This window comes from Saccharothrix syringae, from assembly GCF_009498035.1.
GTDB classification, from domain to species: Bacteria; Actinomycetota; Actinomycetes; order Mycobacteriales; family Pseudonocardiaceae; genus Actinosynnema; species Actinosynnema syringae.
In genome coordinates, this window is record NZ_CP034550.1 from 9234249 (window position 1) to 9290090 (window position 55842).

The 55842-nt window shown below is 72.5% G+C and carries 61 protein-coding genes and 1 riboswitch (2 of these 62 running past the window's edge); of the genes, 20 read left to right on the forward strand and 41 right to left on the reverse strand.

All coding sequences use genetic code 11. From position 1 onward, the window contains the following. Both EKG83_RS38535 and EKG83_RS38540 read right to left on the reverse strand, forming a co-directional pair. Positions 1–411 carry the 5' portion of a Trp biosynthesis-associated membrane protein gene (locus tag EKG83_RS38535; protein ID WP_228122368.1) on the reverse strand. Its footprint begins 168 nt before the window's first position, so only the first 411 of its 579 coding nucleotides appear in the window; its start codon is at positions 409–411; its stop codon lies off the left edge, out of view. Then, positions 404–1981 (reverse strand): anthranilate synthase component I, encoded by a 1578-nt coding sequence (locus EKG83_RS38540; protein ID WP_051765575.1) that lies wholly within the window; start codon positions 1979–1981, stop codon positions 404–406. The genes EKG83_RS38535 and EKG83_RS38540 overlap by 8 nt, the downstream gene beginning before the upstream one ends. Positions 1982–2075: 94 nt before the next feature. Here EKG83_RS38540 and EKG83_RS38545 point away from each other — a divergent pair, with 94 nt between their 5' ends. Continuing rightward, positions 2076–2690: a TetR/AcrR family transcriptional regulator gene (locus EKG83_RS38545; RefSeq protein WP_033430666.1), complete on the forward strand. Its 615-nt coding sequence runs from the start codon at positions 2076–2078 to the stop codon at positions 2688–2690. Here EKG83_RS38545 and hisI read toward each other — a convergent pair. From hisI to hisF, 3 genes are read right to left on the reverse strand one after another with little or no spacing between them, the layout of a single operon-like run. Continuing rightward, positions 2683–3027 (reverse strand): phosphoribosyl-AMP cyclohydrolase, encoded by a 345-nt coding sequence (gene hisI / locus EKG83_RS38550; protein WP_033430667.1) that lies wholly within the window; start codon positions 3025–3027, stop codon positions 2683–2685. The two genes, EKG83_RS38545 and hisI, sit on opposite strands and share 8 nt — an antisense overlap. Beyond that, positions 3024–3395, reverse strand: coding sequence for a hypothetical protein (locus tag EKG83_RS38555; RefSeq protein WP_033430668.1), 372 nt, complete (start codon positions 3393–3395; stop codon positions 3024–3026). The genes hisI and EKG83_RS38555 overlap by 4 nt, the downstream gene beginning before the upstream one ends. Continuing rightward, entirely contained in the window at positions 3395–4168 is a 774-nt protein-coding gene (hisF, locus tag EKG83_RS38560) for an imidazole glycerol phosphate synthase subunit HisF (RefSeq protein WP_033430669.1), read from the reverse strand. The genes EKG83_RS38555 and hisF overlap by 1 nt, the downstream gene beginning before the upstream one ends. A 206-nt stretch (positions 4169–4374) precedes the next feature. Between hisF and EKG83_RS38565 the strand changes: the two genes are divergently transcribed. Both EKG83_RS38565 and EKG83_RS38570 read left to right on the forward strand, forming a co-directional pair. Beyond that, positions 4375–4578, forward strand: a complete 204-nt coding sequence (locus EKG83_RS38565) for a cold-shock protein (protein WP_033430670.1) — start codon at positions 4375–4377, stop codon at positions 4576–4578. 63 nt (positions 4579–4641) lie between these two features. Then, complete coding sequence (locus tag EKG83_RS38570; protein ID WP_033430671.1) at positions 4642–5016, forward strand: PPOX class F420-dependent oxidoreductase; 375 nt, start codon at positions 4642–4644, stop codon at positions 5014–5016. Positions 5017–5064: 48 nt separating this feature from the next. On the opposite strand, the gene priA is transcribed toward EKG83_RS38570, so the two are convergent. Genes priA through EKG83_RS38595 form a run of 5 tightly spaced genes read right to left on the reverse strand, consistent with a single transcriptional unit; the run spans position 5065 to position 8571 of the window. Continuing rightward, the gene (priA, locus tag EKG83_RS38575) at positions 5065–5799 is read right to left on the reverse strand and encodes a bifunctional 1-(5-phosphoribosyl)-5-((5-phosphoribosylamino)methylideneamino)imidazole-4-carboxamide isomerase/phosphoribosylanthranilate isomerase PriA (RefSeq protein WP_033430672.1); all 735 of its coding nucleotides are present in this window, start codon (positions 5797–5799) and stop codon (positions 5065–5067) included. Between the two features lie 9 nt (positions 5800–5808). Then, positions 5809–6444 carry an imidazole glycerol phosphate synthase subunit HisH gene (gene hisH, locus EKG83_RS38580; RefSeq protein WP_033430673.1) on the reverse strand — a complete coding sequence of 212 codons (636 nt, stop codon included), beginning with the start codon at positions 6442–6444 and terminating at the stop codon, positions 5809–5811. 52 nt (positions 6445–6496) lie between these two features. After that, on the reverse strand, positions 6497–6973 hold the full coding sequence (locus tag EKG83_RS38585; RefSeq protein WP_033430674.1) for a hypothetical protein: 477 nt from the start codon (positions 6971–6973) through the stop codon (positions 6497–6499). A 9-nt stretch (positions 6974–6982) separates the two neighbouring features. Then, entirely contained in the window at positions 6983–7885 is a 903-nt protein-coding gene (locus EKG83_RS38590) for a transketolase family protein (RefSeq protein ID WP_033430675.1), read from the reverse strand. Further along, positions 7882–8571 carry a thiamine pyrophosphate-dependent enzyme gene (locus EKG83_RS38595; protein ID WP_033430676.1) on the reverse strand — a complete coding sequence of 230 codons (690 nt, stop codon included), beginning with the start codon at positions 8569–8571 and terminating at the stop codon, positions 7882–7884. The genes EKG83_RS38590 and EKG83_RS38595 overlap by 4 nt, the downstream gene beginning before the upstream one ends. 53 nt (positions 8572–8624) lie before the next feature. Here EKG83_RS38595 and soxR point away from each other — a divergent pair, with 53 nt between their 5' ends. Continuing rightward, a complete protein-coding gene (gene soxR / locus EKG83_RS38600) occupies positions 8625–9086 on the forward strand; it encodes a redox-sensitive transcriptional activator SoxR (RefSeq protein WP_033430677.1) in 462 nt (153 codons plus the stop codon). Positions 9087–9136: 50 nt separating this feature from the next. Further along, a complete protein-coding gene (locus EKG83_RS38605; RefSeq protein WP_407690803.1) occupies positions 9137–9652 on the forward strand; it encodes an RNA 2'-phosphotransferase in 516 nt (171 codons plus the stop codon). On the opposite strand, the gene EKG83_RS38610 is transcribed toward EKG83_RS38605, so the two are convergent. The 5 genes from EKG83_RS38610 to hisD all read right to left on the reverse strand — a co-directional run bounded on the left by EKG83_RS38610 (position 9624) and on the right by hisD (position 13460). Next, positions 9624–10223: a TetR/AcrR family transcriptional regulator gene (locus EKG83_RS38610; protein ID WP_051765556.1), complete on the reverse strand. Its 600-nt coding sequence runs from the start codon at positions 10221–10223 to the stop codon at positions 9624–9626. The two genes, EKG83_RS38605 and EKG83_RS38610, sit on opposite strands and share 29 nt — an antisense overlap. Positions 10224–10291: 68 nt before the next feature. Next, a complete protein-coding gene (locus EKG83_RS47275) occupies positions 10292–10447 on the reverse strand; it encodes a hypothetical protein (protein WP_170191824.1) in 156 nt (51 codons plus the stop codon). Further along, positions 10448–11047 carry an imidazoleglycerol-phosphate dehydratase HisB gene (hisB, locus tag EKG83_RS38615; RefSeq protein ID WP_033430679.1) on the reverse strand — a complete coding sequence of 200 codons (600 nt, stop codon included), beginning with the start codon at positions 11045–11047 and terminating at the stop codon, positions 10448–10450. It lies immediately after the preceding gene. After that, positions 11044–12147 carry a histidinol-phosphate transaminase gene (locus EKG83_RS38620; RefSeq protein WP_033430680.1) on the reverse strand — a complete coding sequence of 368 codons (1104 nt, stop codon included), beginning with the start codon at positions 12145–12147 and terminating at the stop codon, positions 11044–11046. The genes hisB and EKG83_RS38620 overlap by 4 nt, the downstream gene beginning before the upstream one ends. Beyond that, positions 12144–13460 carry a histidinol dehydrogenase gene (hisD, locus tag EKG83_RS38625; RefSeq protein WP_033430681.1) on the reverse strand — a complete coding sequence of 439 codons (1317 nt, stop codon included), beginning with the start codon at positions 13458–13460 and terminating at the stop codon, positions 12144–12146. Before hisD ends, EKG83_RS38620 begins: the two co-directional genes overlap by 4 nt. A gap of 152 nt (positions 13461–13612) precedes the next feature. Between hisD and EKG83_RS38630 the strand changes: the two genes are divergently transcribed. Further along, the gene (locus EKG83_RS38630; protein WP_153278712.1) at positions 13613–14932 is read left to right on the forward strand and encodes a M14 family metallopeptidase; all 1320 of its coding nucleotides are present in this window, start codon (positions 13613–13615) and stop codon (positions 14930–14932) included. Here the strand turns inward: EKG83_RS38630 and EKG83_RS48710 are convergent. Both EKG83_RS48710 and EKG83_RS48715 read right to left on the reverse strand, forming a co-directional pair. Beyond that, complete coding sequence (locus EKG83_RS48710) at positions 14913–16043, reverse strand: aminotransferase class V-fold PLP-dependent enzyme (RefSeq protein ID WP_228122369.1); 1131 nt, start codon at positions 16041–16043, stop codon at positions 14913–14915. The genes EKG83_RS38630 and EKG83_RS48710 overlap by 20 nt on opposite strands. A gap of 11 nt (positions 16044–16054) precedes the next feature. Then, complete coding sequence (locus EKG83_RS48715) at positions 16055–17578, reverse strand: ABC transporter substrate-binding protein (RefSeq protein ID WP_228122370.1); 1524 nt, start codon at positions 17576–17578, stop codon at positions 16055–16057. Between the two features lie 47 nt (positions 17579–17625). Here EKG83_RS48715 and EKG83_RS38640 point away from each other — a divergent pair, with 47 nt between their 5' ends. Together EKG83_RS38640 and EKG83_RS38645 are read left to right on the forward strand one after the other, a co-directional pair. Beyond that, positions 17626–18405 (forward strand): carbon-nitrogen hydrolase family protein, encoded by a 780-nt coding sequence (locus tag EKG83_RS38640; RefSeq protein WP_033430758.1) that lies wholly within the window; start codon positions 17626–17628, stop codon positions 18403–18405. Between the two features lie 110 nt (positions 18406–18515). Next, the gene (locus tag EKG83_RS38645) at positions 18516–19328 is read left to right on the forward strand and encodes a DUF2382 domain-containing protein (protein ID WP_033430684.1); all 813 of its coding nucleotides are present in this window, start codon (positions 18516–18518) and stop codon (positions 19326–19328) included. Positions 19329–19374: 46 nt separating this feature from the next. On the opposite strand, the gene nadC is transcribed toward EKG83_RS38645, so the two are convergent. Genes nadC through nadA form a run of 3 tightly spaced genes read right to left on the reverse strand, consistent with a single transcriptional unit; the run spans position 19375 to position 22837 of the window. Next, positions 19375–20205, reverse strand: coding sequence for a carboxylating nicotinate-nucleotide diphosphorylase (nadC, locus tag EKG83_RS38650; RefSeq protein ID WP_033430685.1), 831 nt, complete (start codon positions 20203–20205; stop codon positions 19375–19377). Beyond that, positions 20202–21821, reverse strand: a complete 1620-nt coding sequence (locus tag EKG83_RS38655) for an L-aspartate oxidase (RefSeq protein ID WP_033430686.1) — start codon at positions 21819–21821, stop codon at positions 20202–20204. Before EKG83_RS38655 ends, nadC begins: the two co-directional genes overlap by 4 nt. Continuing rightward, the gene (gene nadA, locus EKG83_RS38660) at positions 21818–22837 is read right to left on the reverse strand and encodes a quinolinate synthase NadA (RefSeq protein WP_033430687.1); all 1020 of its coding nucleotides are present in this window, start codon (positions 22835–22837) and stop codon (positions 21818–21820) included. The genes EKG83_RS38655 and nadA overlap by 4 nt, the downstream gene beginning before the upstream one ends. A 60-nt stretch (positions 22838–22897) precedes the next feature. Here nadA and EKG83_RS38665 point away from each other — a divergent pair, with 60 nt between their 5' ends. The 5 genes from EKG83_RS38665 to EKG83_RS38685 all read left to right on the forward strand — a co-directional run bounded on the left by EKG83_RS38665 (position 22898) and on the right by EKG83_RS38685 (position 27203). Next, a complete protein-coding gene (locus EKG83_RS38665) occupies positions 22898–23590 on the forward strand; it encodes an NUDIX hydrolase (RefSeq protein ID WP_033430688.1) in 693 nt (230 codons plus the stop codon). Continuing rightward, complete coding sequence (locus tag EKG83_RS38670) at positions 23587–24261, forward strand: LON peptidase substrate-binding domain-containing protein (protein ID WP_033430689.1); 675 nt, start codon at positions 23587–23589, stop codon at positions 24259–24261. The genes EKG83_RS38665 and EKG83_RS38670 overlap by 4 nt, the downstream gene beginning before the upstream one ends. 30 nt (positions 24262–24291) lie before the next feature. Continuing rightward, on the forward strand, positions 24292–25014 hold the full coding sequence (aroD, locus tag EKG83_RS38675; protein WP_033430690.1) for a type I 3-dehydroquinate dehydratase: 723 nt from the start codon (positions 24292–24294) through the stop codon (positions 25012–25014). A 171-nt stretch (positions 25015–25185) separates the two neighbouring features. After that, complete coding sequence (locus EKG83_RS38680; RefSeq protein ID WP_033430691.1) at positions 25186–26433, forward strand: MFS transporter; 1248 nt, start codon at positions 25186–25188, stop codon at positions 26431–26433. After that, entirely contained in the window at positions 26430–27203 is a 774-nt protein-coding gene (locus EKG83_RS38685; RefSeq protein WP_033430692.1) for a putative hydro-lyase, read from the forward strand. The genes EKG83_RS38680 and EKG83_RS38685 overlap by 4 nt, the downstream gene beginning before the upstream one ends. On the opposite strand, the gene EKG83_RS38690 is transcribed toward EKG83_RS38685, so the two are convergent. From EKG83_RS38690 to bioD, 4 genes are all read right to left on the reverse strand, one after another. Continuing rightward, positions 27200–27796 carry a DUF2567 domain-containing protein gene (locus EKG83_RS38690; RefSeq protein ID WP_033430693.1) on the reverse strand — a complete coding sequence of 199 codons (597 nt, stop codon included), beginning with the start codon at positions 27794–27796 and terminating at the stop codon, positions 27200–27202. The genes EKG83_RS38685 and EKG83_RS38690 overlap by 4 nt on opposite strands. 475 nt (positions 27797–28271) lie before the next feature. Then, a complete protein-coding gene (gene bsaP, locus EKG83_RS50070) occupies positions 28272–28508 on the reverse strand; it encodes a biotin synthase auxiliary protein BsaP (RefSeq protein ID WP_228122371.1) in 237 nt (78 codons plus the stop codon). Beyond that, positions 28505–29521, reverse strand: coding sequence for a biotin synthase BioB (gene bioB, locus EKG83_RS38695; RefSeq protein ID WP_033430694.1), 1017 nt, complete (start codon positions 29519–29521; stop codon positions 28505–28507). The genes bsaP and bioB overlap by 4 nt, the downstream gene beginning before the upstream one ends. 131 nt (positions 29522–29652) lie before the next feature. Then, positions 29653–30369 (reverse strand): dethiobiotin synthase, encoded by a 717-nt coding sequence (gene bioD / locus EKG83_RS38700; protein WP_051765580.1) that lies wholly within the window; start codon positions 30367–30369, stop codon positions 29653–29655. A gap of 60 nt (positions 30370–30429) precedes the next feature. Here bioD and EKG83_RS38705 point away from each other — a divergent pair, with 60 nt between their 5' ends. Beyond that, positions 30430–30672 (forward strand): glutaredoxin family protein, encoded by a 243-nt coding sequence (locus EKG83_RS38705; RefSeq protein ID WP_033430696.1) that lies wholly within the window; start codon positions 30430–30432, stop codon positions 30670–30672. Between the two features lie 2 nt (positions 30673–30674). Further along, entirely contained in the window at positions 30675–31307 is a 633-nt protein-coding gene (locus EKG83_RS38710; protein ID WP_153278713.1) for a hypothetical protein, read from the forward strand. Here the strand turns inward: EKG83_RS38710 and EKG83_RS38715 are convergent. The 3 genes from EKG83_RS38715 to dnaE form a co-directional block, all read right to left on the reverse strand. Then, positions 31287–32573 carry an adenosylmethionine--8-amino-7-oxononanoate transaminase gene (locus tag EKG83_RS38715; protein WP_033430759.1) on the reverse strand — a complete coding sequence of 429 codons (1287 nt, stop codon included), beginning with the start codon at positions 32571–32573 and terminating at the stop codon, positions 31287–31289. The genes EKG83_RS38710 and EKG83_RS38715 overlap by 21 nt on opposite strands. A 28-nt stretch (positions 32574–32601) precedes the next feature. Then, on the reverse strand, positions 32602–33837 hold the full coding sequence (locus tag EKG83_RS38720; protein ID WP_033430699.1) for a cytochrome P450 family protein: 1236 nt from the start codon (positions 33835–33837) through the stop codon (positions 32602–32604). A gap of 137 nt (positions 33838–33974) precedes the next feature. After that, a complete protein-coding gene (dnaE, locus tag EKG83_RS38725; RefSeq protein ID WP_033430700.1) occupies positions 33975–37508 on the reverse strand; it encodes a DNA polymerase III subunit alpha in 3534 nt (1177 codons plus the stop codon). A gap of 148 nt (positions 37509–37656) precedes the next feature. Between dnaE and EKG83_RS38730 the strand changes: the two genes are divergently transcribed. Beyond that, positions 37657–38568 carry an AsnC family protein gene (locus EKG83_RS38730; protein WP_033430701.1) on the forward strand — a complete coding sequence of 304 codons (912 nt, stop codon included), beginning with the start codon at positions 37657–37659 and terminating at the stop codon, positions 38566–38568. Here the strand turns inward: EKG83_RS38730 and EKG83_RS38735 are convergent. From EKG83_RS38735 to EKG83_RS38755, 5 genes are all read right to left on the reverse strand, one after another. Then, the gene (locus EKG83_RS38735) at positions 38565–39776 is read right to left on the reverse strand and encodes a multidrug effflux MFS transporter (RefSeq protein ID WP_033430702.1); all 1212 of its coding nucleotides are present in this window, start codon (positions 39774–39776) and stop codon (positions 38565–38567) included. The genes EKG83_RS38730 and EKG83_RS38735 overlap by 4 nt on opposite strands. A 138-nt stretch (positions 39777–39914) precedes the next feature. Beyond that, entirely contained in the window at positions 39915–40802 is an 888-nt protein-coding gene (locus EKG83_RS38740) for an RluA family pseudouridine synthase (protein WP_051765582.1), read from the reverse strand. 41 nt (positions 40803–40843) lie between these two features. Next, positions 40844–41449 carry a signal peptidase II gene (gene lspA / locus EKG83_RS38745; RefSeq protein ID WP_228122372.1) on the reverse strand — a complete coding sequence of 202 codons (606 nt, stop codon included), beginning with the start codon at positions 41447–41449 and terminating at the stop codon, positions 40844–40846. 23 nt (positions 41450–41472) lie between these two features. Further along, complete coding sequence (locus tag EKG83_RS38750; protein WP_033430705.1) at positions 41473–42792, reverse strand: aminotransferase class V-fold PLP-dependent enzyme; 1320 nt, start codon at positions 42790–42792, stop codon at positions 41473–41475. 37 nt (positions 42793–42829) lie between these two features. Then, positions 42830–42944: riboswitch (SAM riboswitch) on the reverse strand. 275 nt (positions 42945–43219) lie between these two features. Next, a complete protein-coding gene (locus EKG83_RS38755) occupies positions 43220–44701 on the reverse strand; it encodes a potassium/proton antiporter (RefSeq protein ID WP_033430706.1) in 1482 nt (493 codons plus the stop codon). A 174-nt stretch (positions 44702–44875) separates the two neighbouring features. Here EKG83_RS38755 and EKG83_RS38760 point away from each other — a divergent pair, with 174 nt between their 5' ends. Next, positions 44876–45814: a M28 family metallopeptidase gene (locus EKG83_RS38760; protein WP_033430707.1), complete on the forward strand. Its 939-nt coding sequence runs from the start codon at positions 44876–44878 to the stop codon at positions 45812–45814. On the opposite strand, the gene EKG83_RS38765 is transcribed toward EKG83_RS38760, so the two are convergent. Next, on the reverse strand, positions 45803–46075 hold the full coding sequence (locus EKG83_RS38765) for a DUF167 domain-containing protein (protein ID WP_033430760.1): 273 nt from the start codon (positions 46073–46075) through the stop codon (positions 45803–45805). The two genes, EKG83_RS38760 and EKG83_RS38765, sit on opposite strands and share 12 nt — an antisense overlap. Before the next feature lies 1 nt (position 46076). Beyond that, the gene (locus EKG83_RS38770; RefSeq protein WP_228122373.1) at positions 46077–46625 is read right to left on the reverse strand and encodes a TetR/AcrR family transcriptional regulator; all 549 of its coding nucleotides are present in this window, start codon (positions 46623–46625) and stop codon (positions 46077–46079) included. A gap of 43 nt (positions 46626–46668) precedes the next feature. Between EKG83_RS38770 and EKG83_RS38775 the strand changes: the two genes are divergently transcribed. From EKG83_RS38775 to EKG83_RS38785, 3 genes are all read left to right on the forward strand, one after another. Next, positions 46669–47115, forward strand: a complete 447-nt coding sequence (locus EKG83_RS38775; protein ID WP_033430709.1) for a hypothetical protein — start codon at positions 46669–46671, stop codon at positions 47113–47115. Positions 47116–47189: 74 nt separating this feature from the next. Further along, positions 47190–47744, forward strand: a complete 555-nt coding sequence (locus EKG83_RS38780) for an RNA polymerase sigma factor (protein WP_033430710.1) — start codon at positions 47190–47192, stop codon at positions 47742–47744. Positions 47745–47842: 98 nt separating this feature from the next. Next, positions 47843–48412, forward strand: coding sequence for an RNA polymerase sigma factor (locus EKG83_RS38785; RefSeq protein ID WP_033430761.1), 570 nt, complete (start codon positions 47843–47845; stop codon positions 48410–48412). Between the two features lie 456 nt (positions 48413–48868). Here the strand turns inward: EKG83_RS38785 and ileS are convergent, their stop codons facing one another. The 7 genes from ileS to pgeF all read right to left on the reverse strand — a co-directional run. After that, positions 48869–51988: an isoleucine--tRNA ligase gene (ileS, locus tag EKG83_RS38790; protein WP_153278714.1), complete on the reverse strand. Its 3120-nt coding sequence runs from the start codon at positions 51986–51988 to the stop codon at positions 48869–48871. A 256-nt stretch (positions 51989–52244) separates the two neighbouring features. After that, on the reverse strand, positions 52245–52883 hold the full coding sequence (locus tag EKG83_RS38795; RefSeq protein WP_051765564.1) for a hypothetical protein: 639 nt from the start codon (positions 52881–52883) through the stop codon (positions 52245–52247). Positions 52884–53001: 118 nt separating this feature from the next. Further along, entirely contained in the window at positions 53002–53814 is an 813-nt protein-coding gene (gene wag31 / locus EKG83_RS38800; RefSeq protein WP_033430711.1) for a DivIVA-like cell division protein Wag31, read from the reverse strand. A 45-nt stretch (positions 53815–53859) separates the two neighbouring features. Next, positions 53860–54135 carry a YggT family protein gene (locus EKG83_RS38805; RefSeq protein ID WP_033430764.1) on the reverse strand — a complete coding sequence of 92 codons (276 nt, stop codon included), beginning with the start codon at positions 54133–54135 and terminating at the stop codon, positions 53860–53862. A gap of 29 nt (positions 54136–54164) precedes the next feature. Further along, complete coding sequence (locus EKG83_RS38810; RefSeq protein WP_033430712.1) at positions 54165–54782, reverse strand: cell division protein SepF; 618 nt, start codon at positions 54780–54782, stop codon at positions 54165–54167. 71 nt (positions 54783–54853) lie between these two features. Further along, the gene (locus EKG83_RS38815; RefSeq protein ID WP_033430713.1) at positions 54854–55552 is read right to left on the reverse strand and encodes a YggS family pyridoxal phosphate-dependent enzyme; all 699 of its coding nucleotides are present in this window, start codon (positions 55550–55552) and stop codon (positions 54854–54856) included. Positions 55553–55613: 61 nt separating this feature from the next. Further along, positions 55614–55842 carry the 3' portion of a peptidoglycan editing factor PgeF gene (gene pgeF, locus EKG83_RS38820; RefSeq protein ID WP_033430714.1) on the reverse strand. Its footprint extends 476 nt past the window's final position, so 229 of the gene's 705 nt are visible here — the last part of the coding sequence; its start codon lies off the right edge, out of view — the gene reads right to left on this strand; the stop codon is at positions 55614–55616.

Here is a 55842-nt window from a genome sequence, read left to right on the forward strand (position 1 = left end):
GCCCGCGACGACCAGGGCCTGGCCGACCACCGGGCCGGCTGCTCCCACCAGCTGGAACGCCGCCGCGACGCCCGCCAGGAGCACCACGGCGCCGAGCACGCGCCGCACCCAGCCGCCCATCGCCACCACGGCGGCGATGGCGGCCAGGCACAGCAGCGCCAGCGGGACCAGGGCGGGCGGCGCCCCGCCGCCGTCGCGCCCGGCCGCGTCGTCCCAGGTGACGGCGGAGGCGCCCCACAGCGCGCCCGCGCCGGCCAGGAGCAGGACCACGGCGATCCACAGTGGACGCCGCTCGCGGGCCCGGCCGGCGGAGGCGTCCTCCGCGACGTCCCCGGGCGCGGGACCGGGACCGGGCTCGGCCCGGGGGACGTCCCCGGGACCGTCTCCAGGCGTGGGACCGTCCTCAGACACGGGCCGGAGCCGTCGCTTCACCCGCGGTGTCCGCCTCGGACTCGTCCGCGGCGGGCGCCATGGTCTCGGCCGTGGCGACCGCGGCCAGCACCGCGCCCGCCTTGTTCAGGCACTCGTTGTCCTCCGCCGCCGGGTCGGAGTCGGCCACGATGCCCGCCCCGGCCTGCACGTACGCCACCCCGTCGCGGATCAGGGCGGTGCGGATGGCGATCGCGGTGTCCGCGTCGCCGGCGAAGTCCAGGTAGCCCACCACGCCGCCGTAGAGGCCGCGCCGGGTCGGCTCCAGCTCCTCGATCAGCTCCATCGCCCGCGGCTTGGGCGCGCCGGACAGGGTGCCCGCCGGGAAGCACGCCGCGACCGCGTCGAACGCCGTGCGCCCCTCGGCCAGCTCGCCGCTGACCGTGGACACGATGTGCATCACGTGCGAGTAGCGCTCCACCTTGAAGAAGTCGACCACGGTCACCGAGCCCGGCTTGCACACCCGGCCCAGGTCGTTGCGGCCCAGGTCGACCAGCATCAGGTGCTCGGCGCGCTCCTTGTGGTCGGCCAGCAGGTCCTTCTCCAGCAGCGCGTCCTCCTCCTCGTCCAGGCCGCGCCACCGGGTGCCCGCGATGGGGTGCGTGGTCGCCTTGCCGTCGCGCACGGTGACCAGCGACTCCGGGCTGCACCCGACGATGTCGAAGTCCTCCAGCCGCAGCAGGTACATGTACGGGCTGGGGTTGGACGTGCGCAGCACCCGGTAGACGTCCAGCGGGTCGGCGGTGGTGCGCACCTCGAACCGCTGGGACAGCACGACCTGGAACGCCTCGCCCGCGCGGATGGCCTCCTTGGCCCGCTCCACCACGGCGCGGTACTCCTGCGGCGACCGGCGGCGGGTGAACTCCGGCTTGGGCCGCGAGAACACCGCGGCCGTGGCGGGCGCGGACGACTGGAGGTCCCGGGTCATCCGGTCCAGGCGGGCCACCGCGTCGTCGTAGGCGGCGTCCACGCGCTCCGGCGAGTCGTCCCAGTTGATGGCGTTGGCGATGAGCGTGACCGTGCCCTCGTGGTGGTCCAGCGCCGCGAGGTCGGTGGCGAGCATCATGACCAGTTCGGGAAGCCGCAGGTCGTCCTCCGCCAGCGAGGGGAGCCGCTCCAGCCGCCGCACCGCGTCGTAGCCGATGTAGCCGACCATGCCGCCGGTCAGCGGCGGCAGGCCGGGCAGCGGGTCGGTGCGCAGCACCTCGATGGTCTCGCGCAGCGCGGCCAGCGGGTCGCCGCCCTCGGGCAGGCCGACCGGGTGCTGGCCCTGCCAGAACGCCTCGCCGCCGGTCGCGGTCAGCGCGCCGGCGCTGCGCGCGCCGACGAACGACCAGCGGGACCAGGACCGGCCGTTCTCCGCCGACTCCAGCAGGAACGTGCCCGGGCGGTCGGCCGCGAGCTTGCGGTACAGCCCGACGGGCGTCTCCGCGTCGGCCAGCAGCCGCCTCACCACCGGGACGACCCGCCGCTCGGCGGCGAGCTCGCGGAACTCCTCGCGCGTGGGGCTGACCTCGCCCAGGCCGGTACCGGCACCGATGACGCTCACCATGGCGGACATTGTGCCCGGTGCGCGCCCGTCCCCGGGCCGGGGTGTCATTTCAACGTCCGTTGAAAAATACCCGGTCGTCGCTCATGATGGTCGCGTGAACGCCGACGCCCCGCAAACCGAGCCCAAGCGCCGCGGCCGCCGGGCCGGCGGCGCCGACACCAGGGCCGCCCTGCTGGACGCCGCCCGCGAGGTGTTCGTCGAACGCGGTTTCGAGGGCGCGACCGTGCGGTCCATCGCGGCGCGGGCGGGCGTGGACGCGGCCATGGTCAACCACTGGTTCGGCGGCAAGGAGGGCTTGTTCGCCAAGGCCGTGCTCCAGGTGCCGATCGACCCGAACGTGCTGGTCGGTCGGCTGCTCGACGGCCCGCCCGAGCAGATCGGCGAGCGGATCGTGCGCAACTTCCTCGGCGTCTGGGACGCCACCGGCGGCGGCCAGTTCGCCGCCATGGTCCGCAGCATCACCTCCCAGGAGCGGGTCGGCGAGGCGATGCAGCAGTTCTTCGTGCAGACCCTGCTCAAGCGGGTCATCGGCCACCTCGGCGTGCCGGACCCCGAGCTGCGCGCCACCCTGGTGGCCAGCCAGCTCTTCGGCATGGGCGTGGTCCGGTACGTGGTGCGGTTCGAGCCGTTCGCCTCGGCCGACGTGGACACCATGGTCCGGGCGATCGCGCCGAACCTCCAGCGCTACCTGACCGGCGACATCAGCTGAGCAGCACGTCGGCGTCGAAGCAGGTGGCGTCGCCGGTGTGGCAGGCGGCGCCCTCCTGGTCCACCACGAGCAGCACGGTGTCGCCGTCGCAGTCCAGCCGCACCTCGTGCACCCGCTGCGCGTGGCCGGAGGTCTCGCCCTTGACCCACAGCTGCTGCCGGCTGCGCGAGTAGTACGTGGCGCGGCGGGTGGTCAGCGTGCGGTGCAGCGCCTCGTCGTTCATCCAGGCCACCATCAGCACCTCGCCGGTGCCGCGCCGCTGGGCCACCGCGCACACCAGGCCGTCGGCGTTGCGCTTGAGGCGCGCGGCGATCGCCGGGTCGAGCACACCGGTCAACGCTGTCCTCCGATGAAGTGCAGTCGGGCGGGTCGGGTGTTGAGCAGCACCACGGCGAAGACGTGGACCGCGGAGAGCACGCCGGAGAGCACGCGGACCCACACCGGGCCGTCGCCCAGCACGGTGAGCAGGTGGACCAGGGCGACCAGGCCGAACAGCCAGGCCGCGGTCAGCCGCGCGGGGCGCAGCCCGGCGACCAGGCCGACCAGCACCAGCAGCTCCGGCACGGCCACGATCACCGGGAAGCGGATCACCCCGGGGTCGCCGTCGAGCTGGGCCCACAGCAGGCCCTCCAGGACGAACAGCAGCGCGCCGGCCGCGCCGACCAGGCAGGCCAGGCGCACCTCCGCCGGGGCGTTGCGCAGCATCACCGCACCACCGCGCCGGCCTCGCGCAGGCCCTGCTTGACGTCGCCGATGCGCAGCGTGCCGAAGTGGAACACGCTGGCCGCGAGCACCGCGTCCGCGCCCTCGGCCACCGCGGGCGGGAAGTGCTCGACCCGGCCGGCGCCGCCGCTGGCGATCAGCGGCACGTCCACCACCTCCCGGGTGAGCCGGATCAGCTCCAGGTCGAACCCGGCCTTGGTGCCGTCGGCGTCCATGGAGTTCAGCAGGATCTCCCCCACGCCCAGCTCCTGGCCGCGCGCGGCCCACTCGACCGCGTCGATGCCGGTGCCCCGGCGGCCGCCGTGCGTGGTGACCTCGAACCCCGACGGGGTGGGCCGCTCGCCCTCCGGCACGCGGCGCGCGTCGACCGACAGCACGATGCACTGGGCGCCGAACCGGCGGGACAGCTCGCCCAGCAGCTCGGGGCGGGCGATGGCGGCGGTGTTCACGCTCACCTTGTCCGCGCCCGAGCGCAGCAGCTTGTCCACGTCCTCGGCGCTGCGCACGCCGCCGCCCACGGTCAGCGGGATGAACACCTGCTCGGCGGTGCGGCGGACCACGTCGAAGGTGGTCTCGCGGTCACTCGAGGAGGCGGTCACGTCCAGGAAGGTCAGCTCGTCGGCGCCCTCGGCGTCGTAGGCGCGCGCCAGCTCGACCGGGTCGCCCGCGTCGACGAGGTTGGTGAAGTTGACGCCCTTCACCACCCGGCCCCGGTCGACGTCCAGGCAGGGGATCACGCGCACCGCTACTGACATGCCCAAAAGCCTACGTGGCGACCTCCGGCCGGTGCCGCCAGGGCGACAGGACGGCCGATGTGTGGTTAACTGGAGGAGGTCGATGGTTTTGTGTCGTGTCATCCACGCTCGCGAAACGCGTTTGAGCGTGGAGTTCTCTCCCAACGCCCGGACCGGCCGCAGTGGGTGCGTCCGCCCCCGCTGGTACGCGGTAAGAGGAGAAAAGAATGGCCAACGGCACCGTCAAGTGGTTCAACTCGGAAAAGGGCTTCGGCTTCATCTCCCCCGAGGACGGCGGCGCGGACGTGTTCGTGCACTACTCGGAGATCCAGGGCGGCGGCTACCGCAGCCTGGAGGAGAACCAGCGCGTGAGCTTCGACGTCGGCCAGGGCGCCAAGGGCCCGCAGGCGACGAACGTCACCGCCATCTGACCTGACGGTCTCGTGGAGGCCCCGTCCCGGCATCGCCGGGGCGGGGCCTCTACCGTCTTCCCCATGGGCCTGGGAGACGGCAAGTACCTGTTGTTGACGACCTACCGCAAGGACGGCACGCCCGTGCCCACCCCGGTGTGGGTGGTGTCCGACGGCACGGCGCTCTACGCGTGGTCGGCCGCCGACGCGGGCAAGGTCAAGCGCATCCGGCGCGGTGGTGAGGTCGAGGTCGGGCCGTGCGACCTGCGGGGCAACCCGACCGGCCCGCAGGTGCCCGGCCGGGCGCGGCTGCTCGACCGGGCCGGCAGCGACCGGGTGCGGGCGCTGATCGCGCGCAAGTACGGCCTGCTGGGGCGGCTGACGCTGCTGGGCAGCCGGCTGCGCCGGGGCGTCGGGGGCTCGGTGGGCATCGAGATCACGCCGTCGACCCCGGGGTGACCGGGCAGGCCGCCGAGGCCCGCGCCGGCGGCCGGGTCGACGCCGCGATCAGCCGCGCACGGCGGTCAGCGCCTCCGGGAGCGTGAACGCGCCCGCGTAGAGCGCCTTGCCCACGATCGCGCCCTCCACGCCGTCCCGGTTCAGCGCGGCCAGCGCCACCAGGTCGTCCACGCTGGACACCCCGCCGGAGGCGATCACCGGCGCGTCGGTGCGCGCGCACACCTCGCGCAGCAGGTCCACGTTCGGGCCCTGGAGCGTGCCGTCCTTGCTCACGTCGGTCACCACGTAGCGGGCGCAGCCGTCGCGGTCCAGCCGCTCCAGCACCTCCCACAGGTCGCCGCCGTCCGTGGTCCAGCCGCGCCCGGCCACCCGGTAGCCCCGCTCGCCGATGCGCACGTCCAGCCCGACCGCGACCTTGTCGCCGTGCTCGGCGATGGCCTTCGCGCACCACACCGGGTCCTCCAGGGCGGCCGTGCCCAGGTTGACCCGGGCGCAGCCGGTGGCCAGCGCCCTGGCCAGCGACTCGTCGTCGCGGATGCCGCCGGACAGCTCTGCCTTGACGTCCAGCTCGCCGATCACCCGGGCCAGCAGCTCGCGGTTGTCGCCCCGGCCGAACGCGGCGTCGAGGTCGACCAGGTGCACCCACTCGGCGCCGTCGCGCTGCCACGCGAGCGCGGCGTCCAGCGGGCTGCCGTAGGAGGTCTCGGTGCCGGCCTCGCCCTGGACGAGCCGGACCGCCTGGCCGTCGGCCACGTCAACGGCCGGGAGGAGCGTGAAGGTCACGCGAACAGCCTAGTTGAAGCTCTTCAGCCAGTTCTCCAGCAGGTGCGCGCCCGCGTCGCCGGACTTCTCCGGGTGGAACTGGGTCGCCCACAGCGGCCCGTTCTCCACCGCCGCGACGAACTCGTCACCGCCGTGCGCGGACCACGTCACCAGCGGCGCCTTGAGCGTGCCCGACTCCTCCAGCTCCCACTTGCGCACCGCGTAGGAGTGCACGAAGTAGAACCGGGTGTCGGCGTCGAGGCCCGCGAACAGTCGGCTGCCCCCGGGCGCCCGGACGGTGTTCCAGCCCATGTGCGGCACGACCGGGGCCTCCAGCCGCTCCACCGTGCCGGGCCACTCGCCGCAGCCCTCGGTCTCCACGCCGTGCTCGATGCCCTTGCCGAACAGGATCTGCATGCCCACGCAGATGCCCAGCACCGGGCGCCCGCCGGCCAGCCGCTGCCCGATCAGCCGGGCACCCCGCACGGAGTTCAGGCCCTCCATGCACGCCGCGTACGCGCCCACGCCCGGCACCACCAGGCCGTCGGCGTCGAGCACCGCCCGATGGTCCGCGGTGACCTCGACGTCGGCGCCGACGCGCTGGAGCGCGCGCTCGGCGGAGCGGAGGTTGCCGGATCCGTAGTCCAGTACGACGACTCGTGCCACGCGTCCAGGCTACTAGCCCGGCGGGGAACCGCCCCGTGTCGCCGGGCACCCGCTAGGCCAGCGGCGAACCGCCCTGCGTCACGGGCACCACGGGCAGCACGGTGTTGATCGGCAGGCCCGCCTCGGACGGCAGGGTCGTCACCCAGGCGTCCGCGCGGCCCTCGTCCACCAGCGCCCGGACCTCGGCCACGTCGGGCGGCAGGTCGGCCGCGCCGGGCTTCGCGTCGAGCCGCCACCAGCGCAGCAGCCCGACCAGCCGGCGCGGCGCACCGGTGTAGCCGGACACCGCGCCGTCGGTCCACACCTCACCGGCCGGGCTCCAGCGCACCAGCAGCGCCGACGAGCCGGTCCGGCGCACCTGGTCGGCCAGCCGCAGCGCCGCGGCGAACCCGATCTGCCTGCGCGGCAGCAGCACGGTCCCGGAGGCCACCGGGACCAGCGCCGCGGGACCCGCGACCGCGCGGTGCAGGTTCAGCTGCAGCTCGGCGGTCGGCGCGGGTGACCAGATCAGGCTCCTCGGCACGCTCACGGGCAGAGATCATGCCGCAGCGACCGGCCCGGAGAACATCCGACGCGCGGCCGCGGCGACGCCGAGCACGTCGAGGTCGTGCGCGGAGTCGTGGTCCTCGGCGGTGCCGTAGGCCCGCAGCTCGGCCTCCCGCCGCACGCCCAGCGACCGCAGCCGGTGCGGCACGTCGGCCAGCGCCTCGGCCGCGAGGTGCGCCGACGTGCCCGCCAGGTACGGCTCGACCAGCAGCACGTCGGCCCGGTCGGCCCGGCCGACCGCGGCGCGCAGGCCGGCGGCGTCGAACGGGCGGACGGTCGTGGCGTAGAGCACGGTCACGTCGAGGTCCCGGGTCGCCTCGACCGCGGTGTCCAGCATCGGCCCGACCGCCACCACCACGCCCCGCCGGCCGCGCCGCACCTCGGTGAACCCCTCGACCACCGGGTGCGGCGCGGCGTTGTGCCGCAGGGACAGCCGGACGTAGACGCGGTCGTCGCCGGCCAGCGCGGCCCGGATGACCGGCTCGACCTCGTCCGGGTGACCCGGCACGTGCACGGTCCAGCCGGGCAGCGTGTCGAACAGCGCCACGTCGCCGGGCGCCTGGTGCGTGCGGCCCCACGCCGGGTCGTCGTACGAACCGCCGATGCTCACCAGCACCCCGCCCACGTCCTGGTGCCCGAAGTCCAGCTTGACCTGCTCGAACGGGCGCTCGACCAGGAACGGCGCGTAGCTGTGCACCACGGGCCGCAGGCCGGTCAGCGCCAGGCCCGCGCCCACCCCGACCATGGCCTGCTCGCGGATGCCGACGTTGACCAGCCGCTCCCCCGGCCGGAACGCGTCGCGCGAGATCTCGGCGATCACGACCACCACGCGCGGGTCGTGCCGCATCACGTCCTCGACGGTGTCCGCGAACACCTGCCGCATCGTCGCCGTCATCGCTCCCCCTCGATCCTCGCCACCACGGCCAGCGGCCGGCCGGGGTGCTCCTGCGTGAACGCCCCGTGCAGCGCCGCGTGGTCTCGCCCGTCCACTGTGGACGTCTGCCAGCCCTCGACCTCGAACCGCCGCGCCACCCCGCCCGGCCAGCCGTGCGTGCCGGACTCGTTGTCCACCACCACGGTGGTCAGCCGGTCCAGGCCGAGCCGGCCGGCCAGCGCGATCGCCTCGTGGTTGCTGCCCTCGTCCAGCTCCGCGTCGCCGACCAGGACCACGGTCCGGGCCGCGCGCCCCTGGAGGCGCAGGCCGATCGCGGTGCCCACGGCGATGGGCAGTCCGTGCCCCAGGGACCCGCTGCCGATCTCCGCCCCCGGCACCAGCACCCGGTCGGGGTGCTGGCCCAGCGGCGAGTCCCACCGGGTCCAGGTGTCCAACGTGGACGGTTCGAGGAAGCCCTTCGCGGCCAGCACCGCGTAGTAGGCCATCGGCCCGTGCCCCTTGGACAGCAGGAACCGGTCGCGGTCCGGGTCGTCGACCCGGTCCGGCGAGACGTCCAGCACCCGGTCGTAGAGCACCCACAGCACGTCGAGCGTCGACGCCGCCGCCCACTCGTGCTTCTCGTCCCCGGTCATCCGCCGGAACAACGCGGGGAGGTCCGCGTACCCCGGCTCGCTTCGCACTGTCATGAGATCAGCGAACAACCTCGACTTAAGTCGAGGTCAAGCCATAGGATGACCACGTGAGCAAGTTGCCCGACGTGTTGACCATCGGCCAGGTGGCCGAGCGCAGCGGCGTGCCGCACACCGCGCTGCGGTTCTACGAGGAGCGGGGCCTGATCGCGTCCGAGCGGACCGCCGGCAACCAGCGGCGGTACCCGCGGTCGGTGCTGCGCCGGCTGGCGTTCATCCGCACCGCGCAGCGGGTGGGGCTGTCGCTGGAGGACGTCCAGCAGGCGCTGGCCACCCTGCCGGACAACCGCACGCCCACCAAGTCGGACTGGAGCAGGCTGTCCACGAGCTGGCGGGCCGAGCTGGACGCCCGGATCGACGCGCTGCAGCGGCTGCGCGACCGGCTGACCTCGTGCATCGGGTGCGGGTGCCTGTCGCTGCGCAGCTGCTTCCTGCACAACTTCCAGGACGAGCAGTCCGCCAACGGCCCCGGTGCGCCCAAGCTCAAGGCCGCCACCGAGGGCGGCACCTGAACAACCGGCTTGTGCGGCCGTGCTGCACTGGGGACGTGCGGGAAAGAGAGATGATCCGCCTGTCCAAGCGGATGTCCAAGTGCCTCCGCCACGACCCCGGCCGCGTCGGCCTGACCCTCGACGAGGCCGGCTGGGTCGACCTGGGCGAGTTCGCGGCGGCGCTCGGCGTGACCGAGGCGCAGGTGCGCGAGGTCGTGGCGCGCAACGACAAGAAGCGCTACGAGGTGGTCGGCGGGCGCATCCGCGCCAGCCAGGGCCACACCGTGGCCGTCGACCTGGGCCTGCCCGCCGCGGAACCGCCCCCGGTGCTCTACCACGGCACCACCGACGCGGTGGCGCCCGTCATCCTCCGGGAGGGGCTGCTGCCGATGCGGCGGCACGACGTGCACCTGTCGGCGACGGTGGAGACGGCCGTGCGGGTCGGCTCCCGCCGGGGCAGGCCGGTGGTGCTGGAGGTCGACGCGGCGGGGATGCGCGCCGCCGGCCACGAGTTCCGGGTCAGCGCCAACGGCGTGTGGCTGACCTCCGCGGTGCCGCCTACCCACCTGCGCAGACACAGCGGGTGAGCCAGTCCAGCCCGGCGACGACCTGGTCGGGGCCCAGCCCGCGCTGCTTGCGCTGGTACTCGTAGACCTCGGGCGCCAGGGGCGCCATCAGGGCGTCCACCACGGCGGGCGGCGCGGCCGCGCCCGCCTGCTCCAGCAGCACCTCCACGTGCCTGCGCCAGAACGCGTACGCGCCGGTGCGGAACCGCGCCCGCCCGGTCTCCGCGCCCAGCACCAGGTGCAGGTGGTGCTCCAGCAGCTCCACCATGGCCCGGTAGAACGCGGCCAGCCGCTCCTGCGGCGGCCCGCCCGGGCCCAGCGGCGGCGGCCCGTGCAGGATGCGGCCCTGGACGTCGCTGCCGTGCTGGTCCAGCAGCGCCTGCGCGATCGAGGTGACGTCCGGGTAGCGCCGGTAGAGCGTGGCCCGCCCGACCCCCGCCGCCCGCGCGATGTCCTCCATGGTCACGCCGCCCGACCCGGCGGCGTCCGCGAACACCCGCTCCGCCGCGGCCAGCACCCTGGCGCGGTTGCGCGCCGCGTCCGCGCGCTCCCGCGGCCGGCCGCCGGAGTCGAGCGCGATCTGCCTGGACATGGGCCCACCATACGCAGCCGGTCGACTGCGCAGAGTATTCGCTTCCACTCAGCGGAAGGACCGCGGTCCTACACCAGCCAGAGCACCGCGCCGCCCAGCGCGAGCACCGCCAGCACGGCCAGCACGACGGCCAGCCCCCGGGCGGTCTTCCAGGTGCTGTAGGCACCACCGCCCAGGAAGCCGGCCAGCGCGAGCAGGCCGATGACGACCAGCTCTTTCGACACCTAGAGCACGCCCTTGGTCGACGGCACGCCGCCCACCCGCGGGTCGGGCTCGACGGCCGTGCGCAGCGCCCGCGCGATGGCCTTGAACTGGGCCTCGGTGATGTGGTGCGGGTCCCGGCCGTACTCCACGCGCACGTGCAGCGCGATGCCCGCGTGGAAGGCCAGCGAGTCGAACACGTGCCGGTTGAGCACGAACGGGTAGTTGCCGCCGATGGTGAAGGCGTTGAACTCGGCGGGCTCGCCCACGTGCACGCAGTACGGCCGCCCGGACACGTCCACCGCCGCGTGCGCCAGGGTCTCGTCCATCGGGATCCACGCGTCGCCGAACCGGCGGATGCCCGCCTTGTCGCCCAGCGCCTCGCGCAGCGCCTGCCCGAGCACGATCGCGACGTCCTCCACGGTGTGGTGCGCGTCGATGTGCACGTCGCCGGTCGCCCGGACGACCAGGTCCAGCGACCCGTGCACGCCCAGGGCGGTCAGCATGTGGTCGTAGAACGGCACGCCCGTGTCGATCTCGACCTTCCCGGCGCCGTCGAGGTCCACCTCGACGAGCACCGACGACTCCCTGGTGGTGCGCTCCACCCTGCCGACCCGGGTCACCGGCCAACCTCCCTGCTCGCCGCGAGGAACGCGTCGTTCTCCTCCGGAGTACCGACCGTCACCCGCAGATGTCCGGCGATGCCGACGTCCCTGATCAGCACACCGCGTTCCAGATAAGACCGCCACGCGACCCGCGTGTCCTCGAACAGGCCGAAGAGCACGAAGTTCGCGTCGCTGGGCACCACGGCGAACCCGAGGTCCCGCAGTTCGGACACCACCCGGTCGCGCTCGGCGGCCAGCTTCGCCACCGAGCCCAGCGTCTCCGGCGCGTGCCGCAGCGCCGCCCGCGCCGCCGCCTGGGTCAGCGCCGACAGGTGGTAGGGCAGCCGGACCAGCAGCAACGCGTCCACCACGGCGGGCGCGGCGGCCAGGTAGCCCAGCCTGCCGCCCGCGAAGGCGAACGCCTTGCTCATGGTCCGGCTCACGACCAGCTTGGCCGGGTACTCGTCGAGCAGGGCCACCGCCGAGGGCCGCGAGGAGAACTCCGCGTATGCCTCGTCCACCACGACCACGCCCGGCGCCGCCTCGACCAGCACGCGCAGGTCGTCCAGCGGCAGGCTCTGCCCGGTGGGGTTGTTCGGGCTGGTCACGAACACCACGTCGGGCGCGCGTTCGGCCACCACCTCCGCCGCCCGCGCCACGTCCAGCGAGAAGTCCGGGCGGCGCGGGGTGGGCGCCCACTCGGTGCGCGTGCCCGCCGCGATGATCGGGTGCATCGAGTACGACGGCTCGAACCCCAGCGCGGTGCGGCCCGGCCCGCCGAATGCCTGGAGCACCTGCTGGAGGATCTCGTTCGACCCGTTGGCCGCCCACAGGTTGGCCGCGGTCAGCGGCACGCCCGTGGCCGACGACAGGTACGCGGCCAGGTCCTCGCGCAGGGCCACCGCGTCCCGGTCCGGGTAGCGGTGCAGCTCGGCCGCGACCGCCGCGACCTCCTTGACCACGTCCTCCACCAGGGCGGGCGTGGGCGGGTAGGGGTTCTCGTTGGTGTTGAGCCGCACGGGCACGTCGAGCTGCGGCGCGCCGTACGGCGTGCGGCCGCGCAGGTCCTCCCGCAGGGGCAGGTCGCCCAGCTCCACCCGCTCTCCGATGGGCCTCATCCGCGGAACCTCGCGGTGACCGCCTGGCCGTGCGCGGGCAGGTCCTCGGCCTCGGCCAGCGCCACGACGTGCGGCGCGACCTCGCGCAGGGCCTCCTCGCTGTAGTCGACCACGTGGATGCCGCGCAGGAAGGTCTGCACGGACAGCCCGGAGGAGTGCCGGGCGCAGCCGCCGGTGGGCAGCACGTGGTTGGAGCCCGCGCAGTAGTCGCCCAGCGACACCGGCGAGTGCGGGCCCACGAACACCGCGCCCGCCGCGCGCACCCGGGCGGCGACCTCGCGCGCGTCCGCGGTCTGCACCTCCAGGTGCTCGGCCGCGTACACGTCGACCACCCGCAGGCCGTCGTCCACGGTCGAGACCAGCACGGTGCCGGACTGCCGGCCGCGAAGCGCGGTGCCGATGCGCTCGTGGTGCTTGGTCGCGGCGACCTGGCGCCCCAGCTCGGCGTCGACCGCGTCGGCCAGCTCCTCGGAGGTGGTCACCAGCACGCTCGCGGCCAGCGGGTCGTGCTCGGCCTGGCTGATCAGGTCGGCGGCCACGTGCACCGGGTCGGCCGTGCCGTCGGCGAGGATCGCGATCTCGGTCGGCCCGGCCTCGGAGTCGATGCCGATCAGGCCGCGCAGCAGGCGCTTGGCCGCGGTCAGGTAGATGTTGCCCGGCCCGGTCACCACGTCGGCGGGCTCCAGCGGCGAGCCGTCGGTGTCCGTGCCGCCGTAGGCGAGCAGGGCGACGGCCATCGGGCCGCCCACGCTCCACACCTCGGTCACGCCGAGCAGCGCGGCGGCGGCCAGGATCGTCGGGTGCGGCAGGCCGCCGAACCCCGCCTGCGGCGGCGAGCAGACCACCAGCGACTCGACCCCGGCGATCTGCGCCGGGACCACGTTCATCACCACGGTGGACGGGTAGACGGCCAGGCCGCCGGGCGCGTAGAGGCCCACCCGGGCCACCGGCACCCAGCGCTCGGTCACCGTCCCGCCGGGCACGACCTGGGTGGTGGTGTCGACCCGGCGCTGGTCGGCGTGCACCCGGCGGGCGCGCTCGACCGACTCCTCCAGGGCGGCGCGCACGGTCGGGTCCAGCTCGGCCAGCGCCCGCTCCAGCTCGGCGGCGGGCACCCGGACGGTCGCGGGGCGCACGCCGTCGAACCGCTCGGTGTGCTCCAGGACCGCTTCGACGCCGCGGGCCCGCACGTCCTCCACGATGGGCCGGACGTGATGCAGCACCGCGTCCACGTCGACCTCGGCGCGCGGCAGCGCGGCGCGCAGTTCGGCTGCTGACGGGACCCGACCTCGCAGGTCGATGCGGTTGAGCATGCCCCCAAGGGTAGGCGAACGCGAATTCCGTCAACTGTCAGCCCGGGCCGCCGGGGCGAACCCGACAAACGGGGGCTACCTCGACCAGTCACGGCGGCGCGACGCTGCGTGTGCACATCTCCGTCGCGACCCCTGCTGATGATGGAGGCTCGATGTTCACCAAGCGGCGCGGCCTGCTGGCCGCCGCCCTGCTAGCGAGCGCGACCCTGGTGCTCCCCCTGCACACCGGGTCCGCCCAGCCGTCGACGGCGCAGGCGCCCGAGCGGGCGCTCTTCGAGGTCACGGCGGCCACCCCGGAGGCGCGCACCAAGGTCGCCAGGACCGGTGTCGACGTGCTCGGCCAGACCGGCGACAAGCTCACCGTGATCGCGGAACCCCGCCAGCAGTGGGCCCTGCGCGCGACCGGGTTGGGGATCAAATCGCTGGGCGACGCCGACGCCGAGCTGGCGGCCCTCGGCGCGGCCGACTTCACCGACCGCACCGGCGACGTCGGCGCGCAGGACTTCCCGTCCGGCTACACCGGCTACCACAACTACGCGGAGATGGTGGCCGAGCTCAACCAGACGGTCCGGGACCACCCGGACCTGGTCACCCTGCGCAGCATCGGCAAGTCCTACGAGAACCGGGACATCTGGGCGATCAAGATCAGCGACAACCCCTCGGTCGACGAGAGCGAGCCCGAGGCGCTGTTCACCTGCAACCAGCACGCCCGCGAGCACCTGACCGTGGAGATGTGCCTGCGCATCGTCCAGCGGTACACCGACCTGTACGCGTCGAACTCGACCATCAAGAACTCGGTCGACACCCGGGAGATCTGGGTCGTCCCGAGCGTCAACCCGGACGGCGCGGAGTACGACATCGCGACCGGCTCGTTCCGGGCGTGGCGCAAGAACCGGCAGCCGAACTCCACCTCGGTCGGCACCGACCCCAACCGCAACTGGGGCTACCAGTGGGGCTGCTGCGGCGGCTCCAGCGGCAGCGGCTCGTCCGAGACCTACCGCGGCCCGTCGGCGTTCTCCGCGCCCGAGGTCGCCCGGGTCCGCGACTTCACCAACAGCCGCGTGGTCGGCGGTGTGCAGCAGATCAAGTCGCACATCGACTTCCACACCTTCTCCGAGCTGGTGCTGTGGCCGTACGGCTACACCTACAACGACACCGCGACCGGCCTGGACGCCACGCAGGCCAACGTGTTCCAGACCATGGGCCGGCGACTGGCCTCGCTCAACGGCTACACGCCGCAGCAGGCCAGCGACCTTTACATCACCGACGGCAGCGTGGACGACTGGATGTGGGCCACGCACAAGATCTGGAGCTACACCTTCGAGATGTACCCGGCGTCGGCGAGCGGCACCAGCGGCTTCTACCCGCGCGACACGGTGATCGCCACCCAGACCGCGCGCAACGACAGCGCCGTCCAGCTGCTGCTGGACTACACCGACTGCGTCCCGCGCATCACCGGGCGCACCTGCTGACGGCCTCCAGCGCCTGATCCAGCCCGGCGGGCTCGACGAAGTAGTGCGGTGAGGCCCGCACGACCTCGTCGAGCCCGCGTCGGGTCATGTCCAGCAGCGTGGACGACGCGCCGCTGGTGTGGACCAGCACGCCGTCGGCGGCCAGCCGCTCCTTCACCTCCCCGGGCGCCAGCCCCGCCACGGTGAACGTGACGATGCCCGACTTGCGCTCACCCACGTCGCGCACGGTCACGCCGGGCAGCGCGGCCAGCCCCTCGCGCAGGTGCCGGGCCCGCTCGCCGACCTCCCGCTCGATCACGTCCAGCCCCTTGGCCAGGGCGTACCGGGCCGCCGCGATCAGGCCCAGCCGGTCGGCGACGCTCGACTCCCAGATCTCGTGCACCCGCGCGTCGTCGCGCAGCCGGATCTCCTCGGGCCCCACCCACTCGGCGCTGTGCAGGTCCACCAGCCGGGGCCGCAGGCGCTTGGCCGCCTCCCGCCGCACCACCAGGACGCCCGTGCCGCGCGGGCCGCGCAGCCACTTGCGGCCGGTGCCGGAGATCAGGTCCGCGCCCAGCTCGTCGGCCCGCACCGGCAGCTGCCCGATCGACTGGCACGCGTCCAGCAGCACCAGGGCGCCCACCCCGTGCGCCGCGTCGACGACCTCGCGCACCGGGTTGACCAGGCCGCTGTTGGTCGGCGCGTGCACCAGCGAGACGAGCTTGACCCGCTCGTCCAACACCTCCTCCAGCGCCCGCACGTCGATCTGGCCCGAGGCGTCCGACGGCACCGCCTCGACCTCGTAGCCGGCCTCGCGGGCCCGGTGCAGGATCGGGATGGCGGTGCCCGCGTACTCGGCCTGGCTGATCAGCACCCGGTCGCCGGGGCCGAGCGGCACCGCGTCGAACGCGGTCAGCCACGAGCGGGTGGCGCTGTCGGTGAAGGCGACCTCGTCCGGCTCGGCGCCCAGCAGCTCGGCCAGCACGCCGTAGCCGGCCTCCAGGTCGTCCGCGCGCTCGCGCGCCGCCGCGTAACCACCGACCTCGGCCTCGCGCCGCAGGTGGCCGACGACCTCGTCCAGCACCTCCCGCGGCGGGAGCGACGAACCGGCCGAGTCCAGGAAAACGGTCACTGTGCTCCCCACTAGCGAGGCGTCCACTTCTCCAGGTTCCACCACGGCCCCCAGGACAGCGCCCCGCGCGTGTGCGGGTCCACCACCTCCTGGTAGCCGTTCCAGTTCTCGCGCACCACGTACGTGTGCTGCACCGAGGCCAGCACGACCATGCCCGGCGCGGCCACGTACGCCCGCTGGAGCTGCTTGTACGCCGCCGCCCGCTGGGCCGGGTCCAGCAGCGAGCGCCCGGCGTCCAGGGCGGCGTCGACCCGCGGGTTCGAGTAGCCCCACGGGTTGCCGGTGCGCAGCGCCCTGGTCGCCGGGTCCGGGTCGAACGGGGTGCCGCCGCCGTGCAGCAGGGCGTCCGCGCCCAGCCGGGACGCGATGGCCTCCCGGCCCAGGCCCGCCAGCTGCACGTCCACGCCGACCTCGCGGGCGTCCGCGGCGAACCCGGTGGCCAGGTCGGCGCGGACCACGTCGCCGATGGGGTACATGAGGGTGAACCGGGCGGGCACGCCGTCGCGCACGCGCACGCCGTCGGCGCCGCGCACCCAGCCCGCCTGGTCGAGCAGCAGCTCCGCCTGCGCCCGGTCGTGGGTGAACCCGGCGCCGGTCTCGACGAACTCCGGCAGCGCGGCGGGCACGGGCGTGCTCTCCGGGGTGCCCTTGCCGCCGAGCAGGTTGTGCACCAGGTCCTCGCGGTCGACCGCGTAGTTCAGCGCCACCCGGATGGCGCCGTCGCCGGTCACCGGGCCGCCGGGCAGGGTCACCGCGCGCAGGTCGGCGCTGGGGTGGGTGATCACGCGCAGGCCGTTGGCCGAGGCGAACGACGCGGCCAGCCGCGGCGGCAGCTCGGTGCCGTCGAACTCGCCGGCCTGCATGCGCTGGGCACGGGTGTTGTCGTCGGGGACGAAGAAGACGGTCAGCTTGCGGATCTTCGGCTCGCCGCCGAAGTGGGAGGCGTTGGCCTCCAGCACCATCCGGTCGCCCTTGCGCCACTCCACGAGCTTGTAGGGGCCGGTGCCGACGGGCGCGACCTGCGCCAGCGGCACGGTCAGCGCCTCGCTGGGCAGGATGCCGAGCACCAGCAGGTGCGGGAACGCCGCCCACGGCCTGGCCAGGGCGAACCGGACGGTGTGCGCGTCGAGCTGCTCCACGCCGGTCAGCCCGTCGTAGGCGGCGCGCTCGGTGGACCCGGACGCCGGGTCCAGCAGCGACCGGTAGGTGGCCACCACGTCCTCGGGCCCGAACGCGGTGCCGTCGCTGAACACCACGTCCGACCGCAGCGCCACGGTCCAGCTCAGGCCGTCCGCGGCCGGGGTCGGCGGCGCGGCGGCCAGCTGGGGCCGCACCGAGCCGTCCGCGCGGTGCTCGACCAGGCCGTCGTAGATCTTGGACACGCCCTCGCGGCCGTAGCCGAGCAGCGGGTTCAGCGAGGCGGGCTCGATCGGGTCGGCGAGCACGATCGAGCTGCCGTCCGAGGTGCCCCCCGCGCTCGGTGTGGTCGTGTCGGTGCACCCCGAGGCGACGAGGACGACGGCTGCGAAGAGCACGGGCAGGAGGGGGCGCACGGGTCCCGACACTACCTAGAGTGGGCGGCATGCGCGTCGCCCTCTGCCAGATCAGCTCCTCCGCCGACCCCGCGGCCAACCTCGACCTGGTGCGCGCCGAGACCGCGCGCGCCGTCGGGCGCGGCGCCCGCGTCGTGGTGTTCCCCGAGGCCACCATGTGCCGGTTCGGCGTGCCGCTGGGCCCGGTGGCCGAGCCGCTGGACGGGCCCTGGGCCGGGGCCCTGCGGGGAATCGCCGACGAGCACGGCGTGGTCCTGGTGGCGGGCCTGTTCACGCCCGCGCCGGACGGCCGGGTCACCAACACCCTGCTGGTCACCGGCGGCGGGCACGACGTCGGGTACGACAAGATCCACCTGTTCGACGCGTTCGGCTTCACCGAGTCGCGCACGGTGGCGCCCGGCGCGCAGCCGGTGGTCTTCGCCGTGGACGGCATCGTGTTCGGCCTGGCCACCTGCTACGACGTGCGGTTCCCGGAGCTGTTCCGGGCGCTGGCCGACCGGGGTGCCACGGCCGTGCTGGTGTGCGCCTCGTGGGGCTCCGGGCCGGGCAAGCGGGAGCAGTGGGAGCTGCTGGTGCGCGCCCGCGCGCTGGACTGCACCTCGTGGGTGCTGGCGTGCGGCCAGGCCGACCCGCGGGCCGACCACGGCGGCGCGCCGACCGGCATCGGGTTCAGCACGGTCGCCTCGCCGCTGGGCGCGGTGGTGGAGCAGTTGGCGGACGAGCCCGGGATGCTCGTGGTCGACCTGGACGCGGAGAGCGTCGAGCAGGCGCGCCGCGCGCTGCCCGTGCTGGCGAACCGCAGGCTCTGAAGTTCTTTCGTGCGGAAGGTTTCACACGTACGGGTGGCACCCGACTAGCCGCACGCCCCGACCGGGCACCCCCTTCCGCGCACGCACAACACAGCGAAGGGAACCCGGCCATGATCAACCAGGCCGAAGTGGACCGCCTGTACGACTGCGAGGTCATCGACGAGCGGGGCGAGCGCATCGGACCGGTCAAGCAGGTCTGGCTCGACGACCGCGACGGGCGCCCCGTCTGGGCGTCCGTGCACACCGGCCTGTTCGGGCTCAAGGAGACGTTCGTCCCGATCCAGGACGCGGACATGGGCAACGGCACCATCACCGTGCACGTGGACAAGCAGAAGGTGAAGGACGCGCCGAAGATCGACGTGGACGACCAGCACATGTCGCAGGAGCAGCAGGACGAGCTGTACGCCTACTACGACCTGATCCCGGGCCGCCGCAGCGGCGAGCACGACCGGCTGCCCGCCTCGGGCCGCGCCGCCGGCACGGGCCACACCGGCACGGGCCGCAGCGCGATGGGCCGGGACGCGATGGGCAGGCAGACCGGCCGCCACGCGGGTCGGCCCGGCGACGACGCGGTCACCCGGTACGAGGAGGACGTGCAGGTCGGCACCCGCGACGTCGAGGCCGAGCGGGTGCGCCTGGTCAAGCACACCGTGACCGAGCAGCGCGACGTGACCGTGCCGGTGGAGCGCGAGGAGTTCCGCGTGGTCCGCGAGCCCGTGCGGGGCGAGCCCACCGGGCGCCCGTTCGCCGACGAGGAGGCCGAGGTCTTCCTGCACAGGCAGGAGCCGGTGGTCGAGAAGACCGCCAAGCCGGTCGAGCAGGTCCGCCTGGAGAAGGAGACCCGGACCGACCAGCAGCACGTGCGCGGCCAGGTCCGCAAGGAAGAGGTCGACGTGCAGCGCGACCAGCGCCCCGAGCGCTGAGCCGGACCGCGCCCGCACCCCCGCGCGGGGGTGCGGGCGCACCCGGTCACCTCAGGTCCAGCCCCAGGTCCAGGGCCGGGGCGGAGTGCGTCAGCCCGCCGACGGCGAGGTAGTCCACGCCGGTCTCGGCGTAGGCGCGGGCCACGTCCAGGGTGAGCCCGCCGGACGCCTCCAGCCGCACGCCGCCGGCCCGCCGCACCGCCTCGGCGCACTCGGCGACGGTGAAGTTGTCCAGCAGCACCAGTTCCGCGCCCTCGGCCACGGCCTCGTCCAACTGCTCCAGCGAGTCGACCTCGACCTCGCACGGCAGCTCCGGCGCGTGCGCGCGCACGGCGGCCATCGCGGCCCGCACCGACCCCGCCGCCCGCACGTGGTTGTCCTTGATCAGCACGGCGTCGCCGAGACCGAGCCGGTGGTTCACCCCGCCGCCGCACCGCACCGCGTACTTCTCCAGCAGCCGCAGGCCGGGCAGGGTCTTGCGGGAGTCCCGCACCGCCGCCTTCGTGCCCGAGACCTCGGCCACCCACGCGGCCGTCAGCGTGGCGACGCCGGACAGGTGGCACACCAGGTTCAGCGCGGTGCGCTCGGCGGTGAGCAGGCCGCGCACCGGCCCGCGCAGCACCAGCGCGGGCTCGCCGGGCACGGCCTTGTCGCCGTCCTCACGCGCCTGGAGCACCTCCACCTCGGCGACCTGCCGGAACACCTCCAGCGCCACCGGTACGCCGGCCAGCACGCCCGCCGCGCGGGGCGTCAGCTCGGCCACGGCCACCGCGTCCGCGGGCACGGTCGCCCCGGTCGTGGCGTCCGGCCCGTACCGCAGGTCCTCGGCCAGCGCCGTTCCGATCACCCGACGCGCGTCTTCCAGGTCCAGCGTCATGCCACTCCCACCGCCCTCGCCACCGGGTCCGCCAGCACCGGCTGGCCGGACGGGTTGAGCCGGACCACCTGGCCGCGGGACCAGCCGGCGTCGTCGCGCACCGGGAAGTCGGTGCGCACGTGGCAGCCGCGCGACTCCTCGCGCTCGGCCGCCGCCGCGATCAGCGCCCGCGCGGCCAGGGTCAGCGCCGCGTCCTCCACCAGCCGCCGGGAGTCCAGCACCCGGTCCGCGGTGGACAGGTCGAGCACGGAGCCGACCACGGCCAGCCCCTCGGCCTCGCGGCCGATCGCCGCGTACCGGGACATCACGCGTTGCAACGAGTCCCGGTCGGCCACCGGCGCGACCGGCAGCTCGGCCGTGCCCGTGCAGCGGGCCAGCACGCCCATGGCCAGGTCCGCCGCGACGGCCTCGGCCGCCCGCGTGCCGACGACCAGGCCCTCCAGCAGGCTGTTGGACGCCAACCGGTTCGCGCCGTGCAGCCCGGTGCGCGCCACCTCGCCCGCCGCGTACAGCCCGGTCACCCCGGTCCGCCCGTCCACATCGGACACCACGCCGCCGCACGCGAAGTGCGCCGCGGGCGCCACCGGGATCGGCTCGCGCGCCGGGTCGACCCCGGCCCGCAGGCAGGCCGCGTGCACGGTGGGGAACCGCCGCGCGAACTCGGAGATGCCGGTGGCGTCGAGGAAGACGTGGTCGTCCACGCCGCCGGGGGCGTCCGCCAGGTGCCGGGTGATCGCCGCCGCGACGACGTCCCGGGGCGCCAGGTCCTCCAGCGGGTGCACGCCGCGCATGACCCGCGCGCCGGCCGCGTCGACCAGCACCGCGCCCTCGCCGCGCACCGCCTCGGTGACCAGCGGGCACCGGCCGCGCGCGCCGCGCCCGGTGTAGAGCACGGTGGGGTGGAACTGCACGAACTCGACGTCCGCGGCCACCGCGCCCGCCCGCAGCGCCAGCGCCAGGCCGTCGCCGGTGGCCACCTCCGGGTTGGAGGTCGCCTGGTAGAGCTGGCCCAGGCCGCCGCTGGCCAGCAGCACCGCGGGCGCGGTGAGCACGCCGGGCACGCCGTTGCCGTCCAGCACCAGCAGGCCGCACACCTGGCCGAGCGGGGTGCGCACCGCGTCCACCGCGACGTGGTCCTCCAGCACGGGCACGTGCCCGTCGGAGGTCGCGGCCACCAGCGCCCGCTCCACCTCCGCGCCGGTCGCGTCGCCGCCCGCGTGCACCACGCGGAACGCGCTGTGCCCGCCCTCGCGGGTGCGCGCCAGCCGGCCGCCGGGCGCGGCGTCGAACACCGCGCCGCGCTCGCGCAGCCGGGTCACCGCCGCGGGGCCGCCGCCCACGATCGCCCGCACGGCGTCCTCGTCGCACAGGGCCGCGCCCGCGACCAGGGTGTCCCGCACGTGCGCGTCGACCGTGTCGCCCTCGTCGTGCTCGTCGGGCAGCACGACCGCGACGCCGCCCTGCGCCCACCGGGTGTTGCCGTCGGCCACGGAAGCCTTGGTGACCACCAGCACCCGCAGGCCGAGTTCACGGGCGCGCAGCGCGGCCGTCAGCCCGGCCACGCCGGTGCCGACCACGACCAGGTCGGCCCGCGCCTCCCACAGCGCGGCGCTCACTCGCCGCCGCCGGGCTGCCCGATCTCGATCATGCGCTGCACCGCGCCCTGGGCCCGCCTGGCGGTGTCCAGGTCCACGTGCACCTCGTCCTTGCCCTCGCGCAGGCAGCGCAGCAGGGCGGTGGGGGTGATCATCTTCATGTACCGGCAGGAGGCCCGGTCGTTGACCGCGCGGAAGTCGATCTCGGGCGCGGCGCGCCGGAGCTGGTGCAGCATCCCGATCTCGGTGGCCACCAGCACGGACTTGGCGCTCGTCCGCCGGGCCGCGGTGATCATGTCCCCGGTGGACAGGATCTTGACCTTCTCCGCGGGCACGGTGCCCTCGCCCGCGAGGTAGAGCGCCGAGGTGGCGCAACCGCACTCGGGGTGGATGAACAGGTCCGCGTCGGGGTTGGCCGCCGCCCGCTCGGCCAGCTCGGGGCCGTTGATGCCGGCGTGCACGTGGCACTCGCCGGCCCAGATGTGGAGGTTGTCCCGCCCGGTCTCGCGCTTGACGTGCGCGCCGAGGAACTGGTCCGGCAGGAACAGCACCTCGCGGTCGGCCGGGATGGACGCCACCACGTCCACCGCGTTCGACGAGGTGCAGCAGATGTCGGTCTCCGCCTTCACCTCGGCGGTGGTGTTGACGTAGGACACCACCACCGCGCCGGGGTGCTCGGCCTTCCAGGCGCGCAGCTGCTCGCCGGTGATCGAGTCCGCCAGCGAGCAGCCGGCGCGCTCGTCCGGGATCAGCACCGTCTTGTGGGGAGCCAGGATCTTGGCGGTCTCCGCCATGAAGTGCACGCCGCAGAAGACGATGGTGGACGCGTCGCTCGCGGCCGCGATGCGGCTGAGCGCCAGCGAGTCACCGGTGTGGTGCGCGATGTCCTGGATCTCGGGCAACTGGTAGTTGTGCGCGAGGATGACCGCGTCCCGCTTGCGCGCCAGCTCCAGCACCTCGTCACGCCAGTCGGCGTCCGGCGCGATCCCGTCGTAGGCGCCGTCCGAGGCTCGCTCCACGTAGGCGGTAGCGACCATGCTTCCTCCTTGAGCCAGTTTTCGCCTATCGGTCGAAAACGTGGTCGATAGTATCACCGGGTGGGTCTCGCGGGACATGAGGTGTTGGCCGCAGTGCTCCAGGTGAGAGACGGGTCACTCCAGGTCATGCTGTGGCAGCGCGCTCGGGAACCACACGCTCACCGGTGGTCGCTGCCGGGTGGTGGCCTGGGCGACGACGAGGACGTGGAGGAGTCGATCCGGCGCCAGCTGGCCGAGAAGGTCGACGTGAGGCAGCTCTCCCACGTCGAGCAGCTGGCGGTGTTCAGCCACCCCGGGCGCGTGCCGGGACGCCCGCGCGTCGTCGCCACCGCGTTCCTCGGCCTGGTGCCGTCCCACATCGACCCGGTGGTGCCCTCCGACACCGCGTGGCACCCGGTGGACGCCCTGCCGCCCACGGCGTTCGACCACGAGGCCATCTGCGACCGCGCGCGCCACCGCCTGGCGTCGAAGCTGTCCTACACCAACCTCGGCTTCGCCCTGGCCCCACCGGAGTTCACCATCTCCGCGCTGCGCGCCCTGTACTCGGCGGCCCTGGGGTACAAGGTGTCGGCGACGAACCTGCAACGCGTGCTGTCCCGCCGCGGGCTGCTCGAACCCACCGGCGCCACCGTCCCGCCCGGCCCGGCCGGCGGCCGTCCCGCCGCGCTGTTCCGGTTCGTGTCGGGCCGGCTGCGGGTCACCGACCCGTTCGCCGTGCTGCGACCACCGTCCACCCGTAGCTTGGGTCCGTGACCACGACGCTCCCCCTGTTCCCGCTGGGCACCGTGCTGCTGCCCGGGGCGTCCCTGCCGCTGCACGTGTTCGAGCCGAGGTACCGCCAGCTCACCGTCGACCTGGTGACCGGCGCGGTGCCGGACCGCACGTTCGGCGTGGTGTCGATCCGGCAGGGCTGGGAGGTGGGCGAGGAGAACGTGGAGGGCCTGCACGACGTCGGCTGCACCGCGGTGCTCCAGGAGGCCAGGCGCCTGCCCGACGGCCGCTTCGACCTGACCACCCGCGGCGGCAGGCGGTTCCGACTGCTCGAAGTGGACGAAGGCAGCGCCCCGTACCTGGTCGGCTCGGTCGAGTGGCTGCCGGACTCGCCGCACCCGCCGGAGGTCGAGGACCTGCTGCCCCTGCTGGCGGAGCGGGCGAGGGCCGCCCACGGCCGGTACCGGGAGGCCGCCGGCGCCCCCCACCGCCCCCCGTCCGACGACACCGCGGCCGAGGACCTGGCCTACGCCCTGGCCGGCGACTGCCTGCTCACGCTGGAGGACCGGCAGGCCCTGCTGGAGGAGACGTCCGCGGCCCGCAGGCTGCGCCTGGTGCGCCGGACCCTGCACCGCGAGGCGGGCATCCTCACCGCGCTGCGCGCCGTGCCCGCCCCGCTGGCCGAACTGGGCCACCTCCCGCACCGCAACTGAACCGGTAAGCTCCCCGCCGGAGGTGCGCGGATGAACGCCCTGCGGGCACTGCTCGACACCGGCGTCCCACTGGTCGCGGTGAGCTTCGACGACCAGGACGCCGAACGAGCCGCGAGCGCCGCCGTCGAGGCCCGGGTGGACGTGGCCGAGCTCCGCGTCGACCGCTTCCGGGACACCGCCACCGACCACGTCCTGCGCCAGGTCGAGGCGTTCCGGGACCTGCCGACCCTGGTGACCGTCCGCTCCGCCGCCGAGGGCGGCGACTGGCGCGGCACCGAGGACGAGCGCCTGGCCCTGTTCCGCGCCGTCGCACCCCGCGTGGACGCGGTGGACGTCGAGCTGTCGTCCCGGGACATCCTCGACGAGGTCGTCATCGCCGCCCACGAGCACGACGCCCTGGTCGTCGTCTCGTACCACAACTTCGACCACACCCCGCCCCTGGACGAGCTGCGCACCACCGCCAAGGCCGCCCGGGCCGCCGGCGCGGACATCGTCAAGATCTCCACCATGGCGCGCTCGAAGGCCGACCTGAAGGTGCTGACCACCCTGCTCGTGGACGCCGACGTGCCGGAGATGATCGTCATCGGCATGGGCGCCACCGGCACCGCGTCCAGGATCTTCTTCCCGGCCCTGGGCTCCCGCCTGACCTACACGTTCATGGACGCCCAGGCCACGTCCGGCCAGCTCGACTTCGCCGAGACGTTCGCCCTGATGCGCCGGTTCCACCCGGACTTCGCCGAGCGCAAGAACTAGCGACCACCCCGGCCGCCATCCCCAGCGCCCCAGAGCAGCCCTCGGCGACCCCAGCACCTCCCCCATGCCCGCACGTCGCCCTCTCTCGTCCAATTGTCCTATAGCCGGATTGTTCAACAATCCTCTAGCGTGTGCTCCAGGACACAACCGACGGCTGCGAGGTGACCCACCATGAGCACCACAGACACACGCACACCCTTCGCGTGGTTCCACACACTGGGCCGCAACGGCAAGCGCGCGTTCGCGGGCGCGTTCGGCGGCTACGGCCTGGACGCCTACGACTTCCAGGTCCTCCCCCTGGGCCTGTTCGCCATCAGCGCCTACTTCGGCATCAGCCAGGGCCAGGCCGGCCTGCTCAACACCGTCACCCTGGTCGTCTCGGCCGTGGGCGGGGCCATCGCGGGCATCCTCGCCGACCGCATCGGCCGCGTCCGCACCCTGATGATCACCGTCGTCACCTACGCCGTGTTCACCGTGGCCTGCGGCTTCGCCACCAGCTACGAGATGCTGATGATCTTCCGCGCCCTCCAGGGCCTGGGCTTCGGCGGCGAGTGGGCGGCCGGCGCGATCCTGGTCGCCGAGTACTGCAAGCCGCGGTACCGGGGCCGCACGGTCGCGTTCATCCAGAGCTCCTGGGCCGTCGGCTGGGCACTGAGCGTCATCGTCTACACGGTCGTGTTCAGCTTCCTCCCGCAGGACGTGGCCTGGCGGGTGCTGTTCTGGACCGGCGCCATCCCCGCGGTCCTGGTGTTCTACATCCGCCGCCACGTCCAGGACGCGCCGAAGCTCAACGAGAAGCGCGAGTCCACCACCCACAAGGGCAGCTTCAAGGCCATCTTCGCCGCCCCGCTGGGCCGCACCACCCTCTTCGCGGCCCTGCTGGCCACCGGCGTCCAGGGCGGCTACTACACGCTGGCGAGCTGGGTGCCCACGTTCCTCAAGACCGAGCGCGGCCTCAGCGTCGTCGGCACCGGCGGCTACCTGACCCTCCTGATCAGCGGCGCGTTCGCCGGATACATCACCGGCGGCTACCTGACCGACCTGCTGGGCCGCAAGCGCACGTTCACCCTCTTCGCCGCCCTCAGCGCCGCCCTGATCGTGCTGTTCACCCAGATACCCCAGGGCGCCAACGGCCTGCTGCTCGCCGTCACCTTCCCCCTGGGCTTCACCACCTCGGCCATCTTCAGCGGCTTCGGCTCGTTCCTCGCCGAGCTGTACCCCACGGAGCTGCGCGGCACCGGCCAGGGCTTCACCTACAACTTCGGCCGAGCGGTGGGCGCCTCGTTCCAGACCGCCGTCGGCTTCCTCGCCACCAGCATGGGCGTGGGCGGCGCGATGATCTTCGGCGCCGTCGCCTACGGCATCGCCGTCCTGGCCCTCCTGGGCCTCCCCGAGACGAAGGGCGTGGAACTCCGATGACCACGACGACCCGAACCCCGACCCCCGCCGAGATCCGCGAAACCCACACCGGCCCCACCGCGGGCCTGGCAGACGGGTACGCCCAGGCCAACCTCATCGCCGTCCCCAGGGACTGGGCCTACGACGTCCTGCTGTTCACCCAGCGCAACCCCAAACCCTGCCCGGTGCTGGACGTCACCGACGAGGGCGGCACCACCACCGTCCTCGCGGGCAACGCGGACCTGATGCGCCACATCCCCCGCTACCGCATCTGGGACCACGGCGAACTGGTCGACGAACCCACCGACGCCACCCCCCACTGGCGCGACGACCTGGTCGCGTTCCTGATCGGCTGCAGCTTCACCTTCGAAACCGCGCTGAAGAAGGAGAACGTCCCCCTGCGCCACGTGGAACAACAACGCAACGTCCCCATGTACGTGACCGACAGGCAATGCCGCCCGGCAGGCCGCCTGCACGGCCCCGTGGTCGTCTCGATGCGCTACATCCCGGAAAACCTGGTGCACAGGGCCACCACCATCACCGCCCGCATGCCGGCGGTGCACGGCGCCCCGGTCCACATCGGCGACCCGACCGCCATCGGCATCACCGACCTGGACGAACCAGACTTCGGCGACCCCACCGAGCCCCACCCCGGCGACGTCCCGGTCTTCTGGGCCTGCGGCGTAACACCCCAAGCGGCGGTGATGGCGTCAAAACCACCGTTCGCCATCACGCACGCCCCGGGTCACATGTTCGTGACCGACGTCCCCGACACCAACTACCTGATCTAACCGAGCCGACGCCCCAAATCGTCCAACCCGTTCCAAGCGGCCAGGCAGCCGTACGCCAGCGCCGTGCCCAGGGGCCACGCCAGCAACCCCCACCAGGTCTCCAGCACGGGGGCGAGCGCAACGGCGTCCCCCACCGAAGGCGCGGTCTCCAGCGCGTACCGGCTGCCTGCCGCCCCCACCCCGGTCCGCTGCGCCAGGAACGCGGCGAGCACCGACCCCAGGGTGGCCGCCAACATCACCACGGGCCCCCGCCGCTCCCGCAACATCCAGACGGCGATACCGGTCAACAACCCGACACCAAGCCCGATCAGGACGAACAACATCAAAGCGTCAAGCCGGTGATAACTCTCCCCGGTAACCGGCACCAACGCCCCATCAGCCTGAACCACCGCGTTCTGCGGCGGCGCCAACAGGGACCACAACCACCCGACCGGCACCCCGACCAACGAGATCACCGACAACACGGAGAACCCGGGCAGCAGATCCCGCCGAACCACCACCCGAGGCCGCTGAACCACGTAGTAGTACTCGAACGCAGGCGCAGGGGGCACCCGAACAGGCACGGCCCGCTCACCCACCGGTTGCTCGGCCACCCGCAAACCTCCCCGCACACCGACCAGACGCGTGCAGGTTACCGCTCACCCCGACCTGAGCGGACAACACGCGGTGCCGGACCGGAGGACACGCGATGCCCCAGTGGAGGACACGCCGGTCCCGAACGTAGAACTCGGGGGCCCGGAACGTTCGACACGACGGGTCCGAACGTTCGACTCGCGCGGCTTCAACGCATGACACGCCCGACCCCAACGCATGACACGCCGGTGCCCAACGCATGACACGCCCGGACCCAACGCATGACACGCCGGGTTGGGGGAGTGGGCTGGGGCCGGTGGAGGCCGACGAGGCCCGATTTGACATGGGTTCGAGTGCCATAGGCTGGTCGGAGCCGGCAGGCTCGGCGGGACGCTCTTCCCCGCCGTGCCTGCCGGCTGCGGCCTGCCTCCGGTACTCGTAAGGGCCCCATGTCAAATCGAGCCGGACGAAACCGAAGGCCAACCAAAACCAGACTCAGGCCGACGCGGTCGAACCGTGCCTGCTGCAGGTGGCCGTCCAACCGGCGGGCGTCACCTGCACCACCATCCGCCGAGCGCACTGCGAGCAGAACCGCGGCGGGTCGATGACACCCAACCGCGACGAACAAGCCGCGTGGTCACCTTCCCCGACAGCCTTCCCGCAGTAACCGCAAAAAACCGCAGAAGCAGCAGACCCAGCCCCCGACCCAGAACCAGAACCAGAACCAGTCACAGCGTCTTGCTCAACTCCTTGATCGGCATGGACAGCTCACCCAGCATGTCCAAGTCGTCCTGAGCCGGCCGCCCCAGGTTCGTCAGGTAGTTCCCCACGATGATCGCGTTGATCCCACCCAGCATCCCCTGCTTCGCCCCGAGGTCCCCGAACGTCAGCTCCCGCCCCCCGGCGAACCGCAGGATCGTCCGGGGCAGGGCCAGCCGAAAAGCCCCCACCGTCCGCAACGCCTCGGTCCCCTCCACCACCGGGTAGTTCTCGTAGGGCGTCCCGGGGTTCGGGATCAGGAAGTTCAGCGGCACCTCGTCCGGCTCCAGGGCCGCCAGCTGCACCGCGAACTCGGCCCGCTGCTCCAGCGTCTCCCCCATCCCGATGATGCCGCCGCAGCAGACCTCCATCCCGGCCTCGCGCACCATCCGCAACGTCTCCCACCGCTCCTCCCAGGAGTGCGTGGTGACCACGGACGGGAAGTGGGACCGGGCCGTCTCCAGGTTGTGGTTGTACCGGTGGACCCCCATGTCCACCAGCTCGTCCACCTGCTCCTGCGAGAGCATCCCCAGCGAGCACGCGATCTGGATCTCGTTGCCGTCCTCGCGGATGGCCTTGATCCCGTCCCGCACCTGCGACATCAACCGCTTGTCGGGCCCGCGCACCGCCGCCACGATGCAGAACTCCGTGGCCCCGGTGGCCGCGGTCTGCCGAGCCGCCTTCACCAACCCGGGGATGTCGAGCCACGCCGACCGCACCGGCGACGGGAACTGCCCGGACTGCGAGCAGAAGTGGCAGTCCTCCGGGCACCCGCCGGTCTTGAGCGAGACGATCCCCTCGACCTCGACCTCGGGCCCGCACCAGCGCATGCGCACCTCGTGCGCGAGCTCCAGCAGTTCCGGGATGCGGGAATCGGGCAGCCGGAGCACCTGGAGCACCTGCTCCTCGGACAGGCCGACGCCGCGCTCCAGCACCTGCTCACGCGCGGTGTTCAGCACATCGACCTGCTCAGGGGCTGCGGTCACGTCATCTCCTCGGGCGAACGACGGCGGTGGTCCGCGGGTCAGTGTGCCGCACGGGCACTACCGGGACCCAGCGATGTACGTCACTCACCATCGCCACCGCGACCCCCTACCCACAACCCCTCCCACACACCTCAACACGAACAGGCAGCAGCGAACTTCTCCGGGTCGAACGTCCCCCCGAACCAGGGCGACACCCCGTCCCGCGCCACCGCCAGGAACTCCTCCCGCCCCAACCGCCCGGCCCCGTCCGGCAACGCGCCCAGCAGCGGCGCACCGGCGGCCTCCGGCAGGTCCACCAGGTTCGTGCAGCAGGCCAGGTCGGGCGAGGCGGGCCACCGCCCCACCACCACGCCCACCGACTCCAACCCCCGCCGGACCAGCGCCTCCGCCGTCAACGCCGTCGTGTTCAGCGTGCCCAGCCCGGCGTGCGCCACCACCAGCACCGGCGCGTTCAACGCCCACGCCGCGTCCGCGATCGTCGACCCGGCGTCGTCGAACCGCACCAGCAGCCCGCCGGCACCCTCCACCAGCACCAGGTCGTGGGACGAGTCCAGCTCGACCGCCGCCGACGCCACGTCGCGCGGGTGCACGGGGGGCATCCCGGCCCGGCGCGCCGCCGTGGCCGGTGCCAGCGGTTCGGGGTAGCGCCGCAGCTCACGGGTTGTCACGGGCCCGGCGAGCCGCGCCACCTCGGCCAGGTCACCGGCCTCACCCGCCGCAACACCCGTCTGGGCGGGTTTGAGGACCGCGACGCGCCGCCCCTCGGCCGCGGCCAGCGCCGCCAGGGCGGCGACCACCACCGTCTTGCCGACGTCGGTGCCCGTACCGGTGATGACGAGGACGCTCACGGCCACTCACCCTAGGGCTACACGCAACGTCGCGAACCACCACGTTCTACAGTCACCGACATGGGTGAGATCGTCCTCTACGGTGCGAACTGGTGCGGTGACTGCCGCCGGGCTAAGGCATGGCTGCGGGAGCACGAAGTCCCGTTCACCGAGGTGGACGTGGAGCACGACGAACAAGCCCGCGACAAGGCGATCGACATCGCCGGCGGCCGCAGGAACATCCCCGTGCTGGTCCTCCCGGACGGCCGCGTCCTGGTGGAGCCCACCAACACCGACCTGGCCGACGCCGTCACCGGGTCCTGACCGTGGCCAGACGCAAGCGCCGACCCCCCAAGGCAGCAGCAAAGGCCAGCGCCAACGCCACGACCAACACCACGATCAACGCCACGACCAACGCCGCCCCCAAGCCCCAACCCTGGTTCAACCGCCAGCGCCCCCTGACCCAAACCGGCCTGATCATCGGCGGCATGGCCGCGATCATCGCCGGCCACTTCCTCCTCTGGGGCACCGTGATCCCCGCCCTGGGCACCCTGGTGGGCCGCGTCCCGGTCGTCTCCACCGCCGCGGGCTGGCTATTCGGCGGCGGCGCGTTCATGGCCTGGGGCATCGTGGCCGTCAACCACGACACCGCCTCCCCCACCACCCTCAAGCGCCTCAAGACCACCGCCTGGTCCTGGACCCCGATCGCCCTGGTCTGCATCCCCACGAACTACGCGAACGAGCAGGTCCTCCCGGTCGACTACTGGGCCGGCGTCTACGCGAGCGCCTACGGCGTGGTCGCCGCCCCCCTGGCCCTGGCCGTCATCGCCCTCCTCTGGTGGCTGGTCGCGGACAAGCTGCTCGGCCACCAGGGCATCACCAAGTCCCAGGTCGGCTGGCTCTGCGTGGCCTACGCGACCCTCCTCCTGGTCTGGGGCTCAACCCTGCTGCGCATGTGAGGCACGAGCCGCCGCCACCACCGCGCGGCAGATCATCGCCACGTCCTCCTCGGAGGAGACGAACGGCGGCATCGTGTAGATCAGGTCCCGGAACGGCCGCAACCACACCCCGTGCTCCACCGCCGCCGCCGTGGCCGCCGCCATGTCCACCGGGTGGTCCAACTGCACCACCCCGATCGCCCCCAGCACCCGCACGTCGACCACTCCGTCGACCACTCCGTCAACCGCCCCCAACCCCCGCCGCAGCCAGCCCGAGATCCGCCCCACCTCCCCCCGCCAGTCGCGGGACAGCAAAAGCTCGGTGGACGCCAACGCCACCGCCGAGGCCAACGGGTTCCCCATGAACGTGGGCCCGTGCGCCAGCACCGGCACCTCCCCCCGCGAGATCCCGTCCGCCACCCGCTCCGTGCAGAGCGTGGCGGCCATGGACATGTACCCGCCGGTCAACGCCTTCCCCACGCACATCACGTCAGGACTGATCCCGGCGTGGTCCGCGGCGAACAGCTCCCCGGTCCGCCCGAACCCGGTGGCGATCTCGTCGAAGATCAGCAGCACGTCGTGCGCCAACGTCAGCTCGCGCAGCACGTGCAGGTAGCGCGGGTCGTGGAACCGCATCCCCCCGGCCCCCTGCACCACGGGCTCCACGATCACCGCGGCCAGCTCGTCGGCGTGCCGCTCGATCAGATCCGCCAGTTCCTGCACGTAGGCCGTGTCCATCTCCGCCGGAGGAGCGGGGGCGAACACCTGCTCCGGCAGCACCCCGCGCCACAGCGAGTGCATCCCGCCCTCGGGGTCGCACACCGACATCGGCTGGAACGTGTCCCCGTGGTACCCCCCGCGCCAGGTCAGCAGCCGCCTCTTGCCCGGCCGACCCAGCGAGCGCCAGTACTGCAGCGCCATCTTCACCGCGACCTCGACCGACACCGACCCCGAGTCGCACAGGAACACGTGCCGCAACGGCTCGGGCGTGATCTCCACCAGCCGCGCGCACAGCGCCACCGCCGGCTCGTGCGTGAGCCCGCCGAACATCACGTGGCTCATCCGCCCGAGCTGGTCGCGCACGGCCGCGTCGAGCACGGGGTGCCGGTAGCCGTGGATCGCGGCCCACCACGACGACATGCCGTCGACCAGCTCGCGGCCGTCGTCGAGCCGCAGCCGGACCCCTGAAGCCGAGGAGACCACCAGCGGCTCCAGGGTGCCCGGCATCGGCCCGTACGGGTGCCAGACGTGGGCCCGGTCGAGCTTCAGCAGCTCGTCCCGGGACAGCCCATCCCCGGAAGACCCATCACGACCGTCACGACGCAGCGGTTCCACGGGGCTTGAGGCTAATCGGCAGCGAGTGCAGCCCGTGCACGAGCGTGCTCTCCCGCCACCGCAGCGTCTCCGGCTCGGCCGCCAGCTCCACGTCGAACCGGTCCAGCAGCGTCCCCACCGCGATCTCGCCCTCCAGCCGGGCCAGCGGCGCGCCCAGGCAGTAGTGGATGCCGTGCCCGAACGCCAGGTGCCCGCCCGCGGGCCGGGTGATGTCGAACCGGTCCGCGTCGGGGAACTTGTCCTCGTCCCGGTTCCCGGACAGCAGCGAGACCAGCACCAGGCTGTCCTTGGGGATCACCACGTCGCCGAGCGGCACGTCCTCGGTGGTGAACCGGAAGGTGGCCTGGTTGATCGGCCCCTCGTAGCGCAGGAACTCCTCCACCGCGCCGGGCAGCAGCGACCGGTCGGCGCGCAGCTTCTCCAGCTGGTCGGGGTGGCGCAGCAGGCTGTAGACGCCGGAGGCGATCAGGTTGACCGTCGTCTCGTGCCCGGCCACCAGCAGCAGGAACGCCATCGAGATCAGCTCGGTGTGGTTCAGCGCGTCGCCGTCCTCGCTGGTGTGCACCAGCGCGGAGAAGAAGTCGTCACCGGGGTTGGCGCGCTTGTGCTCGACCAGCCGGGACAGGTAGGCGGCCATGCTCATGCCCGCCTCCTGGATGCGCTCCACGTTCGCCCCGCCGACCACCAGCGTGTTCGACCACTTGCGGAAGTCGTCGCGCTCGTCCAGCGGCACGTCGAGCATCTCGCAGATGACCGTGATGGGCAGCGGGAAGGCCAGGGCCTCGATCAGGTCGACCTCGCCGCCGTCGGCCACCCGGTCCAGCAGCTCGTCGGTGATCTCCTGCACGCGCGGGCGCAGCTGCTCCACCCGGCGCGCGGTGAATGCCTTGGTGACGAGCTTGCGCAGGCGGGTGTGGTCCGGCGGGTCCATGTTCAGCATGTGCTGCACCAAGGACTGGTCGAACTCGTTGCGCTCGGCGTCCCCGACGTGGTTGCGCTCCATCAGGTCCGGGAAGCGCTCGAAGTTCTTGGCGAAGCGCGGGTCGGCGAGCACCTGCCGACCCTCCTCGTAGCGGGTCACCATCCACGCCTTGGTGCCCCGGGGCAGCACGATCTGCTTGACGGGTTCCTGCTCGCGCAACCGGGCGTGGTAGGCGTGCGGGTCCGCGTAGTACTCGTCGCCGATGACGTCCAGCCCGGCGATCTTCTCCCCCATGGAGAGCCCCTCTCCGCTTGAAGTCGAGCGTTGAGTTAACTCTGTTTACTCAACACAACTTCAAACGAACGAAGGGCCCTCCGTGTCCCCGCTCACGACCGGTATCACTCGATCGGCCTAATCGGTCACCGCGCCGATCAGCCCAAACACCCCGGCCCGAGCAAAGCCTTCAAATCGCCCATAAGCGACGGGGTGGGGCTGACCCGCAACGCGTCGTCCAGCTTGAGCACCGTGTTGCGGCTGCTGTTGATGATGAGGTTCAGGTGCACCTCGGTGGTGCCCGGGTGCGCCCGCAGGACCTCCTTCAGCGAGGTGACCAGCTTCGGGTCGCACCGCGACGCCGCCACCTTCAGCTTCAGCGCCTGCGAGCCCAGCTCCGACAGGTCCGGCACCACCAGGTCGTTGGCGATCAGCGAGGTCCGGTCGTCCCGCTTGGCCACCCGCGCCTTGACCAGCACGATCGCGTCCTCCGCGACCGACATGCCGTGCACCGCGTAGCTCTTGGGGAAGAACAGCACCTCGATGCCACCGGCGAGGTCTTCGAGCTGCGCCGACGCCCACGGCTCGCCGTTCTTGTTCACCCGGCGGTTCACCGACGCCAGGATGCCGCCCAGCGTGACCTGCGCGCCGTCGGGCACGTCGCCCTCCAGGATGCGCGGGATCGAGGTGTCCGAATAGGACTCCAGGATCTTCTCCACGCCGTTGAGCGGGTGGCCGGACACGTACAGGCCCAGCATCTCCCGCTCCAGGGTCAGCTGGTGCTTGGACTCCCAGTGCTCGTCGGGGATCTTGACGTCGAACACGCCGCCGACGCCCTCGTCGCCACCGCCGTCGCCGAACAGGTCGAACTGGCCGCGGGCCTCCTCCTTCTTCGTGAGCATGATCGCGTCGACCGCCTCGACGTGGACCATGTGCAGGCCCTTGCGCGGGTGGCCGAGCGAGTCGAAGGCGCCCGCCTTGATCAGCGATTCCACGACCTTCTTGTTGCAGACCGTGGCGTCGACCTTGCGCAGGAAGTCGGAGAAGTCGGTGAACCGGCCCTTCTCCTTGCGCGCCTTGATGATCGCGTCGACCACGTTCGCGCCGACGTTGCGGATGGCGCCCAGGCCGAACCGCACGTCCTCCCCGACCGCGACGAACTCGCGCTCGGACTCGTTGACGTCCGGCGGGAGCACCGTGATGCCCATCCGGCGGCACTCGGCCAGGTAGATGGCCGACTTGTCCTTGTTGTCCGAGTTCGTGGTGAGCAGGGCGGCCATGAACTCGGCCGGGTAGTTCGCCTTGAGGTAGGCGGTCCAGTAGGAGACCAGGCCGTACGCGGCCGAGTGGGCCTTGTTGAACGCGTAGTCCGCGAACGGGACGAGGATGTCCCACAGCGTCTTGATCGCGTCCGGCGGGTAGCCGTTGTCCAGCATGCCCTTCTCGAAGCCGGTGAACTCCTTGTCCAGGATCTCCTTCTTCTTCTTGCCCATCGCGCGGCGGAGCAGGTCCGCCTGGCCGAGCGTGTAGCCCGCCAGCTTCTGCGCGATGGCCATGACCTGCTCCTGGTACACGATCAGGCCGTAGGTCGTGCCGAGGATGTCCTCCAGCGCCTCGGCCAGCGCCGGGTGGATCGGCGTGATCTCCTGGAGCTTGTTCTTGCGCAGCGCGTAGTTCGTGTGCGAGTTCGCGCCCATCGGGCCCGGCCGGTACAGCGCGCCCACGGCCGAGATGTCCTCGAAGTTGTCGGGGCGCATCAGCCGCAGCAGGTCCCGCATGGGCCCGCCGTCCAGCTGGAACACGCCCAGGGTCTCGCCCTTCGACAGCAGCGAGTACGTCTTCTTGTCGTCGATGCCGATCTTGTCCAGGTCGACCGGCGCCTTGCCGTTCAGCTCGATGTTCTTGAGCGTGTCGTCGATCGTGGTCAGGTTGCTCAGGCCCAGGAAGTCCATCTTCAGCAGGCCGAGCGTCTCGCAGGTCGGGTAGTCGAACTGCGTGATGATCGCGCCGTCCTGGGGGCGCTGCCACACCGGGATGTGGTCCATCAGCGGCTCCGCGGACATGATCACCGCGCAGGCGTGCACGCCCGCGTTGCGGATCAGGCCCTCCAGGCCGCGGCCGGTGTCGATGATCTCCTTGACCTGCGGGTCCGTCTCGTACAGCGCCCGGACCTCGGCGGCCTCGGCGTACCGCTTGTGCTGCGGGTCGAAGATGCCCGACAGCGGGATGTCCTTGCCCATCACGGCCGGCGGCATGGCCTTGGAGATGCGGTCGGCCACCGCGTAGCCCGGCTGGCCGTAGAGCACGCGGGCGGAGTCCTTGATCGCCGCCTTCGCCTTGATGGTGCCGAAGGTGATCACCTGGGCGACCTTGTCGGCGCCCCACTTGTCGGTGACGTACCTGATCACGTCACCGCGCCTGCGCTCGTCGAAGTCGATGTCGATGTCGGGCGGGCTGACCCGGTCGGGGTTGAGGAACCGCTCGAAGATCAGGCCGTGGGCCAGCGGGTCGAGGTCGGTGATGCCCAGCGCGTAGGCGATCAGCGCGCCCGCGGCCGAGCCGCGGCCCGGGCCGACCCGGATGCCGTTGGCCTTGGCCCAGTTGATGAAGTCGGCGACCACCAGGAAGTAGGACGGGAAGCCCATCTGGAGGATGACGCCGATCTCGAACTCGACCTGCTTCTCGTGGACCTCGTCCACGCCGCCCGGGAACCGCCGGCGCATGCCCGCCCAGACCTCTTCGCGGAAGTAGTCCGCCTCGGTCTTGCCCTCGGGCACCGGGTAGCGCGGCATGAGGTTCTGGAAGGCGAACATGCCGGTCGTGTCGACCTTCTCGGCGACCAGCAGGGTGTTGCGGCACCCCTCCTGCCAGGCGTCGGACGAGTCGATCGCGCGCATCTCGTCGGGCGACTTCAGGTAGTAGCCGGTGCCGTCGAACTTGAACCGGTTCGGGTCCTGGAGCGTCTTGCCGGTCTGCACGCACAGCAGCGCCTCGTGGGCCTCGCGGTCGTCGGCGTAGGTGTAGTGCGAGTCGTTGGTCACCACGAACGGGATGGCGAGCTTCTTGGCCACGTCCAGCAGGCCGTCGCGGACCCGGCGCTCGATGTCGATGCCGTGGTCCATCAGCTCGACGAAGAAGTTGTCCGCGCCGTAGATGTCGCGCCACTTGGCGGCGGCCTCCAGGGCCTCCCGGTCGTGGCCGAGCCGCAGCCGGGTCTGCACCTCGCCGGACGGGCAGCCGGTGGTCGCCATCAGGCCCGCCGAGTGCTCGGCGATCAGCTCGGCGTCCATCCGCGGCCACTTGCCCAGCTGGCCCTCGGTGGAGGCCCGGCTGGAGACCTTCATCAGGTTGTGCAGGCCCTCGTTCGTGCGGGCCCAGATGGTCTGGTGGGTGTACGCGCCGCTGGCGGACACGTCGTCCGACTTCTGGCCCGGGTCGCCCCACAGCACCCGCTGCTTGTTGAAGCGCGAGTCGGGGGCCATGTACGCCTCGATGCCGATGACCGGCTTGACCCCGGCGGCGGTCGCCTGCTTGTAGAAGTCGTAGGCGCCGTACATGTTGCCGTGGTCGGTGATCGCGGCGGCGGGCATGCCCATCCGCTCGCACTCGGCGAACATGTCCTTGAGCTTCGCCGCGCCGTCGAGCATCGAGTACTCGGTGTGCACGTGGAGGTGCACAAACGAGTCAGCCACGCCAGAACCCCCTTGCAGACCACGCACGAGACACGGTTGGCGGAACCGGCGCCACCGCACCGTCGCACACTAGTCCGACCGGGTCGGGCGCAGCCAGCCGACGGGCCGATGGCGCGGAGATCGCGACGGGCGGGTAGCGTTTGGAGGTGTGGTAACGCCGGATCCCGTCGACGCACGTCTGCTCGCGCTGCTCGCCGAATCCGGCCGGGCGGCGGTGCACGAGCTGGCCGCGAAGCTGGGCATGGACCCGCGCGAGGCGGCCACCCGGCTCATCACCCTCTCCGGCAGCGGCCTCCCCCTGCTGGTCGGCGTCGAGTGCGACCCGAACGGCATCCGCAAGGCGCTGGCCAACAGCGTGGCGTGGGGCAGCTACTCGGGCCCGCCCGGCTCGACCCCGGCGGGCCAGGTCAGGGGCACGCCCAGCGGCCCGTACCCGCAACAGGGCTCGGTGCGCGGCACGCCGTCCGGCCCCTACCCGCCGTACTCGCCCGCGCAGGGGCCGGCCAGCCAGCCGTTCCCGGCGCAGCCGCAGGCCGGCCCGCAGTCGGGCCCCGTCCCGGTGCCGGAGCCGATGAGCACCTGGGGCGTGCCCGGCACGTCCGGGTGGGCGCGGGGCGACCAGCAGCCCGCGCCGCGCTCCCGCACCGGCAAGATCGGCAGCACCCTGGAGACCGAGGGCCTGGAGGGCGCCCGGTTCACCATCCAGCTGGTCGAGGTGGTGGACCCGGCCGACTTCCTGTTCACCGCGGCCGGCTACAAGCTGGCGCCCGGTGAGCGGGCCGTGGTCGTGCACACCGAGCTGTCCAACACCGGCAAGGTGCCGTTCAACGCCCTGCCGGACATGTACCTGGTGCTGATGACCAAGACCGGGGAGACGGTCGGCAAGGCGCCGGTGTCGCTGTCGTCCCGGCCGCCGCACAAGATCGGCGTGCAGCCGGGCGAGACGGCGGGCGGGCACACCGTCTACGTGCTGCCCGAGGACACCGGCATCTTCTCGGTCCGCTGGAGCGCCCGCCCCGAACCCGACCTGAACACCCTGGTCTGGACGATCGAGGACTAGACCGCCGCGGGTACCTCGTCCTCCCGCGTGATCCCGGCGTCACCCCTGGTCAGCACCGCGAACAGCACCCCGGCCAGCACGGCCGCCGACCCCATCACGGTCACCATCGGCAGCAGGCTGCCCGACCCGCCCGCGCCCACCAGCGGCGCCATCAGCCCGCCGACCAGGAACGTGAACACGCCCAGCACGGCCGACGCGCTGCCCGCCGCCTCCGGGTGCCGGGACATGGCCAGCGTCGAGGCGTTGGGCATGAGCAGGCCGACGCCGATCGTGAGCACGAACAGCGGCGGCAGGAAGGTGGCCAGGCCACCGCCCAGCAGGGCGCCGACGACCAGCCCGACCCCGCCGACCACCGCGGCCGACAGGCCCGCCTTGAGCAGCGGGCGCGGCATGACCCGGCCGGTGAGCCGGGTGTTGAGCACGCCGGCCAGGAAGACGGCCACCGAGTTCGCCGCGAACACGTAGCTGAACTGCTGCGCGGACAGCCCGAACACGCCCTGGAGCACGAACGAGGCGCCCGCGACGTAGGCGAACAGCGAGCCCAGCGCCAGCGACCCGGTGAGCACGTAGCCGACGAACTTCCGGTCCGCCAGCAGGCCGCCGAACACCCTGAGCGTGAGCAGCAGGTCGGCCGGGCGCCGCCGCTCCGGCGGCAGGGTCTCCGGCAGGTTGAGCGCGAGCAGCACCAGCAGGACCAGGGCGAGCAGCGCCAGCACCACGAACACGCCGCGCCAGCTCGTGAACCGCAGCAGCTGGCCGCCGAGCACCGGGGCGAGCACCGGGCCCATGCCGTTGACCATCATCATCAGCGACATGAACCGGGCCATGGCCAGGCCCTCGAACCGGTCGCGGGCGATCGCCGCGGCGACCACGAACCCGGCCGCCACGCCGAGGCCCTGGAGCAGGCGCAGCCCGGAGAACGCGAGCGCGCCCGGTGCCGCCGCGCAGACCAGCGACACGACCACGTAGGCGCCGAGCCCGACCAGCAGCGGCCGGCGGCGACCCCACGAGTCGGACAGCGGGCCGGCCAGCAGCTGGCCCGCCGACAGGCCGATGATGAACGTCGTCAGCGACAGCTGCACCTGCGGCTCGCCCGTGCCGAACTCCCGGGCCATCTCCGGGAACGCGGGCAGGTAGGCGTCGATCGAGAGCGGCCCCAGGGTGCACAGCGCACCCAGCAGGGCGGCCAGGCGGGCCTTGTTGTCCATGGTCTCCTCCCCTGTTCCGGAGAAGCTTCGCAAGACGAAGCATCCGGAGGGGAGGCGATATGGCCCAGGTCACCACGATTCAGCGGAATCCGTCTCAGCGGGTCCCGCCCGCCTCGGCGGCCCTTGCCCCAGGCGACTTCAGTGGCTGTCTTCCCGCAGCAGCTCCAGCGCGCGGGCCAGGTCGGCCGGGTACTCGCTGGTGAACTCGACCCACTGGCCGTCGGCCGGGTGGTGGAAGCCGAGCGTGCGGGCGTGCAGCCACTGCCGGTTCAGGCCCAGCCGCTTGGCCAGCACCGGGTCGGCCCCGTAGGTCAGGTCGCCGACGCACGGGTGCCGCAGGGCGGAGAAGTGCACGCGGATCTGGTGGGTGCGGCCCGTCTCCAGGTGCACGTCCAGCAGCGACGCGGCCCGGAACGCCTCGACCACCTCGTAGTGCGTGACGCTGGGCTTGCCGTTGGCCATCACGGCGAACTTGTAGTCGTGCTTCGGGTGCCGGTCGATGGGCGCGTCGATGGTGCCCTTGATCGGGTCCGGGTGGCCCTGCACCAGCGCGTGGTACAGCTTCTCGACCGTGCGCTCCTTGAAGGCGTGCTTGAGGGCCGAGTAGGCGCTCTCGCTCTTGGCGACCACCATCACGCCGGTGGTGCCGACGTCCAGCCGGTGCACCACGCCCTGCCGCTCGGCGGCGCCGGAGGTGGCGATGCGCACGCCCGCCGCGGCCAGGCCGCCCACCACCGTGGGCCCCGTCCAACCGGGGCTCGGGTGCACGGCCACGCCCACCGGCTTGTCGACCACGATCACGTCGTCGTCCTCGTGCAGGACCCGCAGGCCCTCCACGGGCACGGCCTGCACCTGCACCGGGCGCTCGGGCTCGGGGAGGGTGACCTCCAGCAGCGCGCCCGCGACCAGCCGGTCGGACTTGCCCGCCGGCTGCCCGTCCAGCGCCACGTCGCCGGACTCGGCCAGCGCGGCCGCGGCCGTGCGCGACAGGCCCAGCAGCTTGGCCAGGCCCGCGTCCACGCGCATGCCGTCCAGGCCGTCCGGCACGGGCAGGTTGCGGTAGCCGCTCACTTCTTCTCCACCTTGGTGCCGTCGTAGTCGCGCTGGAGCAGGGCCATCAGCACGATCACGCCGCCGCCGACGCAGATGGCCGAGTCGGCCAGGTTGAACACGGGGAAGAAGTTGCCCCACGGGTCGAGGACCGAGATGAAGTCGACCACGCCGCCGCGCAGCGGGCCGGGCGCGCGGAAGACGCGGTCCACCAGGTTGCCGGTGGCGCCGCCGAGCACCAGGCCCAGGCCGATGGCCCAGCCGACCGACCGCAGCCGGCGCGCGATCCACAGGATGAAGCCGACCACGCTGCACGCGATCAGCGCCAGGATGACCGTCCAGCCCTCGGCCAGGCCGAACGCGGCACCGGTGTTGCGGTACAGCGGGAGGTAGAGCAGCCCGCCCAGCAGCTCGACCGGCTCGCGCCCCTCCAGGTGCTCCACCGCGAGGACCTTGGTGAGCAGGTCGAGCGCCAGCACGAGCGGCGCGATGACGGCCAGCAGGCCGACCCGGCGCTTGGGCAGCGGCTCCCCGGCCTCCCCGGGCCTCCCCGGCTCATCCGGCTCCCCCGGCCCGCCCGGCTCGTCCGCGGCGTCCGGCTCGGTGTTGGGCTCAGTGCTCACCCGGTCATTGTCCAGCATCCCCGTCAGCGCAGGAACGGCGGGAGCGGGCGCGGGTCCTCCCGGGGCACCCACCGGCCGTCCTGCCGCTCGTACTCCCACCGGGAGCCCTCGGTGACCAGCGAGCGCAGCGCGGCCACGAACCGGTCGACGTGCTCCGCGGTGGTCCCGAGCCCGACGGAGGCGCGCAGCGCCCGACCGCCCGGCGCCAGCCGGGCCACCGCGACGTGGGCGCAGAACGCGCCGTCGCGCACGCCGATGCCGTGCTCCGCCGACAGCGCCGCGGCCAGGTAGCCGGGGTCCTGGGCGCCGGCGGTGAAGCTCACCACGCCCACCCGGTCGTGGTCGGGGCCGAACAGCGCCAGCTCCTCGACCCCGGGCACCGACCGCAGCCCGTCCCGCAGCCGCTCCAGCAGCACCCGCTCGTGCGCGGCGACCTGCTCCCAGTGGCGCCCGAGCACGTCGCACGCGGTGGCCAGGGCGTGCGCGCCGACCACGTTCGGGGTGCCCGCCTCGTGCCGCTCGGGCGCGCCCGACCAGGCCACGGCCAGCCGGTCGCCGCGGTCGGTGACGCGGGCCGTGGCGCCGCCGCCCAGCAGGTACGGCTCGGCGGCCTGCAACCAGTCGGACCGGCCCACCAGCGCGCCCGCGCCGAACGGCGCGTACAGCTTGTGCCCGGACAGCACGGCGTAGTCGACGTCCAGCTCCCGCAGGTCCACCGGCCGGTGCGGCGCGAGCTGGGCGGCGTCCAGCGCGACCCGCGCACCGTGCCGGCGGGCCACCCGCGCCAGCTCGGCCACCGGCCACAGCTCGCCGGTGACGTTCGACGCACCGGTCACCACCACCAGCCGCGGCCCGACCGGCGCCTCGCGCAGCGCCCGGTCCAGCTCCAGCGGGGCCGCCGCCGCGGACCCCGGCGTGCGCAACCGCCGCACGTGCGGCCCCCGCCACGGCAGCAGCGCCGCGTGGTGGTCGGTGTCGAACAGGACCACGGCCGTGTGCCTGGGCAGGCAGCGGGCCAGCAGGTTCAACCCGTCGGTGGAGTTGCGCACGAACACGACCGCGTCAGTGGCCCGCGCCCCCAAAAACCGCCGCACCGAGTCCCGAGCCTGCTCGTAGACCCGCGTGGACACCTGCGACGCGAACCCCGCGCCGCGGTGCACGCTCGCGTACCAGGGCAGCAGCTCGTCGACGGCGTCGCGCACCTGCTCCAGGCAGGGCGCGCTGGCCGCGTGGTCCAGGTTCGCGTACTCGACCCGCTCACCGCCCAGGACCGGCACCCGCAACGAGGCACCCACCACCCTGGGCAGCCCCACACCGACGACCGGCGAAACAGCGATGGTCACGACACCCTCCGGACAAGTCCGGGGACTCCCCCTGGGAGGCCCGCGCTTGCCGCACGCCCCGCGCGCACGACCAGGTCCTCACCGGGGGCACCCCACCGCGGTAGGAGGGTTGCCGGCCAGCAAGCCCGGGCTTGTCGCTGGCACTCATGACCTTCACCAGCACCCTAACCCGCCCCACCACCCCCCGTAACCCCCTCCCACATCCCGAGACCCCCGCGAGTCCTCCACCCCAACACCGCGTGTCCTCCACTCCGACACCGCGTGTCCTCCACTCCAACACCGCGAGTCGACCCTCCAGCCCCCTCGTGTCGAACCTCCAGACCCCCCGAGTTCCACACTCAACCCCCGGCGTGTCATGCCTCCAGCCCCGGCGTGTCATGCGTTCAGACCCCGCGTGTCATGCGCTCAGCACCCCCGTGCCCGACGCTCACGCCAACCCGGCGTCGCCCTTCCACCGCGCGAACCGCCCGGCCCGGTCAACCGCCCGGATCCGCTGCTCCGTGGCCACCCGCGCCGCGTCCGTGCACACCACCAGCAGCTGGTCGTGCTCCTGCAACCGCGTGGTCGCCTGGGGCGTGAACCCCTTCTCCTCCCGCACCACCAGGCTCACCGACGACCCCGGCGGCAACCGCAGCTCCGACAGGTACACCCCGTGCAGCCGCGACCCCGGCTGGATCCGCACCTGCAGCAGCTCCGCCCCCAGCGCGTCCAGCGCCGACGAGTCGACCTGCACCTCCCGCGCCTCGCCCGACCGGACCAGCCTCAACCCCTTCGCCAGCCACGGCAGCGTCGTCCCCTGCACCACCGTCAGCAGGATGACCAGCACGAACACCGCGTCCACCAGCCGCTGCGCGCCCGGCACCCCCTGGATCAGCGGGATCAGCGCGAACACGATCGGCACCGCGCCGCGCAGCCCCGACCACGACAGGAACACCTGCTCCCGCCACGGCACCCGGAACGGCAGCGCCGCGCACAGCACCGACAGCGGCCGCGCGAGCAGCAGCAGCACCGCGCCCGCCACCAGCGCCGGCACCAGCGCGTCGAGCAGCCGACCGGGCGAGGCGTACAGCCCGAGCAGCACGAACAGCCCGATCTGCGACAGCCAGCCCAGCCCCTCGGCGAACGACAGCGTGTCCGACCGGTGCGGCAGCCGCGCGTTGCCGAGCACCAGCGCGGCGATGTAGACGGCGAGGAACCCGGACGCGTGCGCGAGGTCGCCCGCCGTGTACGCCAGCACGCACACGGCCACCGTGGCCAGCGGGTACAGGCCGGTCGCGGGCAGCGCGGCCCGGCGCAGCCCGGCACCGCCGAGCCACCCCAGCGCCACCCCGATCAGGGCACCCGCGGCCAGCTCGTAGAGCATCAGCAGCGGCGCCGTCCACGTGATGGGATCGGGCGCCGCCAGCAGCACCACCGCGATGTAGACCGGCGCGTCGTTGATGCCGGACTCCAGCTCCAGCGGACCGATGAGCCGCTTGCCCACCCCCACCCCGCGCAGCACGCTGAACACCGCCGCCGCGTCCGTGGACGACAGCACCGCGCCCCACAGCAGCGCCGTGCGCCAGTCCATGTCCAGCAGGAAGCGCAGCGCGAACCCGGTGACCGCGATGCTCACCCCGACGGACACTGTGGACAGTGCGATGCCCAGCCCCAGGGCGGGCCGCACGTCGCGCCACCGCGTGGTCAGACCGCCCTCGGTGAGGATCAGCACGAGCGCGGCCGTGCCGAGCGACCGGGTGAGGTCGGCGTCCTCGAACTGGATGCCCAGCACGGACTCGCCGAGCAGCACGCCGATGCCCAGGTACAGCAGGAGCGAGGGCAGGCCGAGCCGGATCGACACGCGCACCGCGATGACCGAGAGCAGGAGAACCGCGGCGGCGATGCCGAGGAAGCCCGTCACACCACCCACTCGACCTCCTGGTTGTCACTCGTCAGTGTCATTCTCCCCGCTGCCGCTGAATTGGACTAATCCGGCATCACCACAGCGTCACCAGCCGAACGTCGCTAGCGGCGGAGCCCCGTCACCCGGCATGTTGGGGTTCCCGCCGCCCCGGTCACCTCCACATCCCTGCGGGAGAACACCGTGAAGTTGCGAACCACCACCCTCGCGCTGGTCACCGCCTGCGCGCTCCTCGGCACGGGCCCGGCCACCGCCGCCCCGGCCGCCCTGGCCGCGCCGAACATCCCGGTCAGCGCCGTCCAGGCCGACCTGGCGCAGCTCCAGTCCATCGCCACGGCCAACGGCGGCAACCGGGCGCACGGCAGGCCCGGCCACCTGGCCTCGGTCAACTGGATCAAGTCCAAGTTGGACGCCGCCGGCTACACCACCCGCGTGCAGTCGTTCACCAGCAACGGCGCCACCGGCTACAACCTGATCGCCGAGTGGCCCGCGGGCGACGCGAACAACGTCGTCATGGTCGGCGGGCACCTGGACAGCGTCACCGCGGGTCCGGGCATCAACGACAACGGCACCGGCTCGGCCAGCATCCTGGAGGTGGCCCTCGCGGTCCGGTCCAGCGGCTTCCAGCCGGGCAAGCGCTTGCGCTTCGCCTGGTGGGGTGCCGAGGAGCTGGGCCTGGTCGGCTCGACCTACTACGTCAACTCCCTGTCCACAACGGACCGGTCGCGCATCCGGGCGTACCTGAACTTCGACATGACCGGCTCGCCCAACCCCGGCTACTTCGTCTACAGCGCGTCCGGCCAGCCGTCGGGCTCCCTGCAGCTCCAGCAGACCCTCCAGGCGTACTTCACCTCCATCGGCGTGCCCACCGAGCTGACCAGCGTCGGCGGTCGGTCGGACCACGCGGCGTTCGCCCGGTCGGGCATCCCGGTCGGCGGCACGTTCACCGGCGCGGAGGGCATCAAGACCTCGGCGCAGGCGCAGAAGTGGGGCGGTACCGCCGGCCAGGCGTTCGACCGCTGCTACCACCGCTCGTGCGACACGTCGGGCAACGTCAACGCCACCGCGCTGGACCGCAACGCCGACGCCATCGCGCACGCGGTCTGGGCGCTAGGCGCCTAGCAGCCGCTCCAGCACCTCACGGGCGCCGGCCGGGGCGGGGTCGACCTGCACGACCTTGTCCCGGCCGCGCTCGCCCGCCACCACCTCCACGTCCTGCTTGCGCACGCCGAAAGCCCTGGCCAGCGCCTTGCGCACGGCCTCGTTGGCCTTGCCCTCCACGGCCGGCGCCGCCACCGCGACGACCAGCGCGCCGTCCCCCCAGCGCCCGCCGACGCCCTCCCGCCGCGCCCCGGGCTTGACCCGCACCGCGAACCGGAACACCTCACCCACGGCCCGTCACCGCGGCCAGCGTCTCCTCCAGCAGCGCCCGCGGCGACCCCACCACGTCCGGCGTGGCCGACATCAGCTGCGCCTGCCCCAGGTAGATCGAGTAGGCGAGCAGGGCCCGCTGCCGCGCCGCGCCGCCGCCGAAGCCGAGCTCCCGGAACAGGACCTCCAGGTAACCGACGCGGCGCTCGGTGACCCGTTCCAAAACAGGCGACACCACCGGGTGATCCTTGGCCGCCAGCATGGCCAGCTCGACCGCACTGTGCTCGACCGCCTCCAGCACGGTGGCGAACAGCAGCCGCAGCCGCGCCGCCGGCCCGTCCACCGACTCCACCAGCTCGATGACCGCCTCGGTGTGCTCCCGCTCCCACCGCTCCAGCGCCGCCTTGAGCAGGGCCTCCCGGTTCGGGAAGTGCCAGTAGGCGCTGCCCTTGGTCGCCCCGAGCCGCGCGGCCAGCGGCTCCACCGCCACCGCGGCGACCCCGCCCTCGGCCAGCGCCTGGAGCGCCACGCCGGTCCAGTCGTCCCGCGTCCTCCGCCTCACCCTTCCATACGCTACCGTACGGTCAGCACCGCAAGGGGGGAGCATGATCAAGAACGTCCACACCCGCCACGTCCCCGACCCCGGAGCCCTGGTGGACCGCGTGGTCGAACTCTGGCCCGCCCACTGGCCACCCCTGGTCCTGGACCGCCCCCTGACCACGGGCGCGACCGGCGGCCACGGCTTCGTCCGCTACCGCTGCACCGAGCACGTCCCCGGACGAAGAGCCGTCTTCACCTTCGCCCCGGGCGTGGGCATCACCGGCACCCACACCTTCGAAGCCGTGCCGGAGGGCCTGCGCCACACCATCGTGGGTCACACGTACGGGTGGGCCCGCCTCGGCTGGCCCCTGGCCATCCGCTGGCTGCACGACGCCCTGCTGGAAGACCTCCTGGACAACGCCGCCCGCGCCGCAGGCCACCCACCAGTTCACCCGAACAGGTGGTCTCCCTGGGTCAGGTTGCTGCGCGCGGCGGCGAAGAGGAGCGTCTGACCGGATTTCCTCCACAACCCGAGGTCTCGCCCGTCTAACCGTTACCGGGCGCAGACCACGAGGGGGGAGGGTTCGTGACGCCGGAAGACCCCGACGACCACGCGGCCGCCTTCACCGACTTCTACCACCGCGAGCGCACGCGCCTGTTCCGCTTCGCGGCGGTGATGTCACCGCACCTGGACCACGAGTCCGCGGTGCAGGAGGCGTTCGTCAGCGCGTGGCGCAACTGGCCCCTGATCGCGGCCGCGTCCAGGCGTGCTTGGCTGGTACGGGTGATCCGCAACCTCCTGGTCGACCAGGCGCGCCGCTGGGAGCGCCCGGGCGAGGTGACCGACGAGCTCGTGGCCCGTCGGCGGAGCACGTACCAGGTCCTGGTGCCCCGGCACCGGGACCCCGAGGCGTGGCACGAGCTGACCAGCACGCTCACGGCCGTGGCCGGTCTGCCGGACCAGCTGCGCACCGCGCTCGTGCTGCGGTTCTGGGACTTCGGCGACGACGAGATCGCCGAGGTGCTGGGCTGTCGGCGCGCGTCGGTGCGCAGGTACGTGTCAGAGGCGAGGTCGCAGATCAGCAAGCAGGTCGGCAACGAGGAGCGCCGAGTGCGAGGTCGTGGGAAGGGGACGAGATGACCGATGAGCTGGACCCCCGGCTGGACCACCTCCGGGCGGAGCTGTCCGAGGCCATCCCCGAGGACCCGACCCCGGACGAACTGGGCGTGGCCGCGATCATGGCGCAGGCCCCCTCCCCCCACGACCGCCAGGCGGCACTGGTCATAGCCGCAAAAGCAGGCTCCCGAGAAGCACTGGACGCCCTGATCACCGAACTCACCCCGCTGGTCTGGCACATAGCCCGCGGCAACGGCCTGGACCGCACAACCGCGGAAGACGTGGTCCAGACGGTCTGGCTGAGCCTCCTGCGACACCTCGACCGCCTACAGGAACCCCGCGCAGTAGCCGGCTGGCTGATAGTCGCCACCCGCCGCGAGTCCCAACGGGCCTGGCGCGAGCTCAACGGCAGACCAGCCCTCTCCACGGACTCGGCCCTGGACATGCCGGACGACCGCTGGCTACCGGAAACCGAAGCCCTGAGGGACGACCGCGACCGCCGCCTCTGGCAGGCGTTCGGCAGGATGACGCGCAAGTGCCAGGAACTCCTCCGCCTCACCGTCCTGGCGGGCCGCGCGGAGTACCGGGCGGTAGCCGAAGCCCTCTCCATGCCCAGGGGCTCGATCGGCCCAACCCGAGGCAGGTGCCTCAACACCCTCCGCCAACACCTGGCCGAGGAAGACCTCCTCTGACCCACATCTCACCCACTCGTGTGCACATCACGAGGTGCCCGAGTGGAGGACACGCGGTGCCGGACCGGAGGACACGCGATGCCCCAGTGGAGGACACGCCGGTGCTGAACGTAGAACTCGGGGGTCCGGAACGTTCGACACGACGGGTCCGAACGTTCGACTCGCGCGGCTTCAACGCATGACACGCCCGACCTGAGCGCATGACACGCCGGTGCCCAACGCATGACACGCCCGGACCCAACGCATGACACGCCGGGTTGGGGGGAGTGGGCTGGAGCCGGTGGAGGCCGACGAGGCCCGATTTGACATGGGTTCGAGTGCCATAGGCTGGTCGGAGCCGGCAGGCTCGGCGGGACGCTTTTCCCCGCCGTGCCTGCCGGCTGCGGCCTGCCTCCGGCGCTCGTAAGGGCCCCATGTCAAATCGAGCCGGACGAAAGCACCGGAAAACAACCAGAATCAGGCCCGCGCCACCGCGACACGCACCTTCTGGCCTTCACCCACCACACCTTCGGCGACGGTGCCATCGCCAGCACCAACGACCCCGTAAACGACCGAATCGGCCAACGTCTCGGCCTTCACGAAGTCCTCGAAAGACCGAACCGCAACCTCAACCCCCTCGGGCAGCTCCAACGTCAACGAGATCCGATCGGAAACCTCGAACCCGGCATCCTTGCGAGCCTGCTGCACCACCCGGACCAGATCCCGGGCCACCCCCTCCGCAGCCAACTCCTCGGTAACGAGGGTATCCAGAACCACCAACCCGCTGTTGGCGGGCAAAGCCGCCGTAGCCCCCTGGTCCCGAGCCACCAACCGCTGCTCGTACTCCTCCGGCAGCAACTCGATCCCGGCAGCCACCACCCGCCCGGAGACCTCAGCCCAATCCCCGGCCTTGACGGCCTTGATGACCTTCTGCACCGAAGGCCCCAACCGGGGCCCGGCCACCCGGGCGTTCACCGCCAACTGGAAGTGCCCGTGAGCCTCCACGTCCGAGGTCAACGAAACCGACTTCACGTTGACCTCGTCCCGCAGGACCTCCGCAAAAGGCTCCAACACCGCCGCATCAGGCGCCGCGATCACCAACCCGGCCAACGGCAACCGCACCCGCAGCCGGTTCGCCTTCCGCAACGACAACGCCGTGGAAGCAACCTGCCGGACCTTGTCCATGGCGGCCACCAACGCGTCGTCAGCAGGCAGATCAGCCGCCGAGGGCCAGTCGGTCAGGTGAACCGACCGCCCCCCTGTCAACCCGCGCCACACCACCTCGGCCGTCAGAGGCAACAACGGCGCGGCAACCCGGCAAACGACCTCCAGCACGGTGTGCAACGTGTCGACGGCATCCTGCTCACCGGCCCAGAACCGCCCCCGCGACCGCCGCACGTACCAGTTGGTCAGCACCTCCAGGAAATCCCGGATGGAACCACAAGCCCCGGACACGTCATAGGCGTCCAACTGCGCCTGGACCGAAACGACCAGATCATGCGTCTTGGCCAGCACGTACCGGTCCAGCACGTGCGAAGAATCAGTCCGCCAAGTCCCCTCGACCCCCTCGGCATTGGCGTACAAAGCCAGGAAGTACCAGGTGTTCCACAACGGCAGCACGGCCTGCCGCACCGCGTCCCTGATCCCCCGCTCCGTGACCACCAGGTCCCCGCCACGCAGGATCGGCGAAGCCATGAGGAACCACCGCATGGCGTCGGACCCGTCCCGCAGGAACACCTCGTTCACGTCCGGGTAGTTCCGCCGGGACTTGGACATCTTCTGCCCGTCGTCCCCGAGCACGATCCCGTGCGCCACGCAGTTCCGGAACGCCGGCCGGTCGAACAGCGCCGTCGCCAGCACGTGCATGGTGTAGAACCACCCGCGCGTCTGCCCGTTGTACTCGACGATGAAGTCGCCCGGGTAGTGGTCCTCGAACCACTCGCGGTTCTCGAACGGGTAGTGCACCTGGGCGAACGACATCGACCCGGACTCGAACCAGCAGTCCAGCACCTCCGGCACGCGCCGCATCACCGAGCGACCCGTCGGGTCGTCCGGGTTCGGCCGCACCAGCGCGTCGATCGCCGGCCGGTGCAGGTCGGCGGGCCGCACCCCGAAGTCCCGCTCCAGCTCGTCCAGCGAGCCGTACACGTCCACGCGCGGGTAGGCCGGGTCGTCCGACACCCACACCGGGATCGGCGACCCCCAGAACCGGTTGCGCGAGATGTTCCAGTCGCGGGCGTTCTCCAGCCACTTGCCGAACTGGCCGTCGCGGATGTGCCCGGGCACCCAGTTGATCTGCTGGTTCAGCTCGACCATCCGGTCGCGGAACCGCGTCACCGCGACGAACCACGACGACACCGCGCGCTGGATCAGCGCGTTGTCGCACCGCCAGCAGTGCGGGTACGGGTGGTCGTAGGTCTCGTGGCGCAGCAGCAGGCCGGCGTCCCGCAGGTCCTTGATGATCGGCTTGTTCGCCTCGAAGACCTGCAGGCCCTCGTACGGCGGCACCTCCGCGGTGAACCGGCCGTGCGCGTCGACCGGCACCACGACCTCGATGCCGGCCGCGTCCGTGACGGCCTTGTCCTCCTCGCCGAACGCCGGGGCGATGTGCACGATGCCCGTGCCGTCCTCGGTGGTGACGTAGTCGGCGGCCAGCACCTGGTGCGCGTTCTCGCGCCCCACGAAGAAGTCGAACGGGGGCCGGTACTTCCGCCCCACCAGCTCGGACCCGCGGTACCGGGCCACCACCGGCGGCTCCTCGCCCAGCTCCCGCGCGTACGCCGCCACGCGGGCCTCGGCGAGCAGGTACCGCTCGCCACCGGACTCGACCACCACGTAGTCCACGTCCGGGTGAACCGCGGCCGCGAGGTTGGACGGCAGCGTCCACGGGGTCGTCGTCCACACCAGGGCCAGCTCGCCGGTCTCCAGGCGCAGGCCGACCGTCACCGCCGGGTCCTGCCGGTCCCGGTAGGTGTCGTCCATCTTGGTCTCGGTGTTGGACAGCGGCGTCTCGCAGCGCCAGCAGTACCAGAGCACGCGGAAGCCCTCGTAGACCAGGCCCTTGTCCCACAGGGTCTTGAAGGCCCACATGACGCTTTCCATGTAGTCCAGGTCGAGCGTCTTGTAGTCGTTGTCGAAGTCCACCCAGCGGGCCTGCCGGGTCACGTAGTCGCGCCACTGGTCGGTGTACTGGAGCACCGACGCGCGGCAGGCTTCGTTGAACTTCTCGATGCCGAACGCCTCGATCTCGCTCTTGGACGAGAACCCGAGCTGCTTCTCGGCCTCCACCTCGGCGGGCAGCCCGTGGGTGTCCCAGCCGAACCGGCGCTCGACGTGCTTGCCGCGCATGGTCTGGTAGCGCGGGACGACGTCCTTGACGTAACCGGTGAGCAGGTGGCCGTAGTGCGGCAGGCCGTTGGCGAACGGCGGGCCGTCGTAGAAGACGAACTCGTTGGACCCGTTGTCCCCCGCCGGCCGGGCGTCGATCGACGCCTGGAACGTCCCGTCGGACTTCCAGAAGTCGAGCACGCCCTCTTCCAGGGCGGGGAAGGACGGCTGGGAGGGGACCGAACCCTCGCCTGCCTTCGGGTAGGCCATCGTGCGACTCCTCGCTCGCGTGCATCCGGCTCACGAGGACGACGCGCCGACCGGGCGCACCGCGGTACCACCTCGCTTGCCAGGGCGCGAGCGCACTGGCCACTCGTTGAACGGCTGTGACGGGCCGCACCCGTCCGGTTCTACTGGGGCCCGCCGGGCCCGTTCTTCCGGAAGCTCCCCGGTGATGGCCGGATCAACGCCGTGCTACCACCAAGGGTAGCCGAACGGGGCAAATCGGTTCGGCCTGGAACCCCGCTCAGCCCGACCCGCCGTCCCCGCCCCCGCCCGCACCCGCGGCCCGCTTGCGCCCCGCGAGCACCGAGTCCGGCCGGCACACCGCGCACGGCGTGAACCCCAGCTGGCGGGCCTCGTTGATCGGCAGCCCCAGCGAAGCCCGCGCCCCGAGCCAGGCGCAGTCGGCCAGGTGGTACCGGGGCCGCTCGTCCAGCACCCGGACCTCGTCGGTGAGATCGGTCACGACCAGCGAATCCGCCGCGTCCGTGTCCTCTTCGCCGGGCTCCGCGGCCTCCGCGCGCTCCGCGGCCGCCGCGCCCCCTGCCGGCTCCCCGGACTCCGCGGCACCGGCCTGATCAACCGGCTCGACGCCCTCATCATCCCCCTGATCGGGTGAACTCGGGGCGTCACCCGCCCCCTCGGGGCGGTCCTGAAGATCAACAGCGCTAACCTGTTGCCCGCCCCGCCCGGCACCTCCGGCACCAGCAGCACCGGCCGGGGTGCTCGACCGGCGGCGGAACCACCAGTCGAGCACCAGGACCACGGCCGCGGCCCCGCTGGCACCCACCGACAACCAGGCCCAGTGGGTCTGGGCGCTGGTCAGCGCGGGTACGAGGAACCCCAGCGCCGCCAGCACCAGCAGCAGGACTATGTACAGCACGTGCAGCAGACTAGATCAGCGACGCCGGCGGCACGGCCCGACCCGATCGGCGCGCCCCCGTGCGCACCAACCGGCACCGACCCCTGCCCCGGCACCGCTCTCGAACCGAACCGACCGGTCAGCCCGCCTCGGCGCGCGCCCCGAACGTGTACCCGCCCTGCTGGCGCCCGTCGGACGGCGCGGCGGGACCGCGGTCCTGCAGGTCGCGCAGCGACGACTCCAGCATGGTCTTGAGCCTGGTCCGGTACTCGCGCTCGAACGTCTGCAGCTTGTCGATCTGCTTCTCGAGCGTGTTCTTCTCCTGGGTGATGTTCCCCATCACCTCGGCGTGCTTGCGCTGCGCGTCGCGGTCGAGCGCGCTGGCCTTCTCCCTGGCCTGCCGCTCCAGCGTCTCGGCGCGGGTCCGGGCGTCGTTCAGCATGGTCTCGGCACGCGTGCGCGCCTCGTTGACCATGGTGTCGGCCTTGGCGCGCGCCTCCGACAGCAGCTGCTCGGACTTGGTCCGGGCCTCCGACAGCATCCCGTCCGCCTCGGCCTTGGCCTCGCCGGTGAGCCGGTCGGCCATCTCCTGGGCCAGGCCGAGCACCTTGGCGGCCTGCACGTGGTGGTCGCCACCACCGCCGGGGGACGTCTGCTCGAGCGCCGAGGGGGGCGGCACCGGGGCGAGCCTGCGCGGCTCGTCCACCCGCGTCGCACCGACGCCCGCGGCGAGCTTGGCCCGCGCGTCCTCGAGGTCGGCTCGCGCGGTCTCGACCTGCTGGTCGAGCTGCTCGACCTGCTGGCGCAGGTCGTTGTTCTCCTCGATCAGGCGGGCCAGTTCGCCCTCAACCAGGTCGAGGAATGCGTCCACCTCGTCCTCGTTGTAGCCCCGCTTGCCAATCGGCGGCTTGCTGAACGCGACGTTGTGCACGTCCGCGGGGGTCAACGGCATCAGATCACCTCACGCACTCCTGGGCTGTGGACATCCCTGGTCCCCTCACCTGGGATCGGCTACTCGCATCAGAATGATAACGACCAGCAACAGCACAATAATGGACAAGTCCAGACCGATGCCGCCGATCCGCACGGTCGGGATGAGCCGACGCAGCAGGCGGACCGGGGGGTCGGTCACCGTGTAGACGGTCTCCAGGGCCACCGCGACCCCGCCCGCAGGCCGCCATCCCCTGGCGAAACTGCGCACGAGCTCCACCACGACACGCGCCGTGAGCAGCACCCAGAACGAGAACAACACGTAGTAGACCACGAGCCACAGCGCATCCACACCGTCAACTGTGCCACCACTCAGTCCCGGTTGAGGAACCCGCCCTCCGCGAGTCGCCTCCGGTCCTCCGCCGTCACGTCGATGTTGGGGGGTGAGAGGAGGAACACCTTGTTGGTGACCTTGTCGATCGAGCCGCGCAGCGCGAACGCGAGGCCCGCCGCGAAGTCGACCAGCCGCTTGGCGTCCGCGTCGTCCATGTCGGTGAGGTTCATGATCACCGGGGTGCCGTCGCGGTAGTGCTCGCCGATGGTCCGCGCCTCGTTGTAGCTGCGCGGGTGCAGCGTGGTGATGCGCCCCAGCGGGTGGGGCGCCGGCTCCACGGCCGGTCGCGGCCTGCCGACCGGCTCGCGCTGCGGCTCCACGGCCAGCGAGCCGTGGGTCTCCGGGGTCCAGGGCCGGCGCGACCGGGCGCCGCGCTCGGGCTCGTAGTCGTCGGCCTCCTCCAGCTCGCCGCGGTAGCCGCTGAACGAGCGGCGGCGGCCGTTGCGCTGCTCCGGGTACGGCTCGTAGTCCTCGGCATCGGCGTAGTCGGACCGGTAGTCCGAGTAGCGGCGGTCTCCGTCGTAGGCGTCGGGGTCGTCGGCGTACTCGGCGGGAACCATCCCGAAGTAGGCCTTCAGCTTGTGAAACCCGCTCATGCCCAAGCCCTTCCTCCGCCGATGATCCCTAACCGCAAGGACGTCGCGGCCGCCCCAGAGGTTCCGGACAGTTACGGGGAGGCTAGTCTCCGGCTGCCCAGCAACGCTGTTCCGACACGCACGCACGTGGAACCGTGTGCAATGGCATCTTCCAGGTCACCGCTCATCCCCGCCGAGATCACGGTGGCATCGGGATGATCGTCCCGCAAGCGGGTTACCGCTTGATACAGAGCAGCAAACGCCTGCTCCGGAGACATCCCAAGGGGTGCGACGGTCATCACACCTCTCAAAACAAGTTCATCCGATCGTGCTACGTAGTCGGCCAGTCGCGGCAGGTCACCGATCGGGTACCCGCCGCGCGCCGCGTCACCGTCGATGCTGACCTGGACCAGCACGTCGACCGGTCGCGTGGCCGCCTTGGCGAGGGCGTCGGCGAGGCGGGTCGAGTCGACCGTGTCGACCCGGTCGGCCCAGCCCAGGACCGAGCGGGCCTTGTTCCGCTGGAGCGAGCCGACCATGTGCCAGCGGACCCGCGCGCCGGGTCGCAGCTCGGCGAACTCGCGGACCTTGCGGGATGCCTCCTGGTCGCGGTTCTCGGCGAACTCGGTGAGCCCGAGGTCGTGGAGCAGCGCCACGTCCTCGGCCGGGAAGGTCTTGGTCACCGCCAGCAGGCCGACCTCGTCGACCGACCGCCCGGCGGCCGCGCACGCCCCGGCCACCCGCTCGCGCACCTCGGCCAGCGACAGCGCCAGCTCCTCGCGCCGGTTCACCGCTCCACCGCCGACCGGCCCACACGTCCCCCGGTCCTCCCGCGTCCCCTGGTCACCGATCTCACGCCTCCACCCAGATGACACCCGCGAGCCGCCCGGTCCCCGGGTCCCGCCGGTGGCTGAACAGCGACTTCTCCTCCACGGTGCAGCGCGGGTCGACCCCGATCCGGCCGACCCCGGCGTCGGCGAGCTGCTGCCACAGCCCGGCCCGCAGGTCGAGCGCGGGCTTGCCGGACCTGGTCCTGCTCGCGCTGCCCGGCAGGTGCTTCTCGACGTCGGCCCGCATGTCG

What these genes read in the sequence shown, in the direction of transcription:
- EKG83_RS38540 (WP_051765575.1), bottom strand. Translation starts at nt 1,981, where the DNA reads ATGGTGAGCGTCATCGGTGCCGGTACCGGCCTGGGCGAGGTCAGCCCC.
- EKG83_RS38555 (WP_033430668.1), bottom strand. Translation starts at nt 3,395, where the DNA reads ATGCTGCGCAACGCCCCGGCGGAGGTGCGCCTGGCCTGCCTGGTCGGC.
- hisF (WP_033430669.1), bottom strand. Translation starts at nt 4,168, where the DNA reads ATGTCAGTAGCGGTGCGCGTGATCCCCTGCCTGGACGTCGACCGGGGC.
- EKG83_RS38565 (WP_033430670.1), top strand. Translation starts at nt 4,375, where the DNA reads ATGGCCAACGGCACCGTCAAGTGGTTCAACTCGGAAAAGGGCTTCGGC.
- EKG83_RS38570 (WP_033430671.1), top strand. Translation starts at nt 4,642, where the DNA reads ATGGGCCTGGGAGACGGCAAGTACCTGTTGTTGACGACCTACCGCAAG.
- EKG83_RS38590 (WP_033430675.1), bottom strand. Translation starts at nt 7,885, where the DNA reads ATGACGGCGACGATGCGGCAGGTGTTCGCGGACACCGTCGAGGACGTG.
- EKG83_RS38595 (WP_033430676.1), bottom strand. Translation starts at nt 8,571, where the DNA reads ATGACAGTGCGAAGCGAGCCGGGGTACGCGGACCTCCCCGCGTTGTTC.
- EKG83_RS38605 (WP_407690803.1), top strand. Translation starts at nt 9,137, where the DNA reads ATGATCCGCCTGTCCAAGCGGATGTCCAAGTGCCTCCGCCACGACCCC.
- EKG83_RS38610 (WP_051765556.1), bottom strand. Translation starts at nt 10,223, where the DNA reads ATGTCCAGGCAGATCGCGCTCGACTCCGGCGGCCGGCCGCGGGAGCGC.
- EKG83_RS38620 (WP_033430680.1), bottom strand. Translation starts at nt 12,147, where the DNA reads ATGAGGCCCATCGGAGAGCGGGTGGAGCTGGGCGACCTGCCCCTGCGG.
- hisD (WP_033430681.1), bottom strand. Translation starts at nt 13,460, where the DNA reads ATGCTCAACCGCATCGACCTGCGAGGTCGGGTCCCGTCAGCAGCCGAA.
- EKG83_RS38630 (WP_153278712.1), top strand. Translation starts at nt 13,613, where the DNA reads ATGTTCACCAAGCGGCGCGGCCTGCTGGCCGCCGCCCTGCTAGCGAGC.
- EKG83_RS38640 (WP_033430758.1), top strand. Translation starts at nt 17,626, where the DNA reads ATGCGCGTCGCCCTCTGCCAGATCAGCTCCTCCGCCGACCCCGCGGCC.
- EKG83_RS38645 (WP_033430684.1), top strand. Translation starts at nt 18,516, where the DNA reads ATGATCAACCAGGCCGAAGTGGACCGCCTGTACGACTGCGAGGTCATC.
- nadC (WP_033430685.1), bottom strand. Translation starts at nt 20,205, where the DNA reads ATGACGCTGGACCTGGAAGACGCGCGTCGGGTGATCGGAACGGCGCTG.
- nadA (WP_033430687.1), bottom strand. Translation starts at nt 22,837, where the DNA reads ATGGTCGCTACCGCCTACGTGGAGCGAGCCTCGGACGGCGCCTACGAC.
- aroD (WP_033430690.1), top strand. Translation starts at nt 24,292, where the DNA reads ATGAACGCCCTGCGGGCACTGCTCGACACCGGCGTCCCACTGGTCGCG.
- EKG83_RS38680 (WP_033430691.1), top strand. Translation starts at nt 25,186, where the DNA reads ATGAGCACCACAGACACACGCACACCCTTCGCGTGGTTCCACACACTG.
- EKG83_RS38685 (WP_033430692.1), top strand. Translation starts at nt 26,430, where the DNA reads ATGACCACGACGACCCGAACCCCGACCCCCGCCGAGATCCGCGAAACC.
- EKG83_RS38705 (WP_033430696.1), top strand. Translation starts at nt 30,430, where the DNA reads ATGGGTGAGATCGTCCTCTACGGTGCGAACTGGTGCGGTGACTGCCGC.
- EKG83_RS38720 (WP_033430699.1), bottom strand. Translation starts at nt 33,837, where the DNA reads ATGGGGGAGAAGATCGCCGGGCTGGACGTCATCGGCGACGAGTACTAC.
- EKG83_RS38735 (WP_033430702.1), bottom strand. Translation starts at nt 39,776, where the DNA reads ATGGACAACAAGGCCCGCCTGGCCGCCCTGCTGGGTGCGCTGTGCACC.
- EKG83_RS38740 (WP_051765582.1), bottom strand. Translation starts at nt 40,802, where the DNA reads ATGCGCGTGGACGCGGGCCTGGCCAAGCTGCTGGGCCTGTCGCGCACG.
- EKG83_RS38775 (WP_033430709.1), top strand. Translation starts at nt 46,669, where the DNA reads ATGATCAAGAACGTCCACACCCGCCACGTCCCCGACCCCGGAGCCCTG.
- EKG83_RS38785 (WP_033430761.1), top strand. Translation starts at nt 47,843, where the DNA reads ATGGCGCAGGCCCCCTCCCCCCACGACCGCCAGGCGGCACTGGTCATA.
- ileS (WP_153278714.1), bottom strand. Translation starts at nt 51,988, where the DNA reads ATGGCCTACCCGAAGGCAGGCGAGGGTTCGGTCCCCTCCCAGCCGTCC.
- wag31 (WP_033430711.1), bottom strand. Translation starts at nt 53,814, where the DNA reads ATGCCGTTGACCCCCGCGGACGTGCACAACGTCGCGTTCAGCAAGCCG.
- EKG83_RS38810 (WP_033430712.1), bottom strand. Translation starts at nt 54,782, where the DNA reads ATGAGCGGGTTTCACAAGCTGAAGGCCTACTTCGGGATGGTTCCCGCC.